Raw genomic sequence first — 43,235 nt, forward strand, 5'->3', positions numbered from 1 at the left:
CGTCATAATCCACCCGCGCGATCTCCGCCTCGCGCATGCCGTCGGACCACATGAACCGGGCGCCAAGCCATTGCGGATGGTGGATCAGGACATGGAGCGTCGACCGCTTCAGCGGAATGCCCGCCTGCTGCAGACGGATGCACATGTCGGCGAAGATATTGTCGATGAAGCGCTCGTCGCGCGTGCCGTTGGTCAGCCAGTCGACGACACCGTCGACCTGCGTGGCGGGGGCGTGGTTGTCTTGCGCGGTCATATCCTGCCCCTCACGGCGGTCTGCATCAGGGCAGATATCGTGCCCCGGCTCCGCCGCGTCAACCTAGCCAGTTGCATGGATTGTGCGCATCGGGCTGTCGGGGCTGTGCCCCCTTAACCGACGATCCGGATCGACCCCAGCACCACCGGACCCGAAACGAGCGCGAGCCTCGATGTCTCGGTCAATTCGATCCTGAGCGTGCCGTTGCCGGGGATGGCAAGATCCTCTCCATCGAGGCGAATGCGGCAATCGCCGTGCGGCGCGTAAACCAGATGCGTGCCGGCATGCAACGGTCGATCGCCGGCTTCCCTGAGCGCTTCGAGCTCGATCTCCACCGCACCGCGCCGCGCCATCAGGTTAACGACCTCGACCGGCCCGGCCTGAAGCTCCGTCACGATCTCGAGCTCGCCGGTGAACCGCACGGTCGTAAAAGGTTCACGCTCGTCGAATTCCTGGCCGGGGGCCTTGAGCACCAGCCCGCGCCCACTAACCACCATCTGCAAGCGGTCGATGCCCGGCATATGGGAGAAGGGACCGGGCGCCACGATCGGCGTGCTCGCAAAGCGCCAGAGCAGACTGCTCCAATCCTTCACCCCAGCGTCAGCGCGATGTGCGTCCGCGATATCGGTGAAGATGCCGCCGCCGTTCTTCCAGGGCGAGCGGGTGTAGTCTTCAGGTCTGAGCAATGTCGTCTTCATGGGGATCCTCGATGCGATGAGGGTGCAGGGAAGCGCGTTCGTGTGCGTCCAGGAACGGCTCGGCCTCCTTGCGCACCACGTCCAGGTGCGTGAACAGCGCCACGTGGCCGCCGTCGGGGAGCGCCAGCAGCTTTGCCTGCGGGATCGCTCGGCAGACGTTCTCGGCATGCGAGAACGGCACGACATTGTCGGCGCGGCCGTGCACGATGAGCGCGGGTGCCGAGATCGATCCCTCGGGCAACTCCCCCAGCGCGGCAAACTGCGCGATGTCGTTGACGGTACCCGGAAGCCGGGCGTGCAGATGCTCGAACACCGTCGACTGCAAGGCGCGGAACAGCGGCCCTGCCTCCGGATGTCGCAAGGTCCGTTCGCGCATGGCGTCATCGGGAATCGCGCGGCGCGCGGCAGCCTGCGGATTCCGTTCACTTCGCCACTTCAGGATGCGGGGCAATCCGGGAAGACGCGCAAGGTGGCGCATCATGCGCAGGCGCGCGGTGATCTCCGGCGGCGTTTGCAGTTTCCCCGTGCAGGCCGATACCAGCACGAGCGAGCGGCAGCGCGAGGGATGCCGTGCGGCGAATTGCAGTGCGGAGGGACCGCCGGCGGAGACCGCGACGACCGCCACGGTCGAAATCCCGAGCGCATCGAGCAGCGCGCCATAGACGTCAGCCTGTTCGTCGGGCGACGCGCCAAGCTCGAGGCGCGTGCCGAGATAGCCCGGGCGGGACACGGCCACCACCCGCTTGTCCCTGAGCGTCGCGGCGAGGGCGCGCGCCAGCAGCCACGACTGGTCGTGGCCGCCCATGCCGCCATGGATGGCCATGATAGCAGGCCCCTCACCTGCGATTGCGCATTGGACTGTCCCGCGGGAGGTCCGCACCGAGACCGGAGCGGGCCCGGCGAGCGGCAATGCGTCCGGATTTGCGATCATGTCGCGGCTTCCGGTCGTCCGGATGCGCTGGCCTTGAGGTGGCGCAGAAGCGCTGCCGCCTCCGTCGGCGGCCGACGCTCGATCCTGCGATACGCGCGTCCGTCGGCCGTGCGGGAGACCAGGCCGTGATCGCACAGCGCGCGGCGGAGCAAGGCATCATCGGCGAAAGCGTGCTGACGGCTCAACAACGTCTTCACTTGCGCCTCGGCCAGACTGCACCGCGGCGGGAAGCCGGCCCACAACACCCAGAGGCTCAACTGCTGCAGGCTGTGGCGGGCCGGCCAGCGAAGCAGCCTGCCGTGGTCGTCGAAATGGCGCGCGGCGCGCTGCACGCGCTTCAGATCGACCGCATCGACTTGTGGTGCCGGCGTGCCGCGATCGTCCACGGCGGTGCCGACCGCACGCGCGCGGAAATGCTGATAGTTCCTGTGCCCCGTCGCACGTGCAAGAATGTTGAGGAGCTCGACGTGACCGGGCGGCGACGTACGCTCCAGAAGCTGGGCGCGCAGGGATTTCGCGAGCGCGGAAATGTCGCCCGCAACGAATTCAATGGGGGTTCTGGTCATGACCAATCCTCGATGTGCCGTTCCACAGATGGATTGTCGGAGGTCACCGGCTTACGACGCGGCACGAGGTTTGGTGTCGATTCGATTGAGCCTTGCAGGTTTAGCTTCCCTCGCGGGACGGTGACGCCTGGGTGAACTGCAGACCCGGCCGAACCCTTACTATAGACGCCCGGCAAGCTCAAGAGCCCCGCCCACCGGATGGGGCGCGGGTGCACGTGGTGCGCAGCGCAATCCGGACTACGTATCCGCTCTCACATTCCGCTCAGGCCGCTATCGACCGCGAGCGTCTGCGCGGTGACATAGACGCTTTCGTCCGACAGGAAGAACAGCACCGCATAGGCGATCTCCCACGCCGTGGCCTGGCGGCCGAACGGGACGTGGCCCTTGCCGCGATTGGGACGGCCGGCGCCGGCTTCGCGGCCGTTCGGGGTGTCGACGAGGCCGGGATAGACGAGGTTGGCGCGGACGCCACGGCGCGAGCCGAGATGAGCGATGTTGCGCATGAGGCCGCCGAGTGCGGCTTTCGATGAATCATACACCGCCATCTGCGATCCCGCCTTCAGCGCGGCGATCGAGGAGATGAAGACGACCGAGCCGCCATCGTCGAATTTCGGCAGCGCGGCGCGGCAGCACAGCATGGGACCGCGGACGTTGACGTCGTAGATCCTGTTCCACTCCTCGGGGCTGACGTTATCGAGGCCGGTCTTGCCGAAGGTACCGATGTTCAGCACCATGCCGTCAAGGCCGCCCATCGCGCGGTGGGCTTCCTCGATCATGCGCTGGACGTCAGCCTCGGACGTCACGTCGGCCGCGATGGCAAAGGCCTCGCCGCCTTCATCGGTGATGTGCTTGACGGTCTGCTGAGCCGAGGCATGGTTGAGGTCAGCCACTGCAACCTTCGCGCCCTCCCGCGCGCATAAAATGCTCATGGCGCGGCCGTTGCCGATCGGATCGGTGGCGGCATCGAACACGCGCTGGCCGCCGCCGACGATCAGGATGCGGTGGCCCTTTAGCCGTCCCCTGCCCGGCGCCTCACCGAGCGATTCCGCGCTCGGCGGACGAACATAGCGCTCCGGCTTGCTGTCGGTTTCAGTCATCGCGACCGCCTACTTCTTGCCGCCGTCATAGACCGTCATGCCGGCTGCGGGATCGAGATCGGTTTCGGTCGCCTCGGTCAGGCGCGCCATCATCATGTAGAAGCCGAGCGCGACGATGGATTCCACGATCTCCTGGTCGCTGAAATGCTTGCGGGCAGCAGCAAAGGTCGCCTCGGGCACGCGGACGTTCTTGACGACCTCGCGCCCGAAGTTCAGCAGCGCGCGTTCGGCCTCGTTCAAGGCAGCCGCGCCGTAGTCGGAGCGCTCGACCGCGTCGACCTGCGCTTGCGTGCAGCCGACGCCGAGCGCGATCGGAACATGCTGACGCCATTCATAGGCGCCGCCCTCTAACTGGGCAGCTTGAAGGATCAGGAGCTCGCGGTTGACCGCGCTGAGCTTCTGCTTGTGCAGGATCGAATTGCCGAGCCGCATCGCCGGGATCATGTTGGCCTCGGCATGGGCCATCATGCGAAAGATATTGAGTTTGACCGGCATGCGGTCGAACGAGGCGCGGATATCGCCGCTCGTGGTCTCCGGATCAATCAGGGGCAGCCTTGCCACGCGTTTCTCCCTTAGGCTTTCGTTTCTTGTCGGTGTCCTCGCCTGCCCCGATCAGCGACAGGAAGAAGGCGAGATAGCGGTCGATCGCCTCGATCACCTTCTGCCGCGGCGAGGGCGCGGCGCCCATCACGTAGTGCTCGAGGCGGATGTAGATCAGGCCGGCCGCGAACAGCCGCGCGGTCTCGCGCGGGTCCGGCGTCTTGACCAGGCCGGCGAGCGCAAAGCCGCGGAAATAATCCGTCATCATGCTCTGCTCGCGAGCATAGAAATGATCGGCGAACTTGGCGCGGATGCCGGGCACACGGTTACGCTCGGCGGTGATGACCTTCTGAAACTGGTGCTCGCGCGGATCGGACCATTGCTCGACGAGGTCGAGCGCAAACTGGCGGCAGAACGCGGCGGGCTGGCGCGCGAGCTGCCTGTAGCGCGGCTCCTCCAGCCGGCTCGCCGAGCTTGCCGGACCGTGCTCGCTGACGATCGCCTCGAGGATCGCCGCCTTGCCGGAGAAATGATTGTAGAGGCTGCTCTCGCGGATGCCGACGCGGCGCGCGAGCTCCCGCATCGAGGCGCCGCCATAGCCGCTCTGCGCGAACAGGTCGAGCGCTTCGGTGAGGATGCGCTCACGGGTCGTGGGCGCAGCCGCTTCCGCCGCGCTGGAGGTGTGGAGAGCCATGCAACTTGACTAACGAACGATCGTTCGCTAGTCAACCGTACGAACGATCGTTCGTCTCGCCCACTCTGGCGGCAACGGTCGCGGCCCGCAAGCCTGCTTCGGGCGCTGTTCTCGCGTTTCAACTCCGCTCGATCGAGAGGCGGAGAGCAATTTTTGGGAGACGACCCATGGCGCGCTTCGCCCGCCCTCGCCTCACTGCGGCCTGCATCCTGTTGCCGCTGCTCGCGGCCAGTATCGCCTCAGCCCAAACCGCAAAATACGATCCCGGCGCCGACGACAAGACCATCAAGATCGGCACCACCGCGCCGCTGAGCGGCCCGGTCTCGGCCTTCGCGCAGATTGCGAAGTCGGCCGAAGCCTATTTCCGGAAAGTGAACGACGACGGCGGCGTCAACGGACGTCGCATCCAGATGATCATCGCTGACGATGCCTATAGCCCGCCCAAGACGGTGGAGCAGACCCGGCGCCTGGTCGAGAGCGAGGAGGTGCTGCTGATCTTCGGCGGCGTCGGCACGCCGACCAACAGCGCGGTGCACAAATATCTCAACGACCGCAAGGTGCCGCAGCTCTTTTTGGGCTCGGGCGCGGCGAAGTGGGACGATCCCAAGAATTTCCCGTGGACCGTCGGCTGGCAGCCGACCTATCGCGACGAAGCGATCGCCTATGCAAAATACATCAAGGCGAGCCGCGCCAATGCGAAGATCGGCGTGCTCTACCAGAACGACGATCTCGGCAAGGATTACCTGAAGGCGCTGGAGGAAGGCCTCGGCAGCGGCGAAGCGATCGTCGCGCGCGCGGCCTATGAGACCTCGGCCCCGACCGTCGACACCCAGATTTTGCAGTTGAAGACCGCGGGTGCCGATGTCGTGCTGGTCGCGGCGACGCCGAAGTTCGCGGCTCAGGCGATCCGCAAGATCGGCGAGATCGGCTGGAAGCCGACGACCATCATCTCCAACGTTTCGGCCTCGATCAGCGGCGTGCTGGAGCCGGCCGGCAAGGACAGTTCCACCGGTGTCATCTCCAGCCAATATCTGAAGGACGCAACCGATCCCGCCAACAAGGATGACCCCGGCTACAAGGAATGGCTGGCGTTCATGGACAAGTACATGCCTGATACCAACAAGAGCGACTGGCTCAACGTCTACGGCTACACCATCGCGCAGACGCTGGTGACGGTGCTGAAGGCCTCCGGCAACGACCTCACCCGTGCCAATGTGATGAAGCAGGCGACCACGATGAAGGACGTGAAGCTGCCGATGCTGATCAACGGCACCGCGGTGAGCAACTCGCCCGAGCGCTTTACGCCGATGACGAGCCTCCAGCTGATCCGTTTCGACGGCACGCGCTGGGTGCCGTTCGGCGATCTCCTGAAGAACTGACCGATGCGGCAGGTGACGATCGGCAGCATGCGGGTCGATCTCGTCAGCGAGATCCCCGCGCTTGCCTTCGACAAGAGCTGGCTGTTCGCCAACGTCACCGACGAGGTGATCGCGGAAAACCGGAGCTGGCTCGATCACCGCTACATCGAGCCGGAGACCGGCCGCTTCATCCTCAGCCACCACTCCTATCTCGTGCGCACGCCGCGCTGGACCGCCATCGTCGACACCTGCTGCGGCAACCACAAGAGGCGGCCGCGCGTGCCGGCGTGGAACAACCTCGACCAGCCTTATCTCGAGAACTTGCAGGCGCTGGGCGTTACGCCCGAACAGGTCGACTTCGTGATGTGCACGCATCTGCATGTCGATCATGTCGGCTGGAACACGCGGCTGATCGACGGTCGTTGGGTGCCGACCTTCCCCAATGCGCGCTATCTGATGGGCCGCGCCGAATATCGCCACTTCGAGGCCGCGCACAATGCGGCGCCGAGGAGCCCGGTGAACCACGGCTCGTTCGAGGATTCCGTGCTGCCGGTGGTGGCGGCCGGCCTTGCCGAATTCGTCGAGACTGATCATCGCCTGTTTAGCGACCGCGACGCTGCCTTGCGCTTTGCGCCGGCACCTGGGCACACCGCCGGCAACATGCAGATCCACCTCACCGGCCGCCACGATCACGCGGTGATGTCGGGCGACGTCATTCATCATCCGATCCAGTGCGCTGCGCCGTGGCTATCGAACGCTGCCGACGTCGATCCGGCCGCGGCGCTCGCAACGCGCATGGCGCTGCTGGAAGAGCTCGCGGATACCCCGAGCTATCTCCTCACCGGCCATTTTCCGGCCCCGACCGCGGGACACGTGGTTCGGCACGGCGACGCCTACAGATTTCGTTTCGGGGATTAGGGGGAAACCATCATGAAGCTGCGGACCGTCACGCTCTCATTGTTCGCATTGTGGTTCACGGCCCTGCCGGCACGGGCAGAGGATCCGGCCGCCTACCCCAGCCACAAGATCAGGATGCTGCTGCCCTACGCGGCCGGCGGCGGCGGTGACGTGGTCGGCCGGCTGCTCGCCGACAGGATGGGCAAGACGCTGGGGCAGAGCATCTATATCGAGAACCACACCGGTGCGGCCGGCACGCTCGGCACGCAGATGGTCGCGACATCGCCAAACGACGGCTACACCATCACCGTCGGCGGCATGACCACGCATGTGCTGGCCCCCGCGATCTATCCAAAACTGCCCTACGATCCGATCAAGGATTTCACGACCATCGGCCGCGTCGGTACCTCCTCGATCATGCTGGTTGCAACCAAGAATTTTGCCGCCCACGACATCAAGGGCCTGGTCGCTCTGGCCAGGAAGGGCGAGCCGATCCAGTACGGCAGTTGGGGCGTCGGCTCGACCGGCCAATTCTGCGCGGAGATCCTGATGCAGCAGACCGGTATCAAGATGGACCACGTGCCGTTCAACGGCATCGCAAAACTCGCCGGCGACCTGCTCGGGGGACACATTTCGCTGGCCACACTCGACGTGGCCACCGCAACGCCGTTGGTGAAAGACGGTTCGATCAAGGCGCTGGCCGCCTGCGGCGAGCGCTCGCCGAGCCTGCCCGATGTCGCCAGCTACGGGGAGCAGGGCGTGCCGTTCGATCGTAGCCTGTCCTGGGCGATGTATGCGCCGGCGGGCCTCGCTCCGCCGATCGCACAGAAGCTCTCGGGGGCCCTGAAGGACGCGCTCGATGACGAGGTGGTGAAGCAGAAGCTGCTGGCACTCGGCATCACCCCGCAATTCGTCCCCGGCGACGAGCAGCGCGATCTCAACGCGCGCGACATCGCGGCCTGGAAGCAGGTTGCCAAGGACGCCGGCATTGAGGTCAAGTGAGCAGGAACGTGGCGGGCAGCTCGCGTGCACCATCCTTCGAGACGCCCGCCGGCGGCGGGCCGTCAGGATGAGGTCCCGTCGTGAATAGGCAGAGAACAGGAGCGCGGGCATGAGCCGCATCTTCGGCGCGGTGCGCCAGAACGGATATGTGGTGCGGGACATCCAGGCCGCGATGAAGCACTGGATCGAAGTGATGGGTGTCGGCCCCTGGTACTACATGGACCGCGTCAAGACCGACTGGTTTCGTCACCGCGGCGAGGACTCCGCCGTGGAGATGAGCATCGCGCTGGCAAATTCCGGCGACCTCCAGATCGAGCTGATCCAGCAGCGCAACGACGCGCCCTCGCTGTACAAGGAGTTTCTCGATGCCGGGCACGAAGGCCTCCAGCACATGTCCTACTGGAGCCACGACTACCAGGCCCTCTACGACAAGGCGATCGGGCTCGGCTACAGGATCGGCCATGAGGGCCAGATCGGCGGCGACAAGGGGCGCTTTGCCTATTTCGACACGCAGGACCATCCGGGCACGGTGATCGAGATCTCGGACATCAGCGGCACCAAGGGGCCGTTCTTCGAGAAGGTCCGGCAGGCCGCGATGAGCTGGGACGGCACGCGGCCGATCCGCGAGGTCGGTGGGGCAAAATCATAGCCGGCGAGGCCGGTGCATCACTTGCACGCCTGTGTGGTAGGGTCCGCTGATTGTAACCGCGTTGGCCGGAGGTCCGCTCGACGGGGATATCATCAGGGGCGAAAGATGAGCCGAGACCAGGTCTTTGGGTTGCTCCGCAATCTCAAATGGTTCGTCGTCCTCAGCCTGGTCTTTTCTGCGATCCTGTCGCTGCCGGCGCAGATCGTCGAGCTTTATCGCATCAGCTACGCCGACCTGAAGTTCCTGAACCTCGTCCTGCTGTGGCTGACGCTCCTTCTCGTCGGCAGCCTGATATGGTTCGGCTCCGCCATGGTGGTTCTGGAGAGCCGGGCCCGGCTCTCCGGCAAACCGACGAGGATGTTCAACTGGACTGCCAGATTCGCACCGATCGTGCTGGGAGCGCTCCCGCTGATCGCAGGTGCGGCCGGGCATTTCGGCGCAATTCCGCTGCGGCTCGGCGAAGCCGACGCCAAGCTGAACGAGATCTACAACGCCCCCGGAAGCGCCTTCGACAAGTTCGACGCCTCGCTCGCCATCTCGGTCGGGCAGTCGCTGCACCGAAGCGGCTACGCAGTCCTGTTTCTCACACTTCTTGCGGCCTGCCTCTGGTACGCTGTGGGAAAGGGGCACGCGGCCGACCCATCCTACGTTCAGCGCTTTCGCAGCCGATCGTTCCTGCTCGGCACGATTGGGCTTATCCTTGCCACCACCGCGATCTTCGCCGTCGGGCCGACGGGGTTTGCCGGCGCGCTCGGGCCCTTCGTCGTCCTCGCGCTCTTCGCCGTTTGCATCACCGCGTTTTGTACCTATGCGAGCCTCATTACCGTCCGTTCGCGCATGCCGTGGTTGCCGCTGTTTCTCGGCCTGGCGGTCGTCCTGTCCTGGATCGACTGCAACGACAACCACGGGATCCGGACACTGGACGGTCCGGCACCGGCGTCGGGCCTTGATTCGGCGACATCCGAATTCACACGATGGCTCTCACTCCGCCCCGACCGCGATCAGTTCAGCAAGGACTATCCCGTCTATGTCGTCGCCGCCCGCGGCGGCGGCATTTACGCCGCCTATCAGAGCGCGATCTTCCTGGCCCGGCTGCAGGATCTTTGTCCGGCCTTTCGCCATCACCTGTTCGCAATCAGCGGCGTATCCGGCGGGAGCATCGGCGCTTCGGTGTTCTCGTCGGCGCTTGCGACCGTTGCGCAGAAGGAGGCCGGCGAGACGGCATGCCCCAAGATCGCCAGCTATCTCGAACGGCAGTCTCCGCTGGACGCGGCGATCGAAACGCCGGGACCGAACGAGCGGTACGTTCGACAGGCGCTTTCTGCCGACCTGCTCTCGCCGCTCATCGCCTCGACGCTGTTCGGCGACTTTCTCCAGCGCTTCATCTTCCGTCCGGTCGGACCGCTCGACCGGGCCCGCGCGCTCGAATATTCGCTCGAAAGCGCGACGAGATCCGGCGCGACGGCCGGGCCGCTGGAGCAGCCGTTCATGGCGCACTGGCTGGCGGATGGCAGCAGGCCGGCGCTGCTGCTCAACGCAACCGATGCGGCGAGCGGACGGCGCGTGGTATTTTCACCGTTCACGTTCGGGAGGGAGGCGAACGGAGACAATGTCGATTCGCTGTCGTTCTTCCAATCCCTCAAGCCGCCGGACGGCGGGCCACCCAACTCCGGTCCCATCAACGTTCCCCTGAGCACCGCCGCGTTCGTCAGCGCGCGATTTCCATGGGTCTCGCCCGCAGCCAGCGTGACGGCAAAGGACCCTTCGTCGCCCGGCATCGACAAGATGCGGCTGGTCGACGGCGGCTATTTCGAGAATTCCGGTGTCGATACGGCCATGGATCTGATCGACTCGCTGCGGGGAACCATCGCGGAGATCAACAAGTCCGCCGATGATGCGCCTGATGGTGCAGCGAAGCCGAGCCCCCGTGTCTCGATCAAACTGATCGTGCTCGGAGGCGGCAGCTATCCCGAGCGCACCTCGTTCAGTTTCGGGGAGATGCTCGAACCGATCAAGGCGCTGCTGAACACACGCGACTCCCGGGCCTACATCGCGATCAACCGCGCCGCCCGGGCGCTGTCCGCGCAGTCCTTCGCCATCGACGTCCATGGGACGCAGGAGACCAGCATCGTCAGGAATCTGCGTCTCGCATCGCTGAGCAACCCGTACTACCCGCTCCCGCTCGGATGGACCATGTCGGACAAGACCCGCGAGATCATCGAAAAGCAGAGCGGCCGTTTTTGGGATTGTGAAGCCGGGCGAGACTTCACCCAGAGCGATCGCAGCGGCGCGACAGCGGATTGCATTCAGGTCCTGCTCGCGCACGAGCTGGATGAGACGGTCGACTTGGCCGCCCACGAGATCGCCATCGAGAACCACTATCGAGAGCTCGGCGATGCTCGTCAGGATGTTCCGTCGCGGCTCGACATCAGGGCGATCAGCCGATGCTACGCCGACGGATCGGGACTTCCGGTGAAGTCGTTCCAGGTCCATGCGCTGCAGGCGCTGCTCAGGGAATGGGACCACCATCCAGAGCTGACTGACCTGCGGCAGCTCGCCTATGTTCTCGCCACCGCGGCCTACGAAACCTGGGATTTCAGGATGTTGTCCGAAAATCTCGTCTACAGGAACGCGACAAGGCTGACGTCCGTATTTCGTATCCCCCAGGACGAAGCGCCACGGTTCGTCAACAATCCCGAGGGTCTGGCAAACAGGATTTACAGCGGCAAGATGGGAAACACGGAGCCGGCCGACGGCTGGCGCTATCGCGGCCGAGGCATGATCCAGTTGACCGGCCGCGGCAACTATCAAAAATATGCGGCACTGATTGGCGAACCGCTCGAAGAGGAGCCGGACCTGCTGTTCAATGCCAGCGTTGCCTCCCGCGTGACCTTTGCGCTCTTTTTCGGTGGTGGCGTCAACAAGCTGACATCTTATTTCAACGACGCGCAGGACGACTGGGAAGGCGCGCGCGCCGTGGTCGTGGGACGAGCATCGACCCAAACGCTCCGCCAACAGGCAAAACCCATCCTTACGACAGGCAAGCGATTGCTTGCCTGCCTCAGAGCTGCGCAGCCGCAGGAGACGCCGGCCAAGCTCAAATAGAGTTTGTCTTGCGGCCCCGGCCGGCTATTCTCGCAAATGTTGCAGATCCCGGCTTGGGGGCCGTGATGAAATTCTTTTTCTCTTTCTTTTTCAGCGGGCTGACATGGCCTGCGCGCCCGCTCGCGCGTTTGCCGACCAGCGCATGGCGCTGGTGATGGGAAATTCGCATGAACCCGTGTCCGAACCTTCAGCGAGGCAATCATGTCCGACACTGACAAGGTTTTCGCCGGCTCGATTCCGAAAATCTACGACGAGTATCTCGTTCCGATGATCTTCTCTGTCTACGCGGAGGACATCGCAAGACGCATCGCCGCCCGCTCGCCCTCCGTGCTGCTCGAGATCGCCGCGGGCACAGGCGCAGTGACGCGCGCCGTGGCGGCGGCGCTGCCGCGCGGCATCCGTTACGTGGCAACCGATCTCAACGAGCCCATGCTCGCGGTCGCCGCGCAGCGCCAGAAGGACGATGACCGCATCAGCTGGCGCCAGGCGGATGCATCGGCCCTGCCCTTTGGTGATGCCGAGTTCGACGCGGTCTGCTGCCAGTTCGGCGCCATGTTCTTTCCGGACCGCACCAAGGCTTACGCGGAAGTGAAGCGCGTCCTGAAGCCGGACGGCACGTTCGTGTTCAACGTCTGGGATCGGATCGAGGACAATGTGCTGACGCATGAAGCGACGGTCGCGCTCGGCAAACTGTTTCCCGACGACCCGCCGCGCTTCATGGTCCGCACGCCCCACGGCTATCACGACAGAGACGTCATCAGAGCCGACCTCGAACGTGCCGGCTTCCGCGATATCTCGATCGAGACGCGAGCTGAAACAAGCCGCGCGCCATCGCCCGAATATGTCGCGCTCGCCCTTTGCCAGGGCACGCCGCTGCGCGGCGAGATCGAGGCGAGGGATGCCAGCACGCTTCAGGCCGCGACCGACATCGTCGCCGAGGCGATCCGGACGCGTCATGGCGCCGGACCGGTGGAGGGCAAGATTCAGGCTGTGGTGATCGAAGCGCGTCCGTAACTGCAGGTCGTCCGGGCGGCTATTCCGCGCGTCCTACCACCAGCTTCCCTGCATCGGCTGCGTCGACTGATAATATTGGTACTGGCCGCGCTGCCGGCGCGGATTGGCCGGCTGTACGTAGGGGTCACGCTGGTAGAAGAAGCCGAAGCCGTTACCGCCGTTGTCCCAGCCGTCATCGCTGGCGATCATGGCAGGTGCGGTCGGCTTGCGCGTGATGAAGCCGCCTTGCGGCTGGTCGCTTAACACCGCGACGAATTCGGTCCGGTAATTGGTTTCGCTGCTCAGCGGCTCGTCCGAGACGATGATTGAAGAGCGCGGCAATGCGGTCGGCCCGATGCGATCCCACACCTCTTGCGGGATGGTGATGCGGTCGAGCGCATTCCTCGCCTCGTCGCCGTTTTCGATCGTGACCACGCTCCAGCGCAGGCCCGTAGCGGACTTCGCCATCGCCGTGAAGATATGCGTGCCGATCGGCTGCTCGGGATTGCGGATCGTGACGGGGACTTCGATGCTGGTGTCGAACACCTCACCGCCGCCATCAGGTGCTGGCTTATGCGTGTTTCGCCGCACGTAGAGCTTTTGCGTCGAGCGGCTGATGTAGACCGAGACCGGCTCACCGGCGAGCTTTGCGTCGGTCGCTGCCTTCACGGCGTCGGCCTTCCTGGCCGCGGTGGCCTTCGCGGCCTCCTTCGTCGCGGCCACGGCATCGCGCTTCGGCTGCGCGGCGGCCTTGGCGGCGTCGAGCTGCGTCGCCGCGTCGGCGGCCTTGGTCGCCGCCTTCTGCTTCAATTCCTCGGCCTTGGCGCGGGCCTGATCGTTCTTGGCATTCGCGAGCGTCTTGTCGGCGAAGGCGAGCTCGGCGTCAGCGCGGGCCTTCTGCTGTTCCAGCTTGCGCAGAACGGCAGGAAGCGAAGCAGCTTCCTTCGCGGCAGCGGAGGCAGCCTTCTTGGCCTCCTCGGCAGCCCTTGTGGCCTCGTCGGCTTCGACGGAGAGCTTGTCGGCCTGCCTGGGCGCTGCCGCGATCGCTTCCGGCTTCGGTACGAACAGCGAGGGGTGAGAGATATCGGTCGGGACCGTATCGTGCGGCGAGATGATCACCCGCATCCCGATATACGTCTTGTCGAACAGGTTCTCGGCAAAGCCGAAGGGCATGCGCACGCAGCCGTGCGAGGCGGCATAGCCGGGCAGCGGTCCGCCATGCAGCGCGATGCCGTTCCAGGTGATGCGCTGCATGTTCGGCATCCAGGCATCGTCATACATGGTCGAGCGGTGGTCCTTGTCCTTCTCGATGATGGCGAAGACGCCGGCCGGCGTCTCGCGTCCCGTTGTGCCGGTCGACACTGGCGCGCGCAGGATCCAGCCATCGGCATCGTAGAACGTGACCTGCTGGCTCTTGATCGACACGATCGCCATGATGGGATCGCCGGCCTGGCGCTGGGCCACCGCCTCGGCCGGCTGGCGCGCCTGCTTGGCCGCGCTCGCCGGCGCCACCGCCGCCAGGACCGCCATTGCCGCCAATGTCACGATTCCGGGAGGCACCCGACGCCGCATCGCCTTGGTGGGTTGCGCCGTCGTCAGTCGGTTTTTCATGCCATCCTCGGTCGAAATGCCGGCCCGCTCGTGCCGATCATGTATCAGATTGCGGTCATTCAATTAAGAAATCGCAGCCGCCATACGTTCCGTCTGTGGCGATATTCGGCCCGGTCCGGCGACAAATCCCTCATATACGACGGCCTGAGCCGGCGGAAGGTCGGTTGCAGCCGGGATTAGTCCGAACCAGGTGGCAGTCACTGCGGCAGAATGTCCGGCTGTGCCGGCGAGGACACGCCCGTCAGACGCCCAGAGCCTTACGGTTGAAGCCTCGCAGGAAGCGCAGCGACAGCGTCCGGACATTGGCGACGTTGAGCAGCCAGGCCGCTCCGACATAGGCAAGGCCGCCGGCAAGGCTGACGATGACGAGAGCCACGAAGCCGGTGCCGCCCGCTTGCGACCGCGCAGCCAGGATCGCAGCCGCCATCGCCGCAGCGGAGGCCGCAATACCGGCGAGTCGGCCGAGGTCGAACGGGACCGGGTGGGCGCGATGCATCAGGACGACGGCAACGAGGAAGCCGAGCGCCTCGGTCGCAAGCGTCGCCAGCGCCGCGCCGTAAAGGCCGTAGCCGGCGACCAGCGCGAACATCAGGACCACGCTGACCACCAGCGTGAGGAAAGATTGCGCCGCCAGCATGAACGGCCGCTCGGCCAGCTGGAAGCTGATCTGCACGTAGAACTGATTGGCGATACCGAAGAAGCGGGCAAGCACCAGGGTCGGCAGCAGCGCCGACACGCCGGCGCGGAAGTCGACGCCGACGAGCGTGCCGGCGACCTGATCCGCTGCCAGCGCGAGCCAGATCGCAACGGGCGTGACGACGACGAGCAGCAGCTCGAGACTTTCAGTCAGCCGCTCCCGCGTCGTCTCCTTGCTGTTCTCGGACAATGACCGGAACACCAGCGGCACGGTGGCCGCGGCGACGCTGGAGGCGATCATGACCATGAACTGGCGCGGCAGGTCGGCGGCAACGCCAAAGATGCCCGCGGCATCCTTGCCGAGCAGATAGGCGACAATCAGCCGGTCGCAGGCCGAATAAACTGCGACGGAAAGCCCGGCGAGCGTCAGCGGCAGGCCGTAGCGCGCGAGCTGCATGAACTGGCTGCGCTGGAAGCGGGCGATCCTGGTGCGGTCGCCGACGAGGTTCAGGATGATGCCGGTGAGCGACCCCAGGCCGAACGCGGCCAGCAGGCCCAATCCACCCCAGCCGAGCCAGATGCCGAGGAGGCCGAAGCCGACGCTCGACACGCTGCGCACGATCGAAATCGCGGCAAACCGGTAGGGTCGCAACTTGGCGCGTTCGAACTCCTGGCCGACATCGACCGCATTGGCCATGATCGCGACGAACATGCTGGCGAGCAGCAGCTCGACACTGAGGTCGCTGCGGAACAGGAAGACCAGCGGGGTCGTGGCGCAAAGCACCGCGACCGTGAGCCCGAAAGCCACCATCGCCGTGCCGCGAAAATCCACCTCCGCCGACATCGCCTGATAACGTGACACCGACAGCTTGATCCAGGCGAAGAAGATCGCACCCAGAATGCCGGCGAGGCTGATGCCGACGACATAGACGCCGTACTCCGCCGGCGTCAGCAGCCGCGTATAGGCCGTGACCGCGAAGAAGCCCACTGCCGCAGGCAGGATGTAGGCGACGAGATAAATCGAGAAATGGCGGTTCAGCATGCGAGCATGGGACCGGCAACGGTCTTGCGAGTGTGGCGGCCGTTCATCAATGGGGCCTTGAATGGGGCCTTGGCGGGGCAAACGAATGCGCCGCAGCATCGCTCAAGAATGTCACATAAGTCTGCAGATCGGGCGGCGAATGAAGCCTTGGAGCCGCTTTCGCGCGTTAGCGTTAAATTTGCCCTTCCTCGGATGGCAAGGCGCGATCACGAAAAGGAACCGACTTCCAAGCGGCAGAGGTTAACCCAACAAGCCGAAACCCCGGCGTCGCGAGGCGTCGCTTGGTACGATGGTGCGTTGGTTCGAAAAGGACTGAAGTGACAAGGCTCGACAGACGCGAATTTCTCCTCGGCAGCGCCGCAGCACTCGCGGCGGGCGCATCCGCGTCGGCGGCGCCGGCGTCGAAACTGGCGCAGCGCCGTCCGGGGTTCGGCGCAGCGGCCACGCTCTGGGACCTGCAAGCCGATCCCAGGCTCGGCGAAGCCATCAGCACCTATTGCACCCAGGTCGTCCCGGTGCTCGAGTTGAAATGGCCGATGCTGCGGCCGAATGCGCACACGTTCAATTTCGAGCGCGCCGACGCGATTCTGGATTTTGCGCGGGACAACGATCTGACGATGCGCGGCCACGCGCTGGCCTGGTATCACGACATTCCGGACTGGGCCAAGCAGATCAAGCACACCCGCGGCGTCGAGCGCGCCTATGTCGACCACATCGGCACCGTCGTCTCCTACTACAAGGACAAGCTGACCTCGTGGGACGTCGTCAACGAGCCGATCCCGGACAATCCCCGCAGTCCAAAGGACCGGCGCGACACGTTCTGGACGCAGCATCTCGGTCAAGGCTGGATTCCGCTGGCGTTCCGCACGGCGGCTGCGGCAGATCCGTTCGTCAAGCTCGCGATCAACGAATATGACATCGAGTCGGCCAAGGACTCCTTCATTGCCAAGCGCGCGGCTTACCGCAATCTGATCATGGACCTGCTCGACCAGGGCGTCCCCCTGCACGCCGTCGGGCTGCAGTCGCATCTGCATGCCGAGCTTGAGATCGACACCCATGGGCTCGCCGAGTTCGTCACCGAGCTGCGCTCGTGGGGACTTGAGGTGTATGTCACCGAGCTCGACGTCGACGACCAGAAGCTGACCGGAAACCCGGCGGAGCGCGACGCCATCGTCGCCAAGCGCGTCAACGACCTGCTGACGGCGATTTCGACCAGCGGCCCGGTGCGTTCGATCCTGACCTGGGGCCTCTCGGATCGCTACAGCTGGATCAACGGCGTCTTCGCCCGCGCGGACAAGCAGCCGAACCGGCCGCTGCCGCTCGACGGCGAGTTCAAGCCGAAGCCGTTCATGGACGTAATCAGCAAGTTCACGAAGGACGCCTGAACGCGCGAGCTTAGCCGCGCGTCTTCACCTCGAACTCGGCCGCCTCTCCCATATCTTCGGGCGACAGGCTCGGAGCCCGGCGATCGCGCGAGCTGAGGCGGAACACGTCGCGGATGTCCTCGACCGAGGTCGACGAATAGGACTGGATGCAGAGCGCGACCTGATCGGGCGAGGCGGCACGCATCAGCGCTTCGATAGCCGGGCGGTCCAGCGGCGTGTCGTCCCAATGCGAGACCGCGACGCTGTTTTCGGTGACCCGATGGGCGGCAAGATGCCCGGGCGAGTTCGCGACGAAATGGCCGTACATCAGATATTCCGAGAACTTCTTCTTCCGGCACAGCGCCAGCACCCAGTTCAAGCCGGTCGCCGACTTGATTTGCGCAGTCATCGCGCGCGCGGTGTCTTTGTCCCAGACCAACGCATTGCCGACATAATCGTCGGCGGGGAAGGAGCGGTTCTTGATGCCGAGCAGCTGATCGACGGTGCGCAGCCACAGCCCATGCAACGGGTGGTCAGCACCGATGTCCTTCGGCGTGACGAACAGCGGCGTCTTCTCAGCCCCGGCATATTGCCCGACGTCGAATTCGCGGAAGAACAGATTGTCCGAATCCAGGATGCAGATGCGCTGCTCGGGCGCGTTGAGGACGCCGGCAATCTTCAGGATCTGCTGGATGTGCCAGCCGTGCACCGGCGAGGACAGCAGCGACAGCCAGACGCGGCGCTTGCTGATGAACTGAAGCGCCGGCGGCAGCGCAAACAACCATTTCGGCAAGTAGCGCGAAGCCGGAACGATGACCCGCTTGTCGGAGGCGAAGCGCTCGAACAACGGCACGTCTTCATCGTTAACGAGAACATAATGCCGCGTGTATCCCGTGAGCCAAGTATCGATGCTCTCGCTGAGCAGCGAAAAGCGTTCGATATCCTTGGCATAGCTGGCGGTCAGCAGGGCAACGGAATGCATGGAGCGCGCTCAAATGGCCATCAGGCCGTACTCATAGCGGCGTCGGTGTGCGTTGGATACTTCCATTCGCAATCAAGGTAAAATGAAACGAAGCGTTAGCCATCCGACGGCAGTCCCTGCTCGATCCCGCGAAAGCGCAGCGGCGCCAGAGCTGAGGCGCGCTGCCACCAGTCGGCGACGCGGTCGTCGAGCGCGGTCGTGCCGCGGCCGTGGCCGGGGAAGATCCGGATCTGCTGCACCGCCTCGGCTTCGTACCCCCTGCCCTTGCGCGTGATCTTGAGGGCGGCGCCTTCACGGTCCCGCTGGGTCAGCGGCACCAACAGGCGGCCGCGCGGCCGAAGTGCCTCGAGCCAGAGCGGATGCGGATGTGAGAAGCCGGCGTGGATGATGATCACGTCAGCGGGCTCGCGGATCTCCTCACATCCATCGCCATGAAACACGATGACGTTGCGATAGGGGCGAAGATAGTTCGCAGCACGGAACGCCAGGCGCTGGTCGCAATCGACCGCCATCACGCGCCCTTTCGGACCGACCATCTTCGACAGGATCGCAGTGAAATAGCCGAGCCCGCAGCCGATCTGGACCACGCGGTCCTTCTCCTTGATGTCGAGCACGTCGATAAGATGGGCCCATAGGCTCGGCAGCCCGGTGTCGAGCTTGCGGCGCGCGTCGATCGCGACCAGCACGTTGTCATAGAGATGAACCGGATCCGCATCGGGCGTCAGCCGGTAGCTGCGCGCCGCCTCGCTCTTGATGCGCCAGCGGCCCCTCGGCAGAAAGTCTTCGCGCGGGACGGCAGCGAGCGCTTCGAGCAGGCGCTTTGAGGCAATCCGCTCGCGCTTTGCAATCAGCTCGACGTAACGCGCTCGCGCGGCGGCAAGATCACTCATGTCAGGGGTCGGCGCGTTCGCGGACCGGCGCGTCCGCACCGAGCTCGTTGACGAGCTGCACCGCCTGCTTCAGGTCCGGGGTGTAAAAGCCCTCGCTGAACTTGCCGACAACAGGCACGAGCAGCAGACTCGCGTGCTCGCGCCTGCCGGCCTGATGCGACAGGCGCGCGAGGCTGACGGCCGTGCGAAGCTCCCAGGACAGCGCGCCCTGCTTGCGCGCGATCTCCAGCGACAGCGCGAACAGATCGCCGGCCTCCTGCGCCGAGGCCGGGTCGCCGTCCGACAGCGTGATCTCGCCTTGCAGGCGATAGACTTCGGCGAGATAGGAGTGATCGCCGGTCCGCCGCGCGGTCGCGAGCGCACCGTCAAGCGCGCGCAAGGCGGCCTCGCGCATCCCGACCTTGGCGTAGGCTTCCGCAAGCAGGCAGCGGAACCAGCAGCCGGCGAGCCAGGAATCCATCGCCTCGTACTCGTCGAGGCCGAAGCGCATCTGGCTGAGGCCTTCATCGGCCTCGCCGAGTTGCGTCAGCGCCCAGCCGCGCAGGATCGCCGCCTGCTGCTTCCAGTGCAGGAAATTATGTTCGGTGGCGATGATCATGGCGCGGTTGGCATGGTCGCGCGTGCCCTCGACGTCGCGCAAATGCTGGCAGAGATACGCACCGAACACGAGCGCGAAGGCGAGCGTGAAGGGATGGCGGATCTTCTCGGCATTCGCGATCGCCTGCTCGCTGTGCTGGCGCGCCGCGTCGGGCCGGCCGAGGAACCACAGCAGGTAGCCGAGATAGGACAACGAGACGACGCCGGGATCGGTGCCGTGCCGCTCCATCAGATCGGAGTGCAGATCGGGGCTGTAGAGATTGATGCAGCGGTGCAGATGATGCTGGGAAGCTGCAAAACGGCCGCGATAGAGCATGGTCATCGCGATCGAGCGGTGCGCTTCGATCAGATAGCCGGTCTGCTGCGCCGGCTGCGTCCGCTCGTTGAGCCGCTCGCGCTTGGCGAATTTCAACAGCTCGACGCTGAGATCGTGCGCGCGGGTGAGATCGGCGCGGATGAAGTGGCAGACCCACAGGCCGCGGGTGGCGGCAAAGATCTTTTCGTCGTCGTCGAGCTGCTGGCCGAGCTCGAGCGCGCGGATGTAGTTCTCCTCGACCTCCTGGACCGCGTAGCCCTTGGCGGCGATCAGCGCGTTGCCGAGCGCGATGCGCAGCTCGAGCTCCATCTCGTCCGCGCCCTGCATCCGCGCATTGGCCTGCACGACGCTGAGACCGCGGCGCAGATGGCCGATCGCCTCCAGATTGGCACCGCTCTTGGCCGCCTGCTTGCCGGCCTTGAGCCAGAAGCTCGCGGCGCCCTCGCTCTGGCCGGATTCGGTCATGTGATGGGCGAGCAGCTCCGGTTCGCGCTCGGTCTTCTCCGGATACATCTCGGCAAGCACCTGGGCGATCCGCGAATGCAGCTTGCGCCGCTCGCTGTGCAGCAGGCTCGCATGCGCGGCGTTCTGGATCATGACGTGCTTGAAGGAGTAGAGCGCATCGGGCGGAAGACCGCGGCGCATGATCAGCCCGGCCTGCTCCAGATGATTGAGCGCCGCCTCGATCTGTTCGGCCGGCGTGTTGGCGACGGCATGCAGCGTCTCGTAGGAGAACTCGCGGCCGATGGTGGCGCCGATCTGCGCGATGCGCTTGAACGGCCCCATCCGGTCCAGCCGCGCCATCAGCGAGTCGGTCAGGGTTGCCGGGATCGCGAGCTGCCGCCACGGGCCCGACAGCACGTAGCGCCCATGCCGCTCGGTCAGCAGGTTGGATTCGAGGACCGTCTTGGTCAGCTCCTCCAGGAACAGCGGCACGCCGTCGGTCTTGACGATGATCTCCTCGACGACCTCCTTGGGCAGCTCTCTGCCGGCGACGCGCTCCACCAGCGTGGTGCGCAGCTGCCGGCTCAGGCGGTTCAGCACCAGCGTCGTGATGTGCGAATGCGCGTTCCAGCTCGGCTGGAATTCGGACCGCGCTGTGATGATGGCCAGGATCGGCCGGTTCTGCACCCGGTCGACCAGGAGATCGATCACCTCGCGGGAGGTCGGGTCGATCCAGTGCAGATCCTCGAACGCGATCACCAGCGGCATCTCGCGCGCAAGGCCGAGGAAATGATTGACCAGCGCCAGGGCGGTCGCATCCTTCTGCTGCTGCGGCGACAGCTCGAGCCGCGGATAGCGGTCGCCGGTCGGTATCGACAACAGCGCGGCAAACAGCGGCGTGACCTGCTCGATGTCGCCATGAGCGGCGGCAATCGCGCTCTCCAGGCTCGCCAGCGACAGCGCGGAGGCATCCTCGCGGTCGAGGCCAAGGGAGAATTTGAGCTGCTCGGCGAACGGATAGAATGCAGTGGACGTGTAATAGGGCGAGCACTGGAACGAGACCTGTCCATGCCGGTCGCCCGATATCCGCTCGAATATCTCCTGGATGATGCGCGACTTGCCGATGCCGGGCTCGCCGAACTTGACCACGACCTGACCGTCACCATCCTTGGCCTGCTCCCAGCGGCCCATCAACAGCGCGATCTCCTCCTCACGGTTGACCAGCGGCGTCAGTCGCGTGCCCATGGCGGCGGCGAATCGGGTCTCCACCCGCGAGGCGCGCACAACGTGCCAGGCCTGCGTCTTCTCGGATATCCCCTTCAAGGCGTGGACCCCGAGATTGCGGTAGTCGAACTTCCCCTTCAGCAGCGACTGGGTCGATGAGGAAATCACCACGCCGTTGGGCGGCGCGAGGCCCTGCAGGCGCGCGGCGAGATTGACGGTTTCTCCGACCGCGGAGTCGCGCTCTTCGGTACCCTGTCCGACGAGGTCGCCGACCACGACGAGGCCGGTCGCGATCCCGATGCGGACGGCGGGTGCGTGGCTGAGCCCACCGCGCAGCTCGGTCGCGCGTGCGGTCGATAGCAATCGCACGATCTCGAGCCCGGCGCGCACCGCGCGCTCGGCATCGTCCTCATGCGCGGTCGGATAGCCGAAATAGACAAGGATACCATCGCCGACGAAACGGGCGGCAAAGCCCTCGTAATGCTTGACCACGCGGACGCAGGTTTCGCGGAAGCTCGCGATCATGTCGCGGACGTCTTCCGGATCGAACTGCACGGACAGCGAGGTGGAATCCACCATGTCACAGAACATGGTGGTGAGCTGACGCCGTTCAGCGCCGACCTCGGTGCGGGTTTGCGGCACCATTGTCGCGGGCGCCTCGGCCGTTTCCGCCTGGAACAGCGCTGCCATCGCCCGTTGCAGCCGCTTGCGATCGCCAAGCGGCAATCCGAGCTCGACCAGATCGGACTCGGTCAGGTCGCCAATGACGTCGAGATCGAGACGGTGCTGTGCGAAGAGATCGGTGTAATGGCCGAGGCCGACGCCCTCGAGCCAGCGCTTCAGCCCGCCATCCGTTCCCGTGTCCGGCTCATTCTCCAGCATGGTGATTTCCGCCCGACCATAATTCCGTCGAAGGGCTTAGGGCCCCTCAACCACAGATTTTGCGGCCAAAACTTCACCTCAGACTGGACGCGTTCCCTGACTTCTTAGAAGAATAGCTCAATCGGATCAAAAGGGAACGGAATTGTCGGACGTCACACTCCCAGCCCCGGAGGAATCAAGCGGCACGGCAGCCGAAACCAAGACATTCGCCCATATCGGCGGCGTTCTCGATTTCTACGCCCGCAAGACGCCAGCGGCACCCGCCCTCCTCGCCCCGGGTCGGCCCGTCCTCAACTACGGCGCGCTTGGTGAGGTGACGCAAAATCTTGTCGACACGCTGCGCCGGCTCGGCATCACCACTGCCGACCGGATTGCGGTTGCATTGCCGCGCGGCGCCGACAGCGCGCTGGCGCTGATCGCGGTTGCCTCGAGCGGCGCCTGCGTCCCCGTCAATCCCGATCTGACCGCGGACGAGCTGCAGCGCTATTTCAGCGAACTGAAGCTGACCGCGCTCTTGACCCGGGCCGACATGAACTCGGCGAGCCGCGACGTCGCCAAGGCGCTGGATATCGCGGTGATCGATTTCGTGCCGGGACCGCAAGACGATCTGGGCGGCTGCAAATTCATCGGTCCGACGGTCGGGCCGGCGGCGACCGCGGGCGCCTCGCGCGGCGACGACGATGCGTTCATCCTGTTGACGTCGGGCACGGCAGCGCGGCCGAAGATGGTGCCGCTGACGCATCGCAATGTATGCCTGTCCGCCGCCAATGCCGGCCGCGTGCTGTCGCTCACCTCTCACGATCGCCTGCTCAACGTCCTGCCGCTGTTTCACGCCCATGGCTTGATCTCCGGCCTTCTGACGGCGTTGGCCGCAGGCTCCAGCGTGATCTGCACCGACGGTTTCGATGCACCGTCCTTCTTCGGCTGGATGCGGGAGCTGCAACCGACCTGGTACACCGCCGTGCCGACCATTCACCGCGCGCTGCTGACGGCGGCGGAATCCGACCCGGACCGCGCCCGATCGTCGTCGCTGCGCGTGATCCGCTCGGCCTCGGCCTCGCTCGCGCCCACGATCCTCGAAGGGCTGGAGGCGACGTTCGGCGTTCCCGTGCTCGAGACCTACGGCATGACCGAAGCGGCCTCGCAGATCGCAGCCAACCCGTTCGAGCTGCGCAAGGTCGGATCGGTCGGGCGCGCCGCCGGCCCCGAGATCGCCATCATGGACGAGACGGGCCGTGCACTTGCGAGCGGCGAGCGTGGCGAGATCATGCTGCGCGGACCGAACATGAGCCGCGGCTATTACAACGACGAGGCGGCGACACAGGCCGCCTTCCGCAACGGCTGGTTCCGGACCGGCGATCTCGGCTATCTCGACGCTGACGGCTATCTCTTCATCGTCGGCCGCATCAAGGACGTCATCAACCGCGGCGGGCAGAAGATCTCGCCGCTCGAGGTGGAAGAGGTCCTGCTCAGCCATCCGGCCGTGCTGGAGGCTGGCGTGTTCGCGGTGCCGCACGAAAAGCTCGGCGAAAACGTCGCCGCCGTCGTGGTGCTGCGACCGGATGCCGAGGCGACCTCGGATCAGCTGCGCCAGTTCGCGCGCAAGCGGCTCGCTGCCTACAAGGTGCCGAGCTTGATCCGCAGCGTGGCAGCCCTGCCGAAAGGCGGCAGCGGCAAGGTCAAGCGCAACGCGCTGGCCGAGCTGATCGCCAAGCCGGAGGACGGCGACGAGGCGCGGCTGCCCCGCACCGCGCTGGAGACACAACTCGCCGCGATCTGGGCCGGCCTGTTGGAACTGCCGCAGGTCGGCGTCGATCAGGACGTCTTCGCGCTCGGCGCGGATTCGCTCGCAGTGACGCAGATGCGCTCTCGTCTGCGCGAACGCTTCAACATCGACTTGTCGTTCGAGGACATCTTCGATTGCGCCACGGTCGCCGCGCTTGCAGCCCGGATCGACACCGCCGCAAGCCGGCGTGGGGCGGCACTGCCGGCTTGGCGGCAGGTGACGGAAGCAGACGCGCCGCTCTCGTTCCAGCAGCAGCGGATGTACGTGCTCTCGCGGCTCGATCCGACCCGCTACAATTACAACGTCGTCGAAGTCGCCGTGCTCAAGGGCCAGATCGACGTCGCCGCACTTCAGGCAAGCCTTGCGGCGATCTGCGCACGCCACGAGGCGCTGCGCTCGGTCTTCATCGAGCGGCAGGGCGAACCGGCGCAGCTCGTGCTGCAATCGCCGCCGCGGTTCGAGCGGATCAAGCTCAAGCCGTGTCCTGCCGACAAGCGGGCCGCAGTGATCAGGCGCGAGGCGCTCAAGCTCGCGCAATATCCGTTCGACCTGGCGCGCGAGCCGCCGCTGAAAGTCACCCTGCTGTCGTTCGATAGGACGAGCCATGCGCTGGTGGTCAATGTCCATCACCTCGTCACCGACGGCTGGTCGCAACGCCTGTTCTGGGAGGAGCTTGCCGCCCACTATGCCGCCGCACACAAGAAGAGCGTGGCGGCCCTGCCCGCGCCAGCTTTTCAATATCGCGACTTCGCGCTCTGGCAGCAGAGCTGGGCACAGACGCCGGCAGCCAAGGACCAGCTCGACTATTGGCGAGGCCAGCTCGACGGCGTCACCACGCTGCCGCTTCGGACCGACCGGCCAAGGCCGGAGGCCTGGAGCGGTCACGGCGCTCGCCACTATTTCGCGTTCTCCAAGGCTCTCTCGGGCGATGTCCGCGCATTGAGCCAGGATCAGGGCGTCACGCCCTTCATGACGCTGCTCGCGGTCTTCCAGTGCCTGCTGTTCCGCCACACCGGGCATGAGGACGTCGCGACGGGATCGCTGATCGCCAATCGCAACCAGATCGAGAGCGAGCGCCTGATCGGGTTGTTTGCCAACACGCTGATCCTGCGCAACGATTTTGGCGGCGACCCGAGCTTCGGCGAGATGTTGCGGCGGGTCCGGCAGGTCACGCTCGATGCCTACCGCAACCAGGACCTTGCGATCGAGGAGGTGTTGCGCGCATTGCAGATCGCACGCCGCAGTGACGGCAATCCGCTGTTCCGGATCATGTTCATCCTCCAGAACGCCTCGATCGAAGCGGCACGCTTTCCCGGCCTCTCGACGCGGCGGCTGGAGATCGATCCGAAAGTGGCGCGCTTCGACATCACGCTCGAGCTGGTCGAGGCCGACGGCCACTTCACCGGCTTCTTCGAATACGCCACCGACCTGTTCGACGCCGCGACGATCGACGGCATGGCGGCCCAGTTCAAGTCTCTGCTGAAGGCCGTCATCGCCGATCCGGAGCAGCGCATCTCGCGCCTGCCGCTCCTCAACGAGGCCGAACGCCGGCAATTGCTGGCGACAGGCCGGGGCGTGCCGGCCAATTTCACCACCCGCGGCAATGTGAGTGAACGCTTCGACCGCCAGGCCAGGACGACGCCGACCGCCATCGCGGTAACGGACGGACACACCTGCCTGAGCTATCGCGAGCTGGCGCGCCGCAGCCGGTCGGTTGCGCGCTGGCTTGTGCGCGAAGGGATCGGTGCCGAGAGCGTGGTGGCCTTGCTTGCGGATCGCGGCCCCGACTTGCTCGCCGCGATGATCGGGGTGCAGCGCGCGGGCGCGGCCTTTCTCAATCTCGATCCCGATCTTCCACCGGCGCGGCTCACGACCATTCTCGGATCGAGCTGCGCCCGCATGCTGCTGACCGGCCGCGCGCGGTCACCCATGGTCGGCGCGCTGCTCGAACCGCTGGTCGAGCGCATCCCGGTGGCCGAACTCGAAGATACGATCGCCTCGGGATCGACCAAGCCGGCCCGTGCGGTACGGCGCGCAGCCTCCGGCCTCGCCTATCTCATCTATACGTCCGGCTCCTCCGGCGCGCCGAAGGGCGTCATGATCGAGCAGCGCGGCCTGTCGAACCATCTGGCCTCGCTCATCTCCGAGCTCGGCCTCTCCGCCAGGGACGTCATCGCGCAGTCCGCGCCACAGAGCTTTGTCATCTCGGTCTGGCAGTTCCTGGCGGGGCCGATGGTCGGCGCGCGCGTGCATGTCTGCGACAATGCGATCGTGCAGGACCCGATCCTGCTGGCGCGGGAGATCGAACGCGAAGGCATCACGGTGCTTGAGATCGTCCCATCGCTTTTGCGCGTCATCGTCGAACGGATGAACGAGGCGCAGGTCCAGCGCGCCTTTGCGAGATTGCGCCTCCTGATCTCGACCGGCGAGCCGCTGCCCGTCGAGCTCTGCCGGGCCTGGTTCGCCCGCTGCCCGAAAGTGCCGCTGATCAACGCCTATGGCGCGTCGGAATGTTCCGACGACGTCTCCCTGCACCGCTTGACCAAAGCGCCGGCGACCGCGACGGGCAACGTTCCGGTCGGCGCGCCGCTGCCGAACACCCAGCTCTACGTGCTCGACGCCAACCTGCAGCCGCAGCCGGTTGGCGTGACCGGCGAGCTTTGCATCGGCGGCGCAGGCATTGGCCGCTTCTATGTCAACGATCCCGCGCAGAGCCGGCAGCGCTTCCTGCCCGATCCGTTCTCGCGCCAGCCAGGCGGTCGGCTTTACCGCACCGGCGATCTTGCCCGTCGCCGCGCCGACGGGACGATCGAATGCCTCGGCCGCGCCGACCATCAGGTCAAGGTCCGCGGCTACCGTATCGAGCTCAAGGAGATCGAGAACGCGCTGGCCGACCATCCGGGCGTGCGGGCCGGCATCGTCGAGCCGCGCCGCGAGGCGAGCGGCGACGTCAGGCTGATCGCCCATATCGTCGCAAAGCCCGACAGCCGGATCAGCGCCAGCGAGCTGCGCGAATTCCTGAAGAGCCGGTTGCCGGGCCACGCCATCCCGTCCGCATTCCTGTTCCTGGATCACGTACCGCTCAATGCCCATGGCAAGATCGACCGGTCCGCACTGCTGGCGCCGACGCAGCACGAGGCGCCCGGACCGGACGCGCCCGTGCCGGCGCGGCGCTTTACTGAAAAGGTGCTGTCCGACATCTGGATCGACCTGCTCAAGGTGGAAAGCCTCGGCGTCACCGACAATTTCTTCGACCTCGGTGGCCATTCGCTGCTGGCGGGCCAGGCGATGGCGCGCATCGCCCGCGCGCTCGGCGTGTCGCTGCCGATCAAGACCATCTTCGAGGCACCGACGATCGAGGAGCTTGCCCGGCGGGTCGACCAGGCCATGGCGGCGACGCCGCGCAAGCCTGTCGCAAGCGTGACGAGCCTGGCTGAAGCGAGCCGGGCCGACAGCGGCGGGCCAACGCTCTCGATCGCACAGGACCAGATGTTGCGGATCGAGCAGAACCTCCCGGGGTTGCCGCTGTTCAACCTACCCTTCGCCTTCCGTCTTCAGGGTCCGCTCGATGCGGCCGCCCTGGCACAGGCGATCGAGGACCTCGTGCGCCGGCACGAATCGCTGCGGACCGCGTTCGGCTGGAACGGCGAGGAGCCGGTCAGCCATATCGCCGCACCCGGATCCGTCGGCCGTGTCCTGACCATCGAGACGATCGGCGACGGTCACGCTCACAATAACAAGCGGCGCAAGGCCCTGGAGCTCCGGAAGATCGATCTTCTGATCCAACAGGAGACCTCTACGCCGGTCGACACGTCGCGCGCGCCGCTGCTCCGCGCCCGGGTGTTGCGGCTCCACGACGACGATCACGTGCTGCTGCTGACGCTGCATCACGCCATTGTCGACGGCTGGTCGATCGGCGTGCTGTTCGAGGAATTGTCGAGCCGCTATGCGGCGTTGGCCGGATATCCGTCGGCGCCGCTGCCGAGCCAGCCCCCGGCCTTTTCGGACGTCGCACGCTGGCGGCGCTGGTGGTGCGGCACGGACGCCGCCCGCCGGCAGGGGGCGGACTGGACGGAAAATTTGCGCGGCGCGGTCCCTGTCTTCGACGGCGAATCAAGCCCGGGCGCGTCCACCGGGCATCATCCGGTCAATCTGGATCGTGAGCTGATCAGCCGGCTCACCGCGTTCGCCGGCCGGCACAATGGCACGCTGTTCATGTGCCTGCTCACCGGTCTGAAGGCCCTGCTGCTGGCCCGGACGGGTCGCACCGACATCTCTATCGCCACCGCCATGGCCAATCGCGCCCAGCCGGACACCGACCGAATCGTCGGCCCGTTCGAAAACACGGTGATCGTCCGCACCCAAATCACGCCGGAGCTGTCGTTCACGCAGGCGCTGGCGCGGGTACGCCAGAGCGTGCTCGACGCGCATGCGCGCCAAGAGCTGCCCTTCAACATCCTGGCTGACCATCTGGAGCGGGAGGGGATCGATCCGGCCTCGCTGCTCCAGGTCTATTTCACGCTGCAGAATCCGCTGCGCCAGCCGCTCGATCTGCCGGATCTCACGACAGGATCGATCGGCAACATCGCACGCGAAGGCCAGCCGGTGCTGCCGATCGACCAGACCTGGCTGTCACTGATGCTCAAGGAGCGCCCGACCGGCATCACCGGCTCGTGCAATTACAAGCACGAGCTGCTCGACGGCCGTCGCATCGGCGCGTGGATGGAGGATCTCGTTGCGCTGCTGGGGGCCGCGGTCGCCCAGCCCAACACGCCGCTCGACGGATTACTCGCGCGCAACGCGGCGTGAGCGGATGACATCACGGACGAATACGGGTTCACTCGTCAAAGCTGTGCATGACCAAGTTGCATCTTGATTATTTGGCGTCGTCGCGCAAGATTATTCCGGCGTTTTGATTTGGACGATTATTTTCAACCGGGGGAGTGTTATGGGTTTCATCAAATTTACCAAGGGTACCTCGTTGAGCGACAAGGACCGCAAGGCCCTCCAGAAGCTGCTCGGTGCCGAGAAGAAGAAACTCCAGTCCGCGCTGAAGGACGTCGACGCCAGCCTTTCGGTGCTTGGCGGCTCGAAGAAAGCCAAGAAGAAGAAGAGGTGAGATTCGTCGGCCGGGACGCCGTACGAATCTTCAAGCTTCGCTTTTCGGGGATGGGCCGCTCGCGTGTCGAGTTAAGGTCTCGCACAAGCTTGCGCCTGTAAACCGGCCTGCAAATCGACAAGAATTCGCCCGGGTGGACCGCTAGAAGCGGTCCGCTTGATTGATTCTTGCTCAGTTGTTTCTTCCGTCGGGACCGGGGATCTGCCCTCGGCCTGACGCAAAAGGCCCAATTGATGGCGGACGACAGAATTGAACTCTTTGTCGGACTGATCGAGTCCATTGACGCACCGGGCGCGGTCGAGGCGTGCCGACGGCTGCTCTCGGTCGACGAACGGGTCCGGGCCGATCGCTTCATGTTCGAGCGGCATCGGCGGCAGTATATTTTCGCGCATGCGATGCTGCGCCTGGCGCTGTCGCAGATCGCCTCCAACGTCGCGCCGTCCGACTGGTCCTTTGCAGCCGGCCGCTATGGGCGGCCGTTTGTCGCAGCACCCGCGACCTCGAGCGCGCTGCATTTCAGCCTGTCTCACGCCGACGGCTGCGTCGCCTGCGTCGTGTCGAAGCATGAGTCCGTCGGCGTCGACGTCGAAACCGTGTCGCGGCGGGTGGCGCCGCTGTCCACCGCACTTCGCTTCTTTGCGCCGGAGGAGGTCGAAACGCTGCGCGGACTGCCGGAGCCCGCGGCGACCGAGCGCTTCTTCGACTATTGGACGCTCAAGGAGGCCTATCTGAAGGCCAGGGGCTTTGGGCTCAATCTGCCGCTCGACGCTTTCGCGATGCAGGTCTCGCGCGAGGCCATCGAGATCAGCTTCAAGCCCGATATCGCCGACGATCCCGACGGCTGGCGCTTCTCGCTGTGCTCGCCCTCGCCCTCGCATCGCCTCGCGATCGCCGACGGCTCCCGTGCGAACGGTGGCCTTCCCATCAGCCGCAATGCCTGGCCGCTCCAGGAAGCGGCTGAATGACGCCGCCGCGGCTGCGCGTCTTTCCCGCGATTTCGCGCAACCGCGACCCCCAGAAATATATCGGCGAGCTGATGCGGGTGGCTGAGTTCGCCGACCGCAACGGCTTCGAAGGCATTTTGCTGTTCGAAGGCAACGACGTGTTCGTCGAGCCCTGGGCGATGGCCCAGCACATCATGGCTGCGACGACGCGCTCTTCGCCGCTGATCGCCGTCAATCCGGTCTACATGCACCCGTTCACCGCGGCGAAATTCGTCTCCTCCCTGGCGCAGCTTCACGGCCGCAAGGTCTATCTCAACATGATCACGGGGACGGCGGTCAGCGACTTGCAGGGGCTCGGCGACGACCAGTCGCATGCCGACCGCTATATCAGGCTCGGAGAATTCGTGGGGCTGATGCGGCAGTTGCTGGCGAGCCCGCGACCGGTGAATTTCGCGGGCCGCTTCTACCGTGCGCACCATCTGCAGCTTCGCCCGCGCCTGCCGGCGGAGCTGATGCCCGAATTCCTGATCGCGGGGCAATCCGAGGCGGCCCAGCGCGTGGCGAAGGAGACCGGCTGCATCAAGATGCAGATGCTGCCGCCGGATCTCGATCGCGGCCTTGACGCGCCCGGCATGAATTTCGGCATCTTCGCCCGCGAGGGACGCGAGGAGGCGCGGCAGGCCGCAAAACTGCGTTTCCGCGACAACCCTGACGATCGCGAGCTTCTCGTGCTCACCATGGAGAACACCGATTCCGTGTGGAAGCGGCATCTCTATGCCGGCCAGAGCGGCGAGCTCGGGGACAATGGCTATTGGCTACTGCCGTTCCTGACCTTCCAGGCCGACTGTCCCTATCTCGTCGGCAGCTACCAGGAGATCGGCGCGAAGCTGAAGGACTTTGCGGCCAAGGGTCTGACCACTATTATGCTCGACATGGTCGCCGACGAGACCGAGATGCAGCACGTCTGCAAGGCGCTCGCGGCGAGCGGGATGTTTTAGATCACTCTCGCCGTCATGGCCGGGCTTGTCCCGCCATCCACGCCTTGCTCCACGCTCGAAGAACGTGGATGCCCGGGACAAGCCCGGGCATGACGACCAACGCGGGAAGAGGTGAAGATCCCTCACCGCGCCTCTTCAAATCCGGCCAGCACCGAGGTCAGGTTCGCGCCCAGAATATCCGAGAGATAACCGCCCTCCTGCACGAACACGGTCGGCAGGCCCATCCTGGCGATGGCCTGGCCGATGCGGCGGAAGCCGGGCGTGGTGACGGCCAATCCCTTGAGCGGATCGTGCTCGGAGGCATCGAGGCCGAGCGCGATGACGAGGGCACCGGGGGCAAAGGACTCGATCGCCTTGCGCGCGACGTCCATCGCCTGGATGTAGCCGTCATCGCCGGTGCCGATGGCGAGCGGGATGTTGAGATTGGTGCCGAGGCCGGGCCCCTCGCCGCGCTCATGGGCATAGCCCCACACATAGGGATAGTAGGCAATGGGATCGGCGTGGATCGACACCGTGTAGACGTCGGGCCGGGCGTAGAAGATGCCTTGGGTGCCGTTGCCGTGATGGACGTCGACGTCGAGGATCACGACGCGCTCGTGCTTCTGCCGCAGATGCGCGGCGGCAATCGCGCTGTTGTTGAGGAAGCAGAAGCCGCCGGCCATGTCGCGATAGGCGTGATGACCGGGCGGACGGCAGAGCGCATAGGTCGCATCCTCACCATCCATCACCATCTGCGCGGCGGTGACCGCAACGTCGGTTGCGGCGCAGGCCGCAGCCCAGGTGCCCGGACCGATCGGCGCCGCGGTGTCGGCGGTGTGCCAGCCGAGCTTGCCGACGATGTGGGTCGGATAGGTCGCAGCGTGGCGCACCGGATGGATGTTGCCGATCATCTCCGGACCGGAATCGCCGAGCGCAGTCCAGGCGTCCCAGGCTTCGCTCAGGAACGACAGATATTCCGGACTGTGAATGCGCGCGCGAGGGCCCTGTCCGAATGTGGTCGGCTCGACCAGCTGGTGCTTGCCGTCCTTCAACCCCTTCAGCAGGCGGTCGGCGCGCTCCGGCTGCTCGGTGGTGCGCTTGACGACACCGCGAACCAGGAAGAATTGCGGATCGTGGCTGCGGTGCAGTTCGGTATGGACGGCTTTCACTCAAACACTCCGTGCTTGCATGCTCTGGTCTTGACGCGTTTTCTTCACGCGAACCGGTATCCACTTCGCTCGAAAACGCTGTTGAGGCGGCGCCACAGACGTCTTGATCGCTGCGGCGGCCAGATGCAAGCAAGAAGAATGCCGTCTCGCCCTGCGGCGGAAGCAGATCGCAATCGGCGCTCAGCAGCGCCCGCGCTGCAGGCAGTGCTCGCGGCCCGGCTGATCGGTGCGGAAGGACTCGATGAAGCCGCCCTGACGCTGGGTGACGAAGACGGTCTTGCCGTCGCTGCCGCCGAAGGCGAGGTTGGTCGGCTCCTTGGCCTTCAGCGCGATCTCCCGCTCGACCGCGCCGTTCGGCTTCATCAGCGCAATCGTGCCCTTGAGAATGCGCGCGACATAGAGCCGGCCGGCAACGTCGGTGCGCAGTCCGTCGACGGTGTCGGGCTGAAACGCCTTGACGAGTTTGGCAGCCGTCAGCTCGTTGCCGTTGATCGCATAGGACCAGATCTGGCCGCTGCTGGATTCGCCGACATAGAGCGTCTTGCCGTCAGGGCTGAGATCGATGCCGTTGGTGGTGCCCATCGCGCGCGGCGCCGACATGATCTGTCCCTGCACCGTGCCGTCGGCGGCTTTCGTAATCCGCCAGATATGGCCTTCCCGGCCCTTCCAGTTCGGATCGCTCGCATAGATCGTGCCCTCGCGGGCGATCGTGATGTCGTTGGGCTGGTTCATCTCGTCGGAGTGAAACCAGATGCCCGGCTCGGTCGTCCCCTTCGCAATCGCGAAGATGTTGTGCTTCTTGTAGTCGGCGATGAACATGGTGCCGCTCCGGTCGAAGCGGATGGCGTTGCCGACACTGCCCTCGGGCAGCGCCGTGAACGGCTCCGACGCGGTGCCGCCGGCGGGCAGCCGGCCGATGGTGCCGGGCCTGCCGAGATTGACCACGAACAAATTGCCCTCGAGGTCAGCCGCCGGGCCCTCGATGCCGAAGGTGTATTCGCCGGGAGGCGTCACCTGCGCACTCTCGAACAGCTTCGTTTCCGCATGGGCGGACGCAGCCGCGACGGCGAGTAGGACGCTACTGCACAGGCACCAGAAATTCCTGCCGGATGTAATAGCCATCGCCGTCGGTGCACTCGCCATTCAAATAGGGATCGGCCGGCCGGAAGAATCGGCTGAAGCCGGGTTTGTCTACAGCGCTCCTTTGTGTCACGACAACGACCTTTCCGGCCGGTATTTCGCCGCATTCCTTGCTGGTTTTGCCAAAGAACTTGCGCTGCGGCGGGCCCGGCTTGATCCGCATCCGCGTACCCGGAACCATTGTCGCGACGAGCAGATCCGCGGTGTCCAGCAGACGTTTGTAGCCGGGCTCGGTCTTCGGCAGGCTCTCGCCGCCCGGCGGCATCAGCTTCTCCGCGCCGAGACCGCGCAGCCGCGTGCGCAGCTTGCCGGCGTCGGGATCGCCGGGATAGATCCAGCCGTCCTGCGAAAGCATGAAGCGGAGCACCGCCACATCCTTCTCCGCCTCCGATTGGCCGCCCTTCAAGCCGAAATCGGAATGGCAGCCGACGCAATGCTTCTCGACGAGGCCTTTGCGCAGCGTGGTCAGCCGGGCGCTGTTCTGCGCATCCCTGGCGACGAAGGCCGCGAGCTGATCGATCATCGCCTGGCTGCGCATGTCGCACGGCAGCGGTGGCGGCGGATCACCCGCGGCACGATCGATCCGGATCACCGTCTGGTTCTTGTCCTCGACCAGCCAGATCGCGCCGTCTTCCGCGACCGTCATGCCGACCGGCGCCCCTTGCGGCCGCGCGCCGTTGACGCGGTGCCAGCCTGCGATCAGCTCGTCGAACGGCGCGGCGGCGACCTCGCCGGCGTCGGACTGAAAACTGCGCACCGGATCCGCGGCGCAACTGACGTGGTAGCGCACCGGCGCGGGGGAAGGCTTGGGGAAGCCGCGATCGTCGACGTCGTAGACGAGGACGCGGCTTCCGGTCGGACGATATCCGTGGAGGCCGACCAGCAGCTTGCCCTCCAGCTCCGGAAATTTGCTGCCATGATAATAGAGCATCGCGAGCGGCGCGCCGTGCGGCGGCATCAGCGAGAGCGGCGGCTTGTAGAGCGCGTTGGCCGTGCAGAGCGATTTGTAGAGCCCGCCTTGCAGCACGTTCCTGAATTCCGGGCTCGGCGTCGACAGATCGTAGCAATAGGGCCAGCCATAGTGCCTGCCCTGCTCGATCGCGTTGATCTCCTCGTTCGGCTTGAAGATGTCGGGCAAGTCGCGGCTGTTCTCGCCCTGCAGGAAGGCGTAGCCGGCCTCGGGAAACTTCGGATGCAGCGCCAGCGCCATCGAATTGCGCAAGCCTCGCGCATAGACGGTGTGCGGCGGATCGGCATCGCCGGGCTTCAGCGCCGGGAAGACACCACCCGGGGGCGGCGTGAACAGCCAGATTGCTGCCATCGCGAAAGCGCCCTCGGCCGCCGCGCAAGGCTTTGTGATTGGCGCCGGCGTGATGCAGTCGTCGCTGTGCGAGCCGACATTGACGAATAGCCGCCCGTTCCAGTCGAAGACAAACTGCTTGAGCGGATGCGCGCTCTCCTGGAGCCTTGTGCCGTCGGGCAGCGTGATCCGGCGGCCCGGCATATGACGGATGATGGTCTCGACCGTGCCGCGCGGATTGTCGGCGATGGGATCGAACCGGAAGATGGTCTCGGCGGTCGAGGCGTAGAGCTTCCTGTCCGGACCGATGGCGAGGCCGAACGGATATTCGATTCCCGTCAGAAGCTCCCTGAACCGCTGGCCCTGGGCCGCGCGCGGGTCGAGCAGCAGCAGCCGTCCGTCGGTGTGGCCCCAGCCGCCCATGTCGGCCACCACGAACAGCTCCCGGCCCGGCACCTGGACAATCGCGCGCGGGAATTTCAGGCCATCCTCTTCGCTGGCGACGAGCCCGGCGCAAAATCCGGCCTTCATGTCGATCTGGATCCTGGGAAAAGCGAGATCGCCATTGCCGCAGGTTTCCGCGCCGATCGCATAGCCGCTGCGGCGGAGCGGCTCCGATGACGCCGCCGAGGCGAGCCCAAGCAGGGCCGCCAACACCCCCGCACACGCGCGCAGCCTTCGGCATTCACGCCTGGATGTGAAGTAGCTCACGGCGGCCCCCCAGATTTCCCCCGAAAAAGCTGTTTCATGCCGTCCGAACGCCGTCCAGCCGAACATCACTCGCCTGTGATTAAACCTGTACCGACCTCTGAGCCGACCAATATCCGTAGATTCCCTTACCGGGCTCGACCCGAATGTTTCGCGAAGGCTTCGGGTGGTATCGATTTGCCATCCAAGTTGCTCCGCCAGGAGGCGCATATGGTCCAGGTCTATTTTCACTGCTCCAACACCGAGGGCACGCTGATCGACCGCTACGGCGCCGCCGTCTCCAATCTCACGGAGGCGCGCGACCGTGCCTCCCAGATCATGAATTCGATGATCCAGACGCCCGGCGCTGAAGACTGGCGCGATTGGGTGATCCATGTCAGCGGCTCCGACGGCGAGGATCTGTTCGATCTTCCCTTCACCGCCATGCTCGGCAAGCCGCATTGAGGTGATGTCATGTTGCTCGCTTCACTGAGCCTGTTCCGCCAGCCCGTGAACTTCGTCGCCGCCAAATGGCAGACGCTGATTAGGGTCGCGGGCGACCCCTACCGCCCGGAGTTGCACTACATGCGCGGGCCGGGACCCAAATGGCGCGCCAAGTATCAGGGCAGCCGGCTGAACCGCTCGCTCTGAGCCTACGGCCTCGCCGCTTCCAACTCCGTCTCTCCTTCGTCATGGCCGGGCTTGTCCCGGCCATCTACGTTTTTGGACGTGGGTCAAAGACGTGGATGCCGGGACATAGGCGAGCGTAAGCGACGCCGTCCTTCGGACGGCTATGCCTGGGCATGACGAGTTGGGCAAGCGGTCCCTACCTCACCTCCCGGTAAACGTAGCCTTGCGCTTCTCAACGAAGGCATTGCGCCCCTCGATCGCGTCCGCGCTCTTGCGAACCTCCGCCTGGAGCTCTATCTCGCGGCGGAATTGCGCCTCGTAGGTCGCATGCTCGCTCTCCTCGACGAGCAGGCGCGTTGCCACCAAAGCGCGTGTCGGGCCCTCCGCCAGACGGCGCGCCAGAATCAGCGCCTCGTCCATCAGCTTCGCGTCGTCCACGACCTGCCGCACCAGGCCGATCTCCTGGGCCCGTTCGGCCGTCAGCGGCTCGTTCAGCAGCATCAGCTCGAGGGCGCGCTGGCGACCGATCAGCCGCGGCAACAGCCAGGTCGAGCCGAGATCCGGCACCAGCGCGATGCGGCTGAACACCTGGATGAAGCTCGCCGACCGCGCCGCCACGATCATGTCGCCGGCCATCGCCAGGCTGAAGCCGCCGCCGGCCGCGACGCCATTGACGGCGACGACGACGGGCACGCGGCATTCGCGCAGCGCCTTGAAGGCGGGCCAGTAGAGGCGCATGACGCCGGCAGCAAGATCCTCACCCAGCGCTTCCGACGCCTTCAAATTCTGTCCTGAGCAAAAACCGCGCCCCGCGCCAGTGAGGATCAGGGCTCGAATACCCTCGTCCTGCGCCATCTCGCCGATGGCGGCGGCGAGCGCGCCGAGCAGGTCCGGCGTCATCGCGTTCAGGCTCGCCGGCTCGTCCAGCGTCAGGATCCCGACCGCGCCATCCCGCGCCTGTTTCACACCAGCCATGTCGCGTCTCCCTTAGGATTTTCTCGTTGGTGGCAATGTGCCATCCTTCGGATGCCCCGCCAATGCTGAGCTTCCGCGCCAACACAGCTGGCGCCAGAACAACAGAGATCAAGACGACATCATGCCTCATCAGTTCAGCCTCAACCAAACCGTCCGCAAACCCGCCGTCACCTCCAAGGGCGGCATCGTCGCCTCGCAATCGCGGCGAGCGGCCGAAGTCGGGGCGCAGGTGCTGGCGGCGGGCGGTGACTGCGTGGACGCGATTGTGGCGACCACCATGGCGCTGAATGTGCTGGAGCCCTGGAATAGCGGCATCGGCGGCGGCGGTGCGATGGTGCTCTACCGCGCCAGGGAAAATCGCTTTGAGGTGATCGACTACGGCATGTGCGCGCCGCAGAGCCTGCGCGTTGCCGACTATCCGCTCAGTGGCGAGGGCGCGGCGTCCGATCTCTTCCCCTGGCCGCGGGTGAAGGACGATCGCAACATCCACGGCCCCGGTTCGATCGCCGTGCCCGGCGTCGTCGCCGGCATGGAAGAGGTGCATCGCCGCTACGCCAGAATGCCGTGGAAGGATCTGGTCGCGCCGGCAGCCAGGCTCGCCGGCGAAGGCCTGCTGGTCGATTGGTGGACCACGGTGACGATCTCGGGCTCGGCCGCCGATCTCAGGCGCTATCCCGCCAGCGCGGCGGCGTTCCTGAAGGATGGGCTGCCGCCGAGCGCGCCATGGGGCATCAAGGCCGAGACGCGACTGCCGCAGGACACGCTGAAAGCGACGCTGTCGCATCTCGCCGAGGCCGGACCGCGCGATTTCTACCAGGGCGATCTCGCCAGGAGCATCGCCTCCGACATCAAGGCCGATGGCGGTTCGCTGTCGGTCGAGGACCTCGCCGCCTTCCGCGCGCATCTGCGCGAGCCGCTGGCGATCCCGTATCGCGGCGGCAAGGTGTACGCGACGCCTGAGCTCACGGCCGGGCCCACCATGGCGCACGCGCTGCGCCTGTTGCAGCAGAGCCTGAAGCCGGCAAGCGCGCCGGACGCAGCCGCCTATGTCGAATATGCGCTCGCTCTGCAAGCGGCCTTCCGCGAGCGGCTCAAGGACATGGGCGATGCCGACGGCAAACGCTCGCTCGGTGCCGAATATCTGGCGCCCGCCTGCACCACGCATTTCTCCGTGGTCGACCGACACGGCAACATCGCCGCGGTGACGCAGACGCTGCTCTCGTCCTTTGGCTCGAGATATGTGACGCCGCACACCGGCATCGCCATGAACAACGGCATCATGTGGTTCGATCCGACACCGGGCACCACCAATTCGCTCGCGCCCGGCAAGCGCTGCCTCTGCAACTACACGCCCGTCATCGCCGAGACCAGGGACGGCAAGCGGCTCGCGGTCGGCGCCTCAGGCGGCCGCCGCATCCTGCCGTCGGTGATGCAGCTCGTGTCGTTCGCGATGGACTTCGGCATGGACCTCGATGCCGCCATCCACCAGCCGCGCATCGACGCCAGCGAGGGCGCGGTGGTGATCGGCGATGCTCGCTTGCCTGAGGACGTGCGCAAGACGCTGGGCTCGCGCTTCGACTATGAAGAGACCCGCGTGCAGGCCTTGCCGCAAAAATTCGCCTGCCCGAGCGTGGTGATGCGCGAGGGCGACACGAATTCCGGCGCGGTCGAGATCTTTCAGCCCTGGGCCGAGGCGGTGGCAGAAGCCTGAGCGTTCGTCGAATAAGAAGCGGGCGCTAGCAGAGACGCGCAACTGCTTCAACGGGTCATCGCGCCCACGCGGCCACGACGCGAGCCTCTCTCGTGTCCCGGACGCGCTGCAGCGTTCTTACGCTGCTGCGCAGCGTCCGGGGCACGCTCGACGCGCAGATCAGTGCCAGACTGCGCCAGCTTGCGTTGATTCGATGCGCCATCGCGCATCTCCGCGAGCGTCACGACTCCTCCACATTCGCAGGGAACTTACCTACCCGTCGTTCATTGATTGAACGGACAAATGCGCTCGCCCCAGTGGAGGACATGATGAAGAAACTTGCGCTCGCCGCGTCGCTGATCCTTGCAGCCGGCCTCACATTCACCAGTCCTGCCCTGGCCAAGGGCGGCCATGGTGGCGGACATGGAGGCGGACATGGGCACGGCCATGGTCATGGTCATTCGATGGGCCATCATCACCACGGCTCACCGCCCGGATGGTCGCGCGGACGCAAGGTCGGCTGGCGCGGTCACGGGTGCCCGCCCGGCCTGTGGAAACAAGGCCGCTGCTGAAGTCGGATATCTGCCAATGATGCAAGGCGCCGCTCCTGACCGGGCGACGCCTTCTTCACATGCCGAGCCGGTCCCGTATGCGGCCCGTAATCACCGCGGTCGTCACACCCACCGGCCAGAACGCGTGCATCGGGATCGGCTTGATGCCCGTGATGGGCATGTCGATCTCGGCCTCGGCGCCGCCGATCAGCCGGCGCGCGAGCTGCGCCCCCATCGCGGTCGCGAGCGCGACGCCGCGGCCGTTGCAGCCGAGCGAGATCAGGATGCCTTCGGCCGGCTCATGCACATGGGGATAGTGATCCCCGGTGATGGCGAGACGGCTATTCCAGCCGTGCGTCCAGGCAACGCCTTTCAATTGCGGCCACAGCCGCTCGGCATAGCGCATGAGATAGGCGACGTCGTGCGGCGACTTGATCCAGCGCATCGGGCCGCGGCCGCCCATTAGCAGGCGATTGTGCTGGTCGATGCGGTAGTAGACGGTGATGTGGCCGCTCTCGTACAACACGGACCGCGTCGGCATGATCGAGCTGGCCACCGCATCGGAGAGCGGCGCCGTGGCCGCGATCGACGAGAACACCGGCACGATGGTGCGGCGGAGCGCGGGCCAGAGATCTCCGGTAAAACCGTTGGTGGCGAGCAGGACCTTGTCGGCATGAACCACCGCCCGCGGCGTCTCGATGCGCCAGCTTCTGCCATCGCGGCGCAGTGACAGCGCCGGCGTCTCGCCATGCACCTTCGCGCCGGCCGAGATCGCGGCGCGTGCGAGACCACGGGCGTAGCTGAGGGGATGCAGATCGCCGCCGCGCGCATCCAGCATGGCGCCGATGTAGCGGTCGGTGCCGGTCATCTCGCGCAGCTGCTCGCGGTTCAGATATGTCACCGGCATGCCGCGGCGGGCGCATTGCTGCGCCGTCGTCTCGATCGCCGCGGCGCTGGCCGCGTTATAGGCCGCACGCAGCGTGCCGTTCTGCCGCGCCTCGCAGGGGATCTGGTAACGGCGGATCAGGTCATGGGTGAAGTTGGTGGTGCCGTAGGAGAACGCGATCATGCGGCGGCCGAGGTCAGCGCCGAAATCAGCCTCGATCTGATCAGGATCGTGCTTCAGGCCGGGATTGGTGTGCCCGCCATTGTTGCCGGACGCGCCCCAGCCCGGCTCCTGCGCCTCCAGCACCAGCGCCTCGACACCCTGCTCCGCCAGATGCAACGCGGTGGACAGGCCGGTGTAACCACCGCCAATGATCGCGACCGAAACATTCTTGCCCGTATCGAGCGGCGGCGTGGCAACCGGCGCGACGGCGGTGTCGGCATAGAGCGAGGGCGGCAGAGGCAGGCGCGCAGGCATGGCGAAGTCCGGTCAGAGCGGATGCAGCACACGCCGCAAGAAATCCTGCGTGCGCGGATGCTGGGGTTGGTTGAGCAGCGCCTTGGCCGGCCCCTGCTCGACGATGACACCGCCGTCAATGAACAGCACGCGGTCGGCAACGTCGCGGGCAAAGCCCATCTCGTGGGTGACGACCACCATGGTCATGCCGTCGTCGGCGAGCTTGCGCATCACGCCGAGGACATCGCCGACCAGTTCAGGATCGAGCGCCGAGGTCGGCTCGTCGAACAGGATCGCCTTGGGCTGCATGGCGAGGGCCCGCGCGATCGCGACGCGCTGCTGCTGGCCGCCGGAGAGTTGCGGCGGATGCGCATCGGCCTTCTCGGCAAGCCCGACCTGGGCGAGCAGCGCGCGGCCGCGATCGAGCGCCTGCGCGCGCGATTCCTTCTTCACATAGAGCGGTCCTTCGATGACGTTCTCAAGCGCGGTGCGATGCGGAAACAAATTGAAGCGCTGGAACACCATCGAGACCTGGGTGCGGATGTTCACGATCGACGGCGCGTCGCGGTCGACCTTGAGCCCCTCGACGCTGATCTCGCCGCGGTCGTAGCTTTCGAGCCCGTTGATACAGCGCAGGATGGTGGACTTGCCGGAGCCGGAGGGACCGACGATGCAGACCACCTCGCCCTTCTGCACCGAGGCCGTGATGCCCTTGAGCACCTCGTTCTCGCCAAAGCTCTTGTGGACGTCGTTCAGATCGATCATCGCTTGCCGGCCCGCTTCTCGAAGTGACGGACCAGCAGGATCAGCGGGATGCTCATGGTGAGGTACATCAGCGCAACAAGCGTGAACACGCTGGTGTTCTTGAAGGTCGAGGACGCGATCAGCTTGCCCTGCAGTGCGAGCTCGGCGACCGTGATGGTCGAAGCCTGCGAGGAATCCTTCAGCATCATGATCATGACGTTGCCGTAGGGCGGCAGCACGATGCGCACGGCTTGCGGCAGCACCACGCGGCGCATGGTGAGCCACCAGCCCATGCCGATCGACTGCGCCGCCTCGATCTGGCCCTTGTCGATCGCCTCGATGCCGGCGCGGAAGTTTTCCGCCTGATAGGCCGAATAGGCGATGCCGAGCCCGAGGATGGCAGCCTGCAAGGCGGACAGCGTGACGCCGAGATCGGGCATCACGAAGTAGAGGTAGAACAACAGCACGATGATCGGGATGCCGCGGATCACGTTGATCAGGCTGGCGCTGATCATCGACAGCGCCTTGATGCCGGAGACCCGCATCATCGCCCAGATCAGGCCGAGCACCGTCGAGAGCAGCAGCGAGCCGATGGTGACGACGATCGTCAACACGACGCCGTTCATCAGGATCGGGAAGAACTCGACGACGTCGTGCCAGAAGCCTTTCATCGGGCAGCCTAGTCTCTATCGATCAGCCCTGAGCCTTGAGGCCCCATTTGTCGAGGATCTTGTCGATGGTGCCATTGGCCTTCAGCTTCGCGAGCGAAGCGTTGATCTTGCCGAGCAGCGCCGTCTCGCCCTTGCGTACGCCGATGCCGACCGAGCCGACGGTGACGGGCTTGTAGCCGTCAACGAGGCGCACTTCGGGGAAGCCGCCCTGCTTCAGGTTGTAAGCGAGGATCGGATAATCGGCGTAGCCGGCCTTGAGGCGGCCGGTGTTCACGTCGCGCAGGATGTCCGGAATGGTGTCGTAGGCCTTCACGTCGGCGAACAGGCCGGACTTCTTCAGCGCGTCGACGAAGGCGGTGCCGACCTGGGCGCCGACCGTCTCGCCCTTCAGATCCTCCTGCGTGGCATAGGCCTTGGTGTCGCTCTTCGGCACGACGAGGCCTTCGCCATAGGTGTAGATCGGATCGGAGAAGTCGACGACCTCCTTGCGCGGCGCGGTGATGAACATCGCGGCGGCGATGATGTCGATCTTGCTCGAGGTCAGCGACGGGATCAGTGCCGAAAACTGCATCGGCTCGATCTGCACGTTGAAGCCGGCATCCTTGCCCACTTCGGTGACGAGATCGATCATGATGCCCTGGATGGTGTTGGTCTTGGTGTCGAGGAAGGTGAAGGGAATGCCTGTCGGGGTCGAGCCGACCTTCAGCACCTGCTGCGCCGAAGCGGGCGTTACGGCTGC

General features: G+C 65.5%; 35 protein-coding genes and 1 pseudogene. 15 read left to right on the forward strand and 21 right to left on the reverse strand.

Translation table 11 applies throughout. The annotated features are described in order from the left end of the window. The 7 genes and pseudogenes from IC66_RS0126625 to IC66_RS0126655 all read right to left on the reverse strand — a co-directional run. A pseudogene (locus tag IC66_RS0126625) lies at positions 1-253 on the reverse strand (adenylate/guanylate cyclase domain-containing protein); the annotation flags it as partial. A 113-nt stretch (positions 254-366) separates the two neighbouring features. Continuing rightward, positions 367-951: a HutD/Ves family protein gene (locus IC66_RS0126630; protein WP_038949720.1), complete on the reverse strand. Its 585-nt coding sequence runs from the start codon at positions 949-951 to the stop codon at positions 367-369. Then, positions 926-1,774 carry an alpha/beta fold hydrolase gene (locus IC66_RS0126635; protein WP_063712068.1) on the reverse strand — a complete coding sequence of 283 codons (849 nt, stop codon included), beginning with the start codon at positions 1,772-1,774 and terminating at the stop codon, positions 926-928. Before IC66_RS0126635 ends, IC66_RS0126630 begins: the two co-directional genes overlap by 26 nt. A gap of 104 nt (positions 1,775-1,878) precedes the next feature. Further along, positions 1,879-2,448, reverse strand: coding sequence for a DUF2087 domain-containing protein (locus IC66_RS0126640; protein ID WP_028142242.1), 570 nt, complete (start codon positions 2,446-2,448; stop codon positions 1,879-1,881). A gap of 251 nt (positions 2,449-2,699) precedes the next feature. Continuing rightward, complete coding sequence (locus IC66_RS0126645; RefSeq protein ID WP_038949723.1) at positions 2,700-3,545, reverse strand: SDR family NAD(P)-dependent oxidoreductase; 846 nt, start codon at positions 3,543-3,545, stop codon at positions 2,700-2,702. Between the two features lie 9 nt (positions 3,546-3,554). After that, positions 3,555-4,106, reverse strand: a complete 552-nt coding sequence (locus tag IC66_RS0126650) for a carboxymuconolactone decarboxylase family protein (protein WP_038949724.1) — start codon at positions 4,104-4,106, stop codon at positions 3,555-3,557. After that, the gene (locus IC66_RS0126655) at positions 4,084-4,779 is read right to left on the reverse strand and encodes a TetR/AcrR family transcriptional regulator (protein ID WP_038949725.1); all 696 of its coding nucleotides are present in this window, start codon (positions 4,777-4,779) and stop codon (positions 4,084-4,086) included. Before IC66_RS0126655 ends, IC66_RS0126650 begins: the two co-directional genes overlap by 23 nt. A 167-nt stretch (positions 4,780-4,946) precedes the next feature. Between IC66_RS0126655 and IC66_RS0126660 the strand changes: the two genes are divergently transcribed. The 5 genes from IC66_RS0126660 to IC66_RS42675 all read left to right on the forward strand — a co-directional run bounded on the left by IC66_RS0126660 (position 4,947) and on the right by IC66_RS42675 (position 11,790). After that, a complete protein-coding gene (locus IC66_RS0126660) occupies positions 4,947-6,158 on the forward strand; it encodes an ABC transporter substrate-binding protein (RefSeq protein ID WP_038949726.1) in 1,212 nt (403 codons plus the stop codon). Positions 6,159-6,161: 3 nt separating this feature from the next. After that, positions 6,162-7,055, forward strand: coding sequence for an MBL fold metallo-hydrolase (locus IC66_RS0126665; RefSeq protein ID WP_038949727.1), 894 nt, complete (start codon positions 6,162-6,164; stop codon positions 7,053-7,055). A 12-nt stretch (positions 7,056-7,067) separates the two neighbouring features. Continuing rightward, positions 7,068-8,036: a Bug family tripartite tricarboxylate transporter substrate binding protein gene (locus IC66_RS0126670; protein WP_038949728.1), complete on the forward strand. Its 969-nt coding sequence runs from the start codon at positions 7,068-7,070 to the stop codon at positions 8,034-8,036. A 109-nt stretch (positions 8,037-8,145) separates the two neighbouring features. Beyond that, positions 8,146-8,685 (forward strand): VOC family protein, encoded by a 540-nt coding sequence (locus tag IC66_RS0126675; protein ID WP_028142235.1) that lies wholly within the window; start codon positions 8,146-8,148, stop codon positions 8,683-8,685. Between the two features lie 105 nt (positions 8,686-8,790). Further along, a complete protein-coding gene (locus IC66_RS42675) occupies positions 8,791-11,790 on the forward strand; it encodes a patatin-like phospholipase family protein (RefSeq protein ID WP_083859345.1) in 3,000 nt (999 codons plus the stop codon). Here the strand turns inward: IC66_RS42675 and IC66_RS46480 are convergent. Then, positions 11,783-11,959: a hypothetical protein gene (locus IC66_RS46480; protein WP_157158100.1), complete on the reverse strand. Its 177-nt coding sequence runs from the start codon at positions 11,957-11,959 to the stop codon at positions 11,783-11,785. The genes IC66_RS42675 and IC66_RS46480 overlap by 8 nt on opposite strands. Positions 11,960-11,991: 32 nt before the next feature. On the opposite strand from IC66_RS46480, the gene IC66_RS0126685 reads away from it, so the two are divergent. Then, complete coding sequence (locus tag IC66_RS0126685) at positions 11,992-12,804, forward strand: class I SAM-dependent methyltransferase (RefSeq protein WP_038949730.1); 813 nt, start codon at positions 11,992-11,994, stop codon at positions 12,802-12,804. 33 nt (positions 12,805-12,837) lie between these two features. Here IC66_RS0126685 and IC66_RS0126690 read toward each other — a convergent pair whose 3' ends face one another. Continuing rightward, positions 12,838-14,394, reverse strand: coding sequence for a L,D-transpeptidase (locus tag IC66_RS0126690; RefSeq protein ID WP_028142233.1), 1,557 nt, complete (start codon positions 14,392-14,394; stop codon positions 12,838-12,840). 241 nt (positions 14,395-14,635) lie between these two features. After that, on the reverse strand, positions 14,636-16,072 hold the full coding sequence (locus tag IC66_RS0126695; protein ID WP_038949731.1) for a lipopolysaccharide biosynthesis protein: 1,437 nt from the start codon (positions 16,070-16,072) through the stop codon (positions 14,636-14,638). Positions 16,073-16,389: 317 nt separating this feature from the next. On the opposite strand from IC66_RS0126695, the gene IC66_RS0126700 reads away from it, so the two are divergent. Next, the gene (locus tag IC66_RS0126700) at positions 16,390-17,457 is read left to right on the forward strand and encodes an endo-1,4-beta-xylanase (RefSeq protein ID WP_038949732.1); all 1,068 of its coding nucleotides are present in this window, start codon (positions 16,390-16,392) and stop codon (positions 17,455-17,457) included. Between the two features lie 10 nt (positions 17,458-17,467). On the opposite strand, the gene IC66_RS0126705 is transcribed toward IC66_RS0126700, so the two are convergent. From IC66_RS0126705 to IC66_RS0126715, 3 genes are all read right to left on the reverse strand, one after another. After that, complete coding sequence (locus IC66_RS0126705) at positions 17,468-18,418, reverse strand: DUF6492 family protein (protein ID WP_038949733.1); 951 nt, start codon at positions 18,416-18,418, stop codon at positions 17,468-17,470. 95 nt (positions 18,419-18,513) lie between these two features. Continuing rightward, positions 18,514-19,308 carry a protein-L-isoaspartate O-methyltransferase family protein gene (locus IC66_RS0126710; RefSeq protein ID WP_038949734.1) on the reverse strand — a complete coding sequence of 265 codons (795 nt, stop codon included), beginning with the start codon at positions 19,306-19,308 and terminating at the stop codon, positions 18,514-18,516. Between the two features lies 1 nt (position 19,309). Beyond that, positions 19,310-22,771: an AAA family ATPase gene (locus tag IC66_RS0126715; RefSeq protein WP_038949735.1), complete on the reverse strand. Its 3,462-nt coding sequence runs from the start codon at positions 22,769-22,771 to the stop codon at positions 19,310-19,312. A gap of 142 nt (positions 22,772-22,913) precedes the next feature. On the opposite strand from IC66_RS0126715, the gene IC66_RS0126720 reads away from it, so the two are divergent. The 4 genes from IC66_RS0126720 to IC66_RS0126735 all read left to right on the forward strand — a co-directional run bounded on the left by IC66_RS0126720 (position 22,914) and on the right by IC66_RS0126735 (position 31,618). Continuing rightward, complete coding sequence (locus IC66_RS0126720; RefSeq protein ID WP_038949736.1) at positions 22,914-29,366, forward strand: non-ribosomal peptide synthetase; 6,453 nt, start codon at positions 22,914-22,916, stop codon at positions 29,364-29,366. Between the two features lie 139 nt (positions 29,367-29,505). After that, positions 29,506-29,676 carry a hypothetical protein gene (locus IC66_RS47805; RefSeq protein ID WP_162832248.1) on the forward strand — a complete coding sequence of 57 codons (171 nt, stop codon included), beginning with the start codon at positions 29,506-29,508 and terminating at the stop codon, positions 29,674-29,676. A gap of 233 nt (positions 29,677-29,909) precedes the next feature. Continuing rightward, positions 29,910-30,641: a 4'-phosphopantetheinyl transferase family protein gene (locus IC66_RS0126730; protein ID WP_038949737.1), complete on the forward strand. Its 732-nt coding sequence runs from the start codon at positions 29,910-29,912 to the stop codon at positions 30,639-30,641. Beyond that, positions 30,638-31,618 carry an LLM class flavin-dependent oxidoreductase gene (locus IC66_RS0126735; protein WP_038949738.1) on the forward strand — a complete coding sequence of 327 codons (981 nt, stop codon included), beginning with the start codon at positions 30,638-30,640 and terminating at the stop codon, positions 31,616-31,618. Before IC66_RS0126730 ends, IC66_RS0126735 begins: the two co-directional genes overlap by 4 nt. A 122-nt stretch (positions 31,619-31,740) precedes the next feature. Here the strand turns inward: IC66_RS0126735 and IC66_RS0126740 are convergent, their stop codons facing one another. The 3 genes from IC66_RS0126740 to IC66_RS0126750 all read right to left on the reverse strand — a co-directional run bounded on the left by IC66_RS0126740 (position 31,741) and on the right by IC66_RS0126750 (position 35,863). Continuing rightward, the gene (locus IC66_RS0126740; RefSeq protein ID WP_028142225.1) at positions 31,741-32,766 is read right to left on the reverse strand and encodes a histone deacetylase family protein; all 1,026 of its coding nucleotides are present in this window, start codon (positions 32,764-32,766) and stop codon (positions 31,741-31,743) included. A gap of 180 nt (positions 32,767-32,946) precedes the next feature. Beyond that, positions 32,947-33,888, reverse strand: a complete 942-nt coding sequence (locus IC66_RS0126745; RefSeq protein WP_038949739.1) for an SMP-30/gluconolactonase/LRE family protein — start codon at positions 33,886-33,888, stop codon at positions 32,947-32,949. Next, positions 33,845-35,863: a PQQ-dependent sugar dehydrogenase gene (locus tag IC66_RS0126750; RefSeq protein ID WP_244429173.1), complete on the reverse strand. Its 2,019-nt coding sequence runs from the start codon at positions 35,861-35,863 to the stop codon at positions 33,845-33,847. Before IC66_RS0126750 ends, IC66_RS0126745 begins: the two co-directional genes overlap by 44 nt. A 261-nt stretch (positions 35,864-36,124) precedes the next feature. Here IC66_RS0126750 and IC66_RS0126755 point away from each other — a divergent pair, with 261 nt between their 5' ends. Both IC66_RS0126755 and IC66_RS47810 read left to right on the forward strand, forming a co-directional pair. Further along, on the forward strand, positions 36,125-36,358 hold the full coding sequence (locus IC66_RS0126755) for a DUF6894 family protein (RefSeq protein ID WP_018316955.1): 234 nt from the start codon (positions 36,125-36,127) through the stop codon (positions 36,356-36,358). A gap of 9 nt (positions 36,359-36,367) precedes the next feature. Then, complete coding sequence (locus IC66_RS47810) at positions 36,368-36,544, forward strand: hypothetical protein (RefSeq protein WP_162832249.1); 177 nt, start codon at positions 36,368-36,370, stop codon at positions 36,542-36,544. Positions 36,545-36,724: 180 nt separating this feature from the next. Here IC66_RS47810 and IC66_RS0126765 read toward each other — a convergent pair whose 3' ends face one another. After that, positions 36,725-37,498: an enoyl-CoA hydratase-related protein gene (locus tag IC66_RS0126765; RefSeq protein WP_038949742.1), complete on the reverse strand. Its 774-nt coding sequence runs from the start codon at positions 37,496-37,498 to the stop codon at positions 36,725-36,727. A gap of 121 nt (positions 37,499-37,619) precedes the next feature. Between IC66_RS0126765 and IC66_RS0126770 the strand changes: the two genes are divergently transcribed. Next, positions 37,620-39,209, forward strand: a complete 1,590-nt coding sequence (locus tag IC66_RS0126770; RefSeq protein WP_038949743.1) for a gamma-glutamyltransferase family protein — start codon at positions 37,620-37,622, stop codon at positions 39,207-39,209. Positions 39,210-39,301: 92 nt separating this feature from the next. Continuing rightward, positions 39,302-39,760, forward strand: coding sequence for a hypothetical protein (locus tag IC66_RS45340; protein WP_162131343.1), 459 nt, complete (start codon positions 39,302-39,304; stop codon positions 39,758-39,760). Positions 39,761-39,815: 55 nt separating this feature from the next. Here IC66_RS45340 and IC66_RS0126780 read toward each other — a convergent pair whose 3' ends face one another. The 4 genes from IC66_RS0126780 to IC66_RS0126795 all read right to left on the reverse strand — a co-directional run. Further along, the gene (locus IC66_RS0126780; protein WP_038949744.1) at positions 39,816-41,102 is read right to left on the reverse strand and encodes an NAD(P)/FAD-dependent oxidoreductase; all 1,287 of its coding nucleotides are present in this window, start codon (positions 41,100-41,102) and stop codon (positions 39,816-39,818) included. A gap of 12 nt (positions 41,103-41,114) precedes the next feature. Then, a complete protein-coding gene (locus IC66_RS0126785; RefSeq protein ID WP_038949745.1) occupies positions 41,115-41,846 on the reverse strand; it encodes an amino acid ABC transporter ATP-binding protein in 732 nt (243 codons plus the stop codon). After that, positions 41,843-42,496 carry an amino acid ABC transporter permease gene (locus IC66_RS0126790; protein ID WP_038949746.1) on the reverse strand — a complete coding sequence of 218 codons (654 nt, stop codon included), beginning with the start codon at positions 42,494-42,496 and terminating at the stop codon, positions 41,843-41,845. The genes IC66_RS0126785 and IC66_RS0126790 overlap by 4 nt, the downstream gene beginning before the upstream one ends. A 22-nt stretch (positions 42,497-42,518) precedes the next feature. Continuing rightward, positions 42,519-43,235: ABC transporter substrate-binding protein (locus tag IC66_RS0126795; protein WP_038949747.1), on the reverse strand; the 717-nt coding region annotated here is incomplete at its 5' end.

It is taken from the genome of Bradyrhizobium genomosp. III (assembly GCF_000261705.1).
Lineage (GTDB): Bacteria > Pseudomonadota > Alphaproteobacteria > Rhizobiales > Xanthobacteraceae > Bradyrhizobium > Bradyrhizobium ottawaense.

Excerpts from the sequence above, each read along its gene's own strand:
- IC66_RS0126630 (WP_038949720.1), bottom strand. The coding sequence starts at position 951 with ATGAAGACGACATTGCTCAGACCTGAAGACTACACCCGCTCGCCCTGG.
- IC66_RS0126635 (WP_063712068.1), bottom strand. The coding sequence starts at position 1,774 with ATGGCCATCCATGGCGGCATGGGCGGCCACGACCAGTCGTGGCTGCTG.
- IC66_RS0126640 (WP_028142242.1), bottom strand. The coding sequence starts at position 2,448 with ATGACCAGAACCCCCATTGAATTCGTTGCGGGCGACATTTCCGCGCTC.
- IC66_RS0126645 (WP_038949723.1), bottom strand. The coding sequence starts at position 3,545 with ATGACTGAAACCGACAGCAAGCCGGAGCGCTATGTTCGTCCGCCGAGC.
- IC66_RS0126655 (WP_038949725.1), bottom strand. The coding sequence starts at position 4,779 with ATGGCTCTCCACACCTCCAGCGCGGCGGAAGCGGCTGCGCCCACGACC.
- IC66_RS0126660 (WP_038949726.1), top strand. The coding sequence starts at position 4,947 with ATGGCGCGCTTCGCCCGCCCTCGCCTCACTGCGGCCTGCATCCTGTTG.
- IC66_RS0126665 (WP_038949727.1), top strand. The coding sequence starts at position 6,162 with ATGCGGCAGGTGACGATCGGCAGCATGCGGGTCGATCTCGTCAGCGAG.
- IC66_RS0126670 (WP_038949728.1), top strand. The coding sequence starts at position 7,068 with ATGAAGCTGCGGACCGTCACGCTCTCATTGTTCGCATTGTGGTTCACG.
- IC66_RS0126675 (WP_028142235.1), top strand. The coding sequence starts at position 8,146 with ATGAGCCGCATCTTCGGCGCGGTGCGCCAGAACGGATATGTGGTGCGG.
- IC66_RS42675 (WP_083859345.1), top strand. The coding sequence starts at position 8,791 with ATGAGCCGAGACCAGGTCTTTGGGTTGCTCCGCAATCTCAAATGGTTC.
- IC66_RS46480 (WP_157158100.1), bottom strand. The coding sequence starts at position 11,959 with ATGCGAATTTCCCATCACCAGCGCCATGCGCTGGTCGGCAAACGCGCG.
- IC66_RS0126685 (WP_038949730.1), top strand. The coding sequence starts at position 11,992 with ATGTCCGACACTGACAAGGTTTTCGCCGGCTCGATTCCGAAAATCTAC.
- IC66_RS0126690 (WP_028142233.1), bottom strand. The coding sequence starts at position 14,394 with ATGAAAAACCGACTGACGACGGCGCAACCCACCAAGGCGATGCGGCGT.
- IC66_RS0126695 (WP_038949731.1), bottom strand. The coding sequence starts at position 16,072 with ATGCTGAACCGCCATTTCTCGATTTATCTCGTCGCCTACATCCTGCCT.
- IC66_RS0126705 (WP_038949733.1), bottom strand. The coding sequence starts at position 18,418 with ATGCATTCCGTTGCCCTGCTGACCGCCAGCTATGCCAAGGATATCGAA.
- IC66_RS0126710 (WP_038949734.1), bottom strand. The coding sequence starts at position 19,308 with ATGAGTGATCTTGCCGCCGCGCGAGCGCGTTACGTCGAGCTGATTGCA.
- IC66_RS0126715 (WP_038949735.1), bottom strand. The coding sequence starts at position 22,771 with ATGCTGGAGAATGAGCCGGACACGGGAACGGATGGCGGGCTGAAGCGC.
- IC66_RS47805 (WP_162832248.1), top strand. The coding sequence starts at position 29,506 with ATGGGTTTCATCAAATTTACCAAGGGTACCTCGTTGAGCGACAAGGAC.
- IC66_RS0126730 (WP_038949737.1), top strand. The coding sequence starts at position 29,910 with ATGGCGGACGACAGAATTGAACTCTTTGTCGGACTGATCGAGTCCATT.
- IC66_RS0126735 (WP_038949738.1), top strand. The coding sequence starts at position 30,638 with ATGACGCCGCCGCGGCTGCGCGTCTTTCCCGCGATTTCGCGCAACCGC.
- IC66_RS0126745 (WP_038949739.1), bottom strand. The coding sequence starts at position 33,888 with ATGGCTATTACATCCGGCAGGAATTTCTGGTGCCTGTGCAGTAGCGTC.
- IC66_RS0126755 (WP_018316955.1), top strand. The coding sequence starts at position 36,125 with ATGGTCCAGGTCTATTTTCACTGCTCCAACACCGAGGGCACGCTGATC.
- IC66_RS47810 (WP_162832249.1), top strand. The coding sequence starts at position 36,368 with ATGTTGCTCGCTTCACTGAGCCTGTTCCGCCAGCCCGTGAACTTCGTC.
- IC66_RS0126765 (WP_038949742.1), bottom strand. The coding sequence starts at position 37,498 with ATGGCTGGTGTGAAACAGGCGCGGGATGGCGCGGTCGGGATCCTGACG.
- IC66_RS0126770 (WP_038949743.1), top strand. The coding sequence starts at position 37,620 with ATGCCTCATCAGTTCAGCCTCAACCAAACCGTCCGCAAACCCGCCGTC.
- IC66_RS0126780 (WP_038949744.1), bottom strand. The coding sequence starts at position 41,102 with ATGCCTGCGCGCCTGCCTCTGCCGCCCTCGCTCTATGCCGACACCGCC.
- IC66_RS0126785 (WP_038949745.1), bottom strand. The coding sequence starts at position 41,846 with ATGATCGATCTGAACGACGTCCACAAGAGCTTTGGCGAGAACGAGGTG.
- IC66_RS0126790 (WP_038949746.1), bottom strand. The coding sequence starts at position 42,496 with ATGAAAGGCTTCTGGCACGACGTCGTCGAGTTCTTCCCGATCCTGATG.